The 57,671-nt window shown below is 71.6% G+C and carries 46 protein-coding genes (2 of these 46 only partly in view); 21 read left to right on the forward strand and 25 right to left on the reverse strand.

Translation table 11 applies throughout. From position 1 onward, the window contains the following. The 6 genes from ACTOQ2_RS17305 to ACTOQ2_RS17330 form a co-directional block, all read left to right on the forward strand. On the forward strand, positions 1–704 hold the end of the coding sequence (locus ACTOQ2_RS17305) for a hypothetical protein (protein WP_440100558.1). Its footprint begins 1,609 nt before the window's first position; only the last 704 of its 2,313 coding nucleotides appear in the window; its start codon lies beyond the left edge, outside the window; the stop codon is at positions 702–704. Positions 705–707: 3 nt separating this feature from the next. Further along, complete coding sequence (locus tag ACTOQ2_RS17310) at positions 708–2,765, forward strand: UvrD-helicase domain-containing protein (protein WP_440100559.1); 2,058 nt, start codon at positions 708–710, stop codon at positions 2,763–2,765. Positions 2,766–2,814: 49 nt separating this feature from the next. Further along, positions 2,815–4,656 carry a sigma factor-like helix-turn-helix DNA-binding protein gene (locus ACTOQ2_RS17315; RefSeq protein ID WP_440100560.1) on the forward strand — a complete coding sequence of 614 codons (1,842 nt, stop codon included), beginning with the start codon at positions 2,815–2,817 and terminating at the stop codon, positions 4,654–4,656. An 84-nt stretch (positions 4,657–4,740) separates the two neighbouring features. Beyond that, positions 4,741–6,129, forward strand: a complete 1,389-nt coding sequence (gene cysS / locus ACTOQ2_RS17320) for a cysteine--tRNA ligase (protein ID WP_440100561.1) — start codon at positions 4,741–4,743, stop codon at positions 6,127–6,129. Between the two features lie 73 nt (positions 6,130–6,202). Beyond that, positions 6,203–6,679, forward strand: a complete 477-nt coding sequence (locus ACTOQ2_RS17325; RefSeq protein WP_440100562.1) for an N-acetyltransferase family protein — start codon at positions 6,203–6,205, stop codon at positions 6,677–6,679. Positions 6,680–6,799: 120 nt separating this feature from the next. Further along, positions 6,800–7,717, forward strand: coding sequence for an aldose 1-epimerase family protein (locus ACTOQ2_RS17330; protein ID WP_440100563.1), 918 nt, complete (start codon positions 6,800–6,802; stop codon positions 7,715–7,717). Between the two features lie 186 nt (positions 7,718–7,903). Here ACTOQ2_RS17330 and rraA read toward each other — a convergent pair whose 3' ends face one another. Beyond that, on the reverse strand, positions 7,904–8,383 hold the full coding sequence (rraA, locus tag ACTOQ2_RS17335) for a ribonuclease E activity regulator RraA (RefSeq protein WP_440100564.1): 480 nt from the start codon (positions 8,381–8,383) through the stop codon (positions 7,904–7,906). Between the two features lie 107 nt (positions 8,384–8,490). On the opposite strand from rraA, the gene ACTOQ2_RS17340 reads away from it, so the two are divergent. Beyond that, the gene (locus ACTOQ2_RS17340; RefSeq protein WP_440100706.1) at positions 8,491–11,031 is read left to right on the forward strand and encodes a penicillin acylase family protein; all 2,541 of its coding nucleotides are present in this window, start codon (positions 8,491–8,493) and stop codon (positions 11,029–11,031) included. A gap of 98 nt (positions 11,032–11,129) precedes the next feature. Here ACTOQ2_RS17340 and ACTOQ2_RS17345 read toward each other — a convergent pair whose 3' ends face one another. From ACTOQ2_RS17345 to mshB, 4 genes are all read right to left on the reverse strand, one after another. Then, on the reverse strand, positions 11,130–12,101 hold the full coding sequence (locus tag ACTOQ2_RS17345) for an MBL fold metallo-hydrolase (protein WP_440100565.1): 972 nt from the start codon (positions 12,099–12,101) through the stop codon (positions 11,130–11,132). 346 nt (positions 12,102–12,447) lie between these two features. Beyond that, positions 12,448–12,882: a hypothetical protein gene (locus ACTOQ2_RS17350; RefSeq protein ID WP_440085556.1), complete on the reverse strand. Its 435-nt coding sequence runs from the start codon at positions 12,880–12,882 to the stop codon at positions 12,448–12,450. 103 nt (positions 12,883–12,985) lie between these two features. Next, complete coding sequence (locus ACTOQ2_RS17355; RefSeq protein WP_440100566.1) at positions 12,986–13,495, reverse strand: DUF6113 family protein; 510 nt, start codon at positions 13,493–13,495, stop codon at positions 12,986–12,988. A gap of 32 nt (positions 13,496–13,527) precedes the next feature. Then, complete coding sequence (gene mshB, locus ACTOQ2_RS17360) at positions 13,528–14,529, reverse strand: N-acetyl-1-D-myo-inositol-2-amino-2-deoxy-alpha-D-glucopyranoside deacetylase (protein WP_440100567.1); 1,002 nt, start codon at positions 14,527–14,529, stop codon at positions 13,528–13,530. A gap of 105 nt (positions 14,530–14,634) precedes the next feature. Between mshB and ACTOQ2_RS17365 the strand changes: the two genes are divergently transcribed. Further along, entirely contained in the window at positions 14,635–16,695 is a 2,061-nt protein-coding gene (locus ACTOQ2_RS17365; protein WP_440100568.1) for a prolyl oligopeptidase family serine peptidase, read from the forward strand. A gap of 42 nt (positions 16,696–16,737) precedes the next feature. Here the strand turns inward: ACTOQ2_RS17365 and ACTOQ2_RS17370 are convergent, their stop codons facing one another. Continuing rightward, positions 16,738–17,115, reverse strand: coding sequence for a hypothetical protein (locus ACTOQ2_RS17370; protein WP_440100569.1), 378 nt, complete (start codon positions 17,113–17,115; stop codon positions 16,738–16,740). Between the two features lie 311 nt (positions 17,116–17,426). On the opposite strand from ACTOQ2_RS17370, the gene ACTOQ2_RS17375 reads away from it, so the two are divergent. Then, a complete protein-coding gene (locus tag ACTOQ2_RS17375) occupies positions 17,427–18,359 on the forward strand; it encodes an SGNH/GDSL hydrolase family protein (protein ID WP_440100570.1) in 933 nt (310 codons plus the stop codon). Positions 18,360–18,431: 72 nt separating this feature from the next. Here the strand turns inward: ACTOQ2_RS17375 and ACTOQ2_RS17380 are convergent, their stop codons facing one another. Together ACTOQ2_RS17380 and ACTOQ2_RS17385 are read right to left on the reverse strand one after the other, a co-directional pair. Further along, the gene (locus ACTOQ2_RS17380) at positions 18,432–20,177 is read right to left on the reverse strand and encodes an ABC transporter ATP-binding protein (RefSeq protein WP_440100571.1); all 1,746 of its coding nucleotides are present in this window, start codon (positions 20,175–20,177) and stop codon (positions 18,432–18,434) included. A gap of 22 nt (positions 20,178–20,199) precedes the next feature. Beyond that, positions 20,200–21,891, reverse strand: coding sequence for an ABC transporter ATP-binding protein (locus ACTOQ2_RS17385; protein ID WP_440100572.1), 1,692 nt, complete (start codon positions 21,889–21,891; stop codon positions 20,200–20,202). A 114-nt stretch (positions 21,892–22,005) separates the two neighbouring features. Between ACTOQ2_RS17385 and ACTOQ2_RS17390 the strand changes: the two genes are divergently transcribed. Continuing rightward, positions 22,006–22,239, forward strand: coding sequence for an RNA polymerase subunit sigma-70 (locus tag ACTOQ2_RS17390; RefSeq protein WP_362685234.1), 234 nt, complete (start codon positions 22,006–22,008; stop codon positions 22,237–22,239). A gap of 2 nt (positions 22,240–22,241) precedes the next feature. Beyond that, positions 22,242–22,802, forward strand: a complete 561-nt coding sequence (locus tag ACTOQ2_RS17395) for a Clp protease N-terminal domain-containing protein (RefSeq protein WP_440100574.1) — start codon at positions 22,242–22,244, stop codon at positions 22,800–22,802. Positions 22,803–22,916: 114 nt separating this feature from the next. Here the strand turns inward: ACTOQ2_RS17395 and ACTOQ2_RS17400 are convergent, their stop codons facing one another. The 4 genes from ACTOQ2_RS17400 to ACTOQ2_RS17415 all read right to left on the reverse strand — a co-directional run bounded on the left by ACTOQ2_RS17400 (position 22,917) and on the right by ACTOQ2_RS17415 (position 27,279). Beyond that, positions 22,917–23,621 (reverse strand): formylglycine-generating enzyme family protein, encoded by a 705-nt coding sequence (locus ACTOQ2_RS17400; RefSeq protein ID WP_440100575.1) that lies wholly within the window; start codon positions 23,619–23,621, stop codon positions 22,917–22,919. 115 nt (positions 23,622–23,736) lie between these two features. Further along, a complete protein-coding gene (locus ACTOQ2_RS17405; protein ID WP_440100576.1) occupies positions 23,737–24,474 on the reverse strand; it encodes a succinate dehydrogenase/fumarate reductase iron-sulfur subunit in 738 nt (245 codons plus the stop codon). Continuing rightward, entirely contained in the window at positions 24,471–26,408 is a 1,938-nt protein-coding gene (locus tag ACTOQ2_RS17410) for a fumarate reductase/succinate dehydrogenase flavoprotein subunit (RefSeq protein ID WP_440100577.1), read from the reverse strand. Before ACTOQ2_RS17410 ends, ACTOQ2_RS17405 begins: the two co-directional genes overlap by 4 nt. A 106-nt stretch (positions 26,409–26,514) precedes the next feature. Continuing rightward, the gene (locus ACTOQ2_RS17415; protein WP_440100578.1) at positions 26,515–27,279 is read right to left on the reverse strand and encodes a succinate dehydrogenase cytochrome b subunit; all 765 of its coding nucleotides are present in this window, start codon (positions 27,277–27,279) and stop codon (positions 26,515–26,517) included. A gap of 355 nt (positions 27,280–27,634) precedes the next feature. Between ACTOQ2_RS17415 and ACTOQ2_RS17420 the strand changes: the two genes are divergently transcribed. From ACTOQ2_RS17420 to ACTOQ2_RS17450, 7 genes are all read left to right on the forward strand, one after another. Beyond that, positions 27,635–28,567 (forward strand): LysR family transcriptional regulator, encoded by a 933-nt coding sequence (locus ACTOQ2_RS17420; protein WP_440100579.1) that lies wholly within the window; start codon positions 27,635–27,637, stop codon positions 28,565–28,567. 393 nt (positions 28,568–28,960) lie between these two features. Beyond that, positions 28,961–30,115, forward strand: coding sequence for a PP2C family protein-serine/threonine phosphatase (locus ACTOQ2_RS17425; RefSeq protein ID WP_440100580.1), 1,155 nt, complete (start codon positions 28,961–28,963; stop codon positions 30,113–30,115). A 104-nt stretch (positions 30,116–30,219) separates the two neighbouring features. Next, entirely contained in the window at positions 30,220–31,824 is a 1,605-nt protein-coding gene (locus ACTOQ2_RS17430) for a sensor histidine kinase (protein ID WP_440100581.1), read from the forward strand. Then, a complete protein-coding gene (locus ACTOQ2_RS17435) occupies positions 31,817–32,266 on the forward strand; it encodes a response regulator (RefSeq protein WP_440100582.1) in 450 nt (149 codons plus the stop codon). Before ACTOQ2_RS17430 ends, ACTOQ2_RS17435 begins: the two co-directional genes overlap by 8 nt. Before the next feature lie 331 nt (positions 32,267–32,597). Then, complete coding sequence (locus ACTOQ2_RS17440; RefSeq protein ID WP_440100583.1) at positions 32,598–33,383, forward strand: hypothetical protein; 786 nt, start codon at positions 32,598–32,600, stop codon at positions 33,381–33,383. Positions 33,384–33,392: 9 nt separating this feature from the next. Then, positions 33,393–35,300, forward strand: a complete 1,908-nt coding sequence (locus ACTOQ2_RS17445; protein WP_440100584.1) for a fumarate reductase/succinate dehydrogenase flavoprotein subunit — start codon at positions 33,393–33,395, stop codon at positions 35,298–35,300. Between the two features lie 2 nt (positions 35,301–35,302). Continuing rightward, positions 35,303–36,064 carry a succinate dehydrogenase/fumarate reductase iron-sulfur subunit gene (locus tag ACTOQ2_RS17450; RefSeq protein WP_440068383.1) on the forward strand — a complete coding sequence of 254 codons (762 nt, stop codon included), beginning with the start codon at positions 35,303–35,305 and terminating at the stop codon, positions 36,062–36,064. Between the two features lie 207 nt (positions 36,065–36,271). Here the strand turns inward: ACTOQ2_RS17450 and ACTOQ2_RS17455 are convergent, their stop codons facing one another. From ACTOQ2_RS17455 to ychF, 12 genes are all read right to left on the reverse strand, one after another. After that, positions 36,272–37,747, reverse strand: a complete 1,476-nt coding sequence (locus tag ACTOQ2_RS17455) for a hypothetical protein (protein ID WP_440100585.1) — start codon at positions 37,745–37,747, stop codon at positions 36,272–36,274. A 118-nt stretch (positions 37,748–37,865) separates the two neighbouring features. Beyond that, the gene (locus ACTOQ2_RS17460) at positions 37,866–39,944 is read right to left on the reverse strand and encodes a hypothetical protein (protein WP_440100586.1); all 2,079 of its coding nucleotides are present in this window, start codon (positions 39,942–39,944) and stop codon (positions 37,866–37,868) included. A gap of 128 nt (positions 39,945–40,072) precedes the next feature. After that, a complete protein-coding gene (locus tag ACTOQ2_RS17465; RefSeq protein ID WP_440068378.1) occupies positions 40,073–40,486 on the reverse strand; it encodes a (deoxy)nucleoside triphosphate pyrophosphohydrolase in 414 nt (137 codons plus the stop codon). A gap of 14 nt (positions 40,487–40,500) precedes the next feature. Further along, positions 40,501–41,598 carry a C40 family peptidase gene (locus tag ACTOQ2_RS17470; RefSeq protein ID WP_440100587.1) on the reverse strand — a complete coding sequence of 366 codons (1,098 nt, stop codon included), beginning with the start codon at positions 41,596–41,598 and terminating at the stop codon, positions 40,501–40,503. Between the two features lie 145 nt (positions 41,599–41,743). Beyond that, positions 41,744–42,412 carry a hypothetical protein gene (locus ACTOQ2_RS17475; protein ID WP_440068373.1) on the reverse strand — a complete coding sequence of 223 codons (669 nt, stop codon included), beginning with the start codon at positions 42,410–42,412 and terminating at the stop codon, positions 41,744–41,746. 2 nt (positions 42,413–42,414) lie between these two features. Beyond that, a complete protein-coding gene (locus ACTOQ2_RS17480) occupies positions 42,415–44,877 on the reverse strand; it encodes a type IV secretion system protein (protein WP_440100588.1) in 2,463 nt (820 codons plus the stop codon). A gap of 68 nt (positions 44,878–44,945) precedes the next feature. Beyond that, positions 44,946–47,438 carry an ATP-binding protein gene (locus ACTOQ2_RS17485; protein ID WP_440100589.1) on the reverse strand — a complete coding sequence of 831 codons (2,493 nt, stop codon included), beginning with the start codon at positions 47,436–47,438 and terminating at the stop codon, positions 44,946–44,948. Then, the gene (locus tag ACTOQ2_RS17490; protein WP_440100590.1) at positions 47,435–47,707 is read right to left on the reverse strand and encodes a hypothetical protein; all 273 of its coding nucleotides are present in this window, start codon (positions 47,705–47,707) and stop codon (positions 47,435–47,437) included. Before ACTOQ2_RS17490 ends, ACTOQ2_RS17485 begins: the two co-directional genes overlap by 4 nt. Positions 47,708–47,730: 23 nt before the next feature. Further along, positions 47,731–50,409, reverse strand: a complete 2,679-nt coding sequence (locus tag ACTOQ2_RS17495) for a TcpE family conjugal transfer membrane protein (RefSeq protein WP_440100591.1) — start codon at positions 50,407–50,409, stop codon at positions 47,731–47,733. 47 nt (positions 50,410–50,456) lie between these two features. Continuing rightward, complete coding sequence (locus tag ACTOQ2_RS17500) at positions 50,457–50,732, reverse strand: hypothetical protein (protein WP_329093688.1); 276 nt, start codon at positions 50,730–50,732, stop codon at positions 50,457–50,459. Between the two features lie 151 nt (positions 50,733–50,883). Beyond that, complete coding sequence (locus tag ACTOQ2_RS17505) at positions 50,884–51,750, reverse strand: conjugal transfer protein (protein WP_440100592.1); 867 nt, start codon at positions 51,748–51,750, stop codon at positions 50,884–50,886. 630 nt (positions 51,751–52,380) lie between these two features. Beyond that, entirely contained in the window at positions 52,381–53,469 is a 1,089-nt protein-coding gene (gene ychF, locus ACTOQ2_RS17510; RefSeq protein WP_440100593.1) for a redox-regulated ATPase YchF, read from the reverse strand. A gap of 185 nt (positions 53,470–53,654) precedes the next feature. On the opposite strand from ychF, the gene rmuC reads away from it, so the two are divergent. Further along, positions 53,655–54,959: a DNA recombination protein RmuC gene (rmuC, locus tag ACTOQ2_RS17515; RefSeq protein ID WP_362685602.1), complete on the forward strand. Its 1,305-nt coding sequence runs from the start codon at positions 53,655–53,657 to the stop codon at positions 54,957–54,959. 142 nt (positions 54,960–55,101) lie between these two features. After that, entirely contained in the window at positions 55,102–55,644 is a 543-nt protein-coding gene (locus tag ACTOQ2_RS17520) for a DUF6542 domain-containing protein (protein ID WP_440100594.1), read from the forward strand. 120 nt (positions 55,645–55,764) lie between these two features. Here ACTOQ2_RS17520 and ACTOQ2_RS17525 read toward each other — a convergent pair whose 3' ends face one another. Next, a complete protein-coding gene (locus ACTOQ2_RS17525; protein WP_440100595.1) occupies positions 55,765–56,733 on the reverse strand; it encodes a 4-hydroxy-3-methylbut-2-enyl diphosphate reductase in 969 nt (322 codons plus the stop codon). 112 nt (positions 56,734–56,845) lie between these two features. On the opposite strand from ACTOQ2_RS17525, the gene ACTOQ2_RS17530 reads away from it, so the two are divergent. After that, on the forward strand, positions 56,846–57,671 hold the 5' portion of the coding sequence (locus ACTOQ2_RS17530) for a hypothetical protein (protein WP_440100596.1). It continues 695 nt past the right edge of the window; 826 of the gene's 1,521 nt are visible here — the first part of the coding sequence; its start codon is at positions 56,846–56,848; its stop codon lies beyond the right edge, outside the window.

The raw sequence follows: 57,671 nt of genomic DNA on the forward strand, positions 1-57,671 counted from the left end.
TGTCCAAGGAGTGGCTGGAGAACGTCCCGCAGCTCCGGATCCTCGGCGCGGGCGAGCGGCCTCCCCAGCGCTCGAACGGCGCCCCGGCCCTGACCGCGGAGAAGCCCGGCGACCTGAGCGGCGGGGCCGGCGGGATCGGCGGGGCGAACGGCGGGAGCTCCGGGCAGGAGCCGAGGAAGGCGCCGTTCCGCCCGCTGAAGGACGTCTCGCTGACCAGGCGCTGCTTCCGGCAGCCGGACGGCCGCTGGTGGCTGAGGATCGACGTCACCCAGGAACACCTCGGGGGCGCCGAGTGCCCGCTGCCCAGCGGGTTCGCCGCCTACCTCGGGATGTCGCCCGGTGACGGCCGTACGGTCAGCAGCGCGGTCGGGGAGCTGGTCCTCAGCTGGCAGGACAGGCCCGTGCTGGAGTCGCTCATGACGCTCCTGGAGGACGTGGGCGCCAAGGAGGGCAGCCACCTGTTCCTCACCCTGTCGGACGAGGGCGTGCTGCGGGCCAGGCACCTGCCGGCCGCGGGCGAGGAGGTGGAGGCGACGGCGCGGGCACTGCGGCTCGTCGGCTACACCGCGACGGGCGGCACCCCCGAGCAGGCCGGGCGGGTGATCGCCACCCGGGTCGGCATGACGGGACCCGTGGCCACCCCCGAACTCCTCACCCGGCTGCGAGAACGCGGGGACCGCGATCTCCTGTCACTGTTGGCCTGACCCATGCCCCGCCTCGCCATCTCCCCGGACTTCCCCGTCGAACTCGGCGCCCTGGCCCAGCCGGTGCGCCGGGACGTCGTGGTCTCGGCGCGCAGGTTCCTGCAGAACGTGGCGGGCGCTCCGCACCCCGAGCGGGTCAGGGGGGCGAGGGACCCCCGGGTGGCGACCCTGAGGCTGGCCGACCGGCACCGGGGCGTCGTGGTCAAGCAGCGGGACGTCTACTGGCTGCTGACCGTGCTGCCGGACGCGGAGGCGTGGGCGTACGCGCAGCGCTACCGGTTCGGCGTCAACACGGCGCTGGGCGTGGTCGAGATGTGGGACGCCGAGGCGCTGGACCGGGTGCGGCCCGCGGTGCGCAGGGCGGCCGAGGCGTCCGCGACGCGGCTGTTCTCCGACTTCTGCGACAGCGACCTGGCCGAGCTGGGGGTCGACGGCCGGTTCCTGCCGCTGGTCAGGCAGATCACCGACCAGCTCACCCTGGAGGCACTCGAACCGCTGCTGCCCCCGACGCAGTACGAGCCGCTGGCGGCGCTCGCCAGGGGCGAGTCGATGGCCGGGGCCTGGCGGGAACTGGAGAACTGCCGCGCCGTCGCCGCGGACCCCGAGCCGATCAATCCCGAGGACTTCGGTGCCGCGCTCCTGCGCAGCCCGGACCGCGCCGTCTTCACCGACGACCCGCGCGAGCTGAACCGCGTGCTCGACGCGCCGGGCTGGTGCGTGTTCCTGCACCCGCCGCAGCACCGGCTGGCGTACTGGGAGTCCTACCAGCAGCCGACGCTGGTCACCGGCGGCGCGGGCACCGGCAAGACGCTCGTCGCCCTGCACAGGGCGGCCTACCTGGCCGGGCGCGCGAGCGGGCAGATCCTGCTCGTCACCTTCTCCCAGGGGCTGAGCGCCGAGCTCGCGGCCAGGCTCGACCAGCTGATCGAGGACGAGGTGATCCGCAAGCGGATCGAGGTCGGCAACGTGGACCGGCTGGCCCACCGCATCGTCGCCGAGGCCGAGGGCCGCCCGCCCGCCCTGGTCGGCGCCGCCGAGCTGACCGCGCTCTGGGAGGAGACCGAGACCGGTCACAGCCCGGCGTTCCTGCTGCGCGAGTGGGAGCAGGTCGTCCTGGCGCAGAACCTGCGGACCCTGGACGAGTACCTGAACGCCCCCCGTCCGGGCCGCAGCGTCGAGCTGGCGGCCGAGGAGCGCACCTTGGTGTGGAAGGCCATCGAGCACGTCACCGGGCAGCTGCGCGAGCGCGGCAAGCGGACCCTGCTGCAGCTGGCCTCCGAGGCGTCGACGCTGCTCGGCCAGACGACCGGGGACCTACTGGAGGAGACGGAGCCTGCGCGGGAGCCGTACCGGCACATCGTGGTGGACGAGGCGCAGGACCTGCACCCGGCGCAGTGGCGGCTGCTGCGGGCGGCGGTGCCGCACGCCCGCGACGACATGTTCATCGTGGGCGACCCGCACCAGCGCATCTTCGACACGCGGGTGACGCTCGGCGCCGTCGGGATCGACGCGATCCAGCAGCGCCTGCGGGTGTCGTACCGGCTTCCCCGGGAGATCCTGTCCTGGGGGGTCCGGTTGCGCGGGGGCGGTCCCGCCGACGGGCTCGTCAAGGGTGTGCAGGAGCTTTACGGCTTCAGGGGCACCCGGCACGGGCTCCGGCCGATGGTCCGCGCCTACGATTCACCGCAGGATGAGCTGACGGGTCTGGTGGCACAGGTGGGACAGTGGGTGAATGAGGGCGTGACGCCCGAGGAGATAGCGGTGGCCGCCAGGACCGCCGGCCTCGTGCGTGACGCACGGTTCGCTCTGCGTGATCTGGGGGTACGGGTGACGACACTGCACGCCATGAAAGGACTGGAGTTCCGGCGGGTCGCGGTGATCGGCGTGGCCGACGGGATCGTGCCCGACCCCGACTCCCTGACCCCGGTCGGCGAGGATCCCGCCGCCAGAGCACATGATCTCCAGCGGGAACGCGGCCTGCTCTACGTGGCCTGCACCCGGGCGAGGGAACTCCTCTACGTTTCTCATTACGGACGGGCCAGTCCCTTCCTTCCTACCTGACCACATAGTCTGAACTGCGGATATATTCCCCTTTGCCGGTTGGACCTCAATGAACCTCAGCCTGAGCGACATCGCGCCACCCTTGCGCTGGACCTCTCCCGGCCAGGTAGCGCCGATCGCGACCGACCCCCGCCTCCCCGAGGCGTGGTGGCAGGCGCTTCCGCTCGACACCGCCTGCTCGACCATCGGGACGTCCGAGGTCGCCGGTCGCCTGACCGACCTCGCCCTGGCGTGCTGGGGTCACCTGATGCTCGGTGACGTTCTGCCCCTGCTCAGGTTCGCCGACCCCGCCGCGAGCGTCCGCACGCCCGAAGGGCTCGGCCGCGAGGTGGTGCACAAGCTGTTCACCGGGGTGCTGGAGCGACTGCTCGAACCGGTCACCGAGGAGAGCGTCGCCAGGATCCGCCCCTCCCGGCCCGACCGGCCGCTGCCCGAGCTGATCGACGAGGTCTTCGCCACGCTGGACGAGCGGCAGCGGGCCATCGCCAGGGACCGGCTGTACGCCTCCCAGCGGGCCACGCTCGACGACCTCGCCCAGCGGTTCTCGGTCACCAGGGAGCGCATCCGGCAGATCGAGCGCGACCTGCGCGACCACGTCGAGGCCTGGCTCGCCAAGGACGACGCGGCGCCGCTGATCGCCCACGTGTCGTGGCTGCGGGGCCGGCTGGGCTCCGCCGTGCCCGCCGACGACCTGGCCGCCGCCGTGCCGTGGCACCGCACCGAGCTGGCCACGCTGGGCATCCCCTCCTGGCGGTTCGTACGGACCCTGCTGACCGGCTACGAGCAGGTGGACGGCTGGCTGGTCGCCGGGGGGGCGGACGAGCTCAGGGAGAAGACCCGGCAGCTGTTCACCGACGGGCCGCGCCCGCTGGACGAGGCCGTGACGATGGCCAGCCAGCTCGGCATCCGCGAGGACGTGGCCGAGCGCTGGCTCGTCGCGGTGCCCCAGCTGCGGGTGCTGGAGAACCACGTGGTCCCGTGGCCGCGCAGCGTCAACGACAAGGCCGAGGCCGTGCTGGCGGTGGCGGGCGGCCCGCTGACGCCCGAGGAGATCCAGGAACGCATCGGCGAGGACTACAGCCTCGTCGGCATCCGCAACCAGCTCACCGCCGACGACCGCTTCCTGCGGGTCGACCGGAACAAGTACGGGCTGTCGCGCTGGGGCGGCGAGCAGTATCTGGGCATCCGGGAGATGATCGTCAGGGAGATCGAGCGGTCCAACGGCGAGGCGTCGGTCAACACGATCGTCACCAACCTCACCGGGCGCTACGACGTGAGCGAGAGCTCGGTCCGCGCGTACGCGGGCGGGCCCGGCTTCGAGCGCACGCAGCGCGGGTGGATCAGGGTGGCCGGGGCCGAGCAGGCCGACTACCAGCCGCGCCGGGACGTCTCGGAGACCCGGCGCTGCTTCCGCAGCCGCGACGGGCGCTGGTGGCACCGGGTGGACGTCAACGCCGAGCACCTGCGCGGCTCGGGTTCCCCGCTGCCGACCGGCTTCGCCGCGCACCTGGGCATGGCCCCCGGCGGCCAGCTGACCGCCTCCACCCCCTCGGGCGACGTGGTGATCAGCTGGCACAACCAGCCGACCATGGGGTCCATCCGCCCCGTCCTGATCGCCGCCAACGCCTCCGAGGGCGACCACGTCTTCCTCACGGTCTCCGACGGCGGCGAGCTGCTCACCCGCTACCTGCCCGCGGCCTCGCCGGCCCTGCCCGCGCTGAACCGGGCGCTGCACCTGATCGGCTACACGGCGCCGGTGGCGTCGGAGGCCGAGGGCATCCGCCTGATCGGCGCCCGCATCGGCCTGCCGGAGGGCTGCACCCGCGAGGAGGTGATCGCCCGCCTGCGCGACCGGGGCGACCGCGAGATCCTCGCCTTCCTCGAGGGCTGAGCGTCGCGCCCCGGGCCCGGACACGACCGGGCCCGGGTGGGCTTCCACGCGGTGGGGCCGGACAGGATTGCGTAGGCTCGACCCATGCTGAGCCTGTATGACACGCGGAATCGCCGGGTTGAGCGGATCGTTCCCCAGGGGACCCGCTCCCTGCGGATGTACACCTGCGGCCCGACCGTCTACCGGTCGGCCCACGTGGGCAACCTCCGGGCCTACCTGCTGTCGGACCTGATCAGGCGGGTCAGCGAGCGGCAGCGGGTCCGGGTGGTGGCCTGCCGCAACATCACCGACGTCGGGCACCTGGTGGACGACACCGCGATCGACCCCTCGGGCGAGGACAAGGTGCTCGCCCAGGCCAGGGCCGAGGGGCGGAGCGTCCTGGAGGTCGCGCGATTCTACGAGGACGCCTTCGTGGCGGACACGACCGCGCTGAACATCCGCCCGCCCGAGCACTCGCCCCGGGCGAGCGAGACGATCGACCTGATGATCGAGATGATCGCCAAGCTGATCGAGAAGGGGCACGCGTACGCGGTGCCCGACGGGTCGGTCTTCTTCGACGCCGCCTCCTTCCCGACGTACGGGGAGATCTCCGGCAACCGGCTCGACCGGCTGAGGCCGGGCCACCGGATCGAGGCCGTCGACCCGCGCAAGCGGTTCCACGCCGACTGGGCGCTGTGGAAGCCCTCGGAGGCGGGACTGACCTGGGAGACCCCGTGGGGCCGCGGCTTCCCCGGCTGGCACATCGAGTGCTCGGCCATGTCGCTGCGGTTCCTCGGCGAGCACATCGACCTGCACACCGGCGGGATCGACCTGCGCTTCCCGCACCACGAGGACGAGCGCGCCCAGTCCGACGCCACCGCCGGGCACGAGGTGGTGCGCCACTGGGTGCACGGCGAGCACCTGCTCTTCGACGGGCGCAAGATGTCGAAGTCCACCGGCAACGTGGTCCTGCTCAAGGATGTGGCGGACGCGGGCCTCGACCCGCTGGCCGTGCGGCTGGCGCTGCTGGAGCACCGCTACCGCCAGCAGATGAACCTCACCTGGGACACCCTGCGGGCCGCCGACAAGACCCTGCGGCGCTGGCGCGGCCAGGTGGCCGAGTGGTCGGAGTCGCCGAGCGGCCCGATGCCCGCCGACCGGGTCTCCCGGATCGAGGCCGCCTTCGACGACGACCTCGACACCCCGCTGGCGCTGCGGCTCCTGCGCGAGCTGGAGCGCGACGACTCGATCTCCCCCGGTTCCCGCTTCGAGGCGTTCCTGCACCTCGACCAGGTCCTCGCCCTGGACCTCTCCCTCGACATCGGCAGGGCGGTCAGGCCGAGAAGCCTGCCCGAGGGCGCCGCCGGGCTGCTGGAGCGGCGCGCGCGGGCCCGCGACGCCAGGGACTGGGCCGCCTCCGACAGCCTCCGCGACGAGCTGGCCGCCCTCGGCGTGAAGGTCGTCGACACCCCGGAGGGCCAGACCTGGTCCTGACGGCCGCCCCGCCGGGAGGGACGAAAGCAGCAGATCACCCGTAATGTCGGTCGCGACCGATAGCGTCCTGATCATGAGTGAGATCGTCGTCGCCGTACGACCCGGCACGATCGCGGATGTGGACGGGATCGTCGCCTGCAGTTCCGCGCTGTTCGCCGAGGACGCCGGAACCCGTGACCCCGCCCTGAACGTCAACTGGCCCCAGGAGCACGGGCGGGCCCGTTTCGTGGACGCGCTGGACGATCCGGACCGCCTGGTGATGGTCGCCGAGGACGGCGGCCGGATCGTCGGCCACCTGACCGGGGCCCTGTCCGGGCCCACCGCGATGCGGCCGGTCACCGTGGCGACGCTCGGCAGCATGTACGTCGAGCCGTCCTACCGTGGCCGGAAGATCGGGTCCAGGCTGGTGGAGGAGTTCAGGCAGTGGGCCCGCCACCACGGCGCCCGCTACGCCGGGGTGACCGCCTACGCGAGCAACGAGGCGGCCGTCCGCTTCTACCGGACCAACGGCTTCGCCGCGCGGTCCACGGTCCTGGAGACGGTGCTGTAGGAACGGCGGGAACGTGCCAGGCCCGGGAGACCCGCGGCGCGGGCGGGCGACGCGCGGGGCCGAGGGCGGGTAGGGGCGATGTGGACGGGAAGCGCCGGGCGTTAGGTGTTGAATTGCCGGGTGACAAACATCGCGCCCACCGGCGCCCAACACGCCATCGCGGCCGGCGGCTTCCAGGCCGTCATCACCGAGCTCGGGGCGGGCCTCAGAAGCCTCACCCTGGACGGCAGGCCGCTCGTCGTCGACTTCCCCGAGGACCAGTCCCCGCTCGGCGGGGCGGGGCTGCCGCTGCTGCCCTGGCCGAACAGGGTCGAGGACGGCCGCTACACCTTCGACGGCGAGGACCGGCAGCTCGCGCTGAGCGAGCCCAAGACCGGCAACGCGATCCACGGCTTCTCCCGCTCGTTCCCCTGGCAGGTCCTGTCCCATGACGACGCCTCGATCCGGCTGGGGCTGCGGCTGTTCCCCCAGCTCGGCTACCCGCACGTCCTCGACCTCTCCATCCGGTACGCCCTGGGCGCCGACGGCCTGGAGGTCGAGGTGGGCGCGGAGAACGTCGGCGCCGGCGACGCGCCGTACGGCTTCGGAGCCCACCCCTACCTGTCCCTCGGCGCCCTCTGCGCCCTCGACGACGCCGTGCTCGAGCTCCCCGCCGAGCAGTGGATCGCGGTGAACGACCGGAAGATCCCCACCGGCCGCCGCGACGTCAAGGGCACCGAGTACGACTTCAGGACCGCCCGCCCGATCGGCGGGACGGAGCTCGACACCGCGTTCACCGGCCTGGAGCGCGGCGCCGACGGGCGGGTGCGGGTCACGCTGGCCGGCCCGGACGGGACCGGGGTCGAGCTGTGGGCGGGCGAGGGCGTCGAGTGGCTCCAGCTCTACACCGGCGACACCCTGCCGGAGGGCCACCGCCGCCAGGGGCTGGCGGTGGAGCCGATGACCTGCCCGCCGAACGCCTTCCGCACCGGCGAGGACGTCATCCGGCTGGCCCCCGGCGACCGCGCCGTGCACCACTGGGGAATCGGCCCGATCTGACGTCCGACGCCCGGCCGTCAGACCGGGCCCCGCCGGAGCGGCCCGCCAAAGGCGCGGGAACTCTTTCGGGAACGAGAAAAGGCCCCTGGTCAGGAGGGGCCCCTCAACGTCGCGGAAAGACCCTCAGGAAAGTTCCGAGGAAAGGCCCCTGGTCAGGAGGGGCCCACCAAGGTCGCGGAAAGACCCTCAGGAGAGTTCGGCGGGGCTGACGAGGATGCCGTCCTCGTCGCTGTAGAGCCAGGCGCCGGGGGTGAAGACGACCTCGCCGAAGGTGACCGGCACGTCGAGTTCGCCGGTGCCCCCCTTGGCACTCTTGGCCGGGTTCGAGCCGAGTGCCTTGACCCCCAGGTCCAGTCCGGCGAGGGCGGCCGTGTCACGGACGGCACCGTTGACGACGACGCCGGACCAGCCGTGCGAGACGGCGGAGGCGGCGATGACGTCGCCCATCAGGGCGGTGCGCAGGGAACCCGCGCCGTCCACGACCAGCACGCGGCCCTCGCCCGGGGTGGCCAGGACCCGCTTGACGAGGGCGTTGTCCTCCAGGCAGCGGACGGTCGCGATCGGCCCGGCGAACCGGGGACTCGGGCCGTAGGAGCGGAACTGGGTCAGGCAGCTCGCGACCGCCGAGCCGTGGGCGTCGACCAGGTCGGCCGTGGAAAGTCTCATGCGTGCATCTTCACAATTACGGCTGCGCCGACACCACGGGGGTGATGCCACACTTGCGGGAGCTTGTCGCCTAGGAGGTTTTTGTGAGGTTTCGCCCGTACGCCTGGATGCCCCGCCCGCTCACGTGGCTGGCACGGGTGCTCACCGTGTTTCTGGTGCTCGGGCTGCTACTCGCCGGAGCGGGCGTGTGGAGCGTGCGGGCGTCGTTCCCGCAGCTCGAAGGCGAGCTCAAGGTGAAAGGCTTGAAGGGGAAAGTCACCGTATATCGCGATAAGACGGGTATCCCGCACATCTACGCTGACTCCCCCGACGACCTGTTCCTGGCCCAGGGCTACGTGCACGCCCAGGACCGCTTCTTCGAGATGGACTTCCGCCGCCACGTGACCGCCGGGCGGCTGTCGGAGATGTTCGGCTCGGCGACGCTGACCGAGGACAAAGTCATCCGGACCATGGGCTGGCGGAAGGTGGCCGAGAAGGAGCTGCCGCTGCTCGGCGAGCAGACCCGGCACTACCTGGACGCCTACGCCCGCGGGGTGAACGCCTGGATGGCGCGCAACGACGGCTTCGCCGACAGGAGCCTGGAGTACGTGCTGCTGCGGGCGACCAGCCCGGACTACCGGCCCGAGCCGTGGACCCCGGTCGACTCGCTGGCCTGGCTCAAGGCGATGGCCTGGGACCTGCGCTCCAACATGGCCGACGAGATCGGCAGGGCACTCGCGGCGAGCAAGCTGCCGCGCGGCCGGGTGGAACAGCTCTGGCCCGGTTACCCGTACGGCACCCACCAGCCGATCGTCACCCGGGGCTCGGTCGGCGAGCGCGGGTTCGACCAGGGCCAGGAGCCGAAGAAGGTCGACACCGAGCAGTCCGGGGTGGCTCCGGCGACGGGAGCGCTGACCCGGGCGGCCGAGGCCATCCGCGCGGTGCCGAGCCTGATGGGCGACCCGGCGGGCGGCCACGGCATCGGCTCCAACTCGTGGGTGGTCGGCGGTGAGCACACCGCGTCGGGCAAACCGCTGCTCTCCAACGACCCCCACCTGGGGCCGGGCATGCCCTCGGTCTGGTACCAGGCCGGGCTGCACTGCCGCGTCAAGAGCGCCGAGTGCCCGTTCGACGTCACCGGGTTCACCTTCTCCGGCGTGCCGGGCGTGGTCATCGGCCGCAACGACAAGATCGCTTGGGGCTTCACCAACCTGGGCCCGGACGTCGCCGACCTCTACATGGAACGGGTCAGGAACGACTCGTACCTGTTCATGGGCGACTGGAAGCCGCTGACCACCAGGACCGAGACGATCAAGGTGGCCGGCGGCGCCGACGTACGGCTCAAGGTGCGCGACACCATACACGGGCCGATCATCTCCGACGTCATGGAGAACGTGAGGAACACGCTCCCGGGCATGGACGCGGTCTTCAAGGAGCAGGCCGACGCGGTCGCGCTCAAGTGGACGGCCCTGGAGCCCGGCCGGACCGCTGACGCGATCTTCGCGCTGAACACCGCGCAGGACTGGCAGCAGTTCAGGGCCGCAGCCGGCAGGTTCGAGGTGCCCGCGCAGAACCTGGTCTACGCCGACACCGCGGGCAACATCGGCTACCAGGCCCCCGGGCGGATCCCGGTGCGGACCCGCGGCGACGGCACCTGGCCGGTGCCCGGCTGGACCGGCGAGTACTCCTGGCAGTCGACGATCCCCTTCAACGAGCTGCCCAGCCTCTACAACCCGCCGGAGGGCTACATCGTGACCGCGAACAACGCGGTCGTCGACCCCACCCGCTACCCGTACACCCTCACCAAGGACTGGGCGTACGGATACCGCTCCCAGCGCATCCTGAACCGCCTCCGCGAGGCGGTGAAGGACGGCGGCAAGGTGGACGTGGCCGCGATGAGCGAGTTGCAGCAGGACAGCGACAACGGCCTCGCCCGGTTCCTGGTGCCCAAGCTGCTGGACGTCGAGATGGCCGGGCCCGCCAAGGACGCCCGCGAGCTGCTGCGCGAGTGGGATCGCACGCAGGGCGCGGAGTCGGGGCCCGCCATGTACTTCAACGCCGTCTGGCGGCACCTGCTCGTCGAGACCTTCAACGACGATCTTCCCGAGGGTGCCCAGCCCCAGGGGGGCGACCGCTGGTTCGAGGTCGTACGGGTCATGCTCGACAAACCGGACGACGCGTTCTGGAACGACACGGCCACCCCGGGCGCCGAGACCCGCGACGACATGCTGCGGCGGGCGATGGCCAGGGCCTACGACGAGCTGAACGACCTGCTCGGCCCGAACGTCAAGGACTGGCGCTGGGGCGACCTGCACTCCCTGGAGCTCGTCCACCAGAGCTTCGGCACCTCGGGAATCGGCCCGATCGAGTGGCTGTTCAACCGGGGCCCGTTCCCGGTGTCCGGCAGCGACGACGCGGTCAACGCCGCCGGGTGGGACGTGCGGGACGGCTACGCGGTGAGCTGGCTGCCGTCCATGCGGATGGTGGTGGACCTGGCGGATCTGGACAAATCCCGGTGGATCAACCTGACCGGCGCCTCCGGTCACGCGTTCCACGACAACTACTGGGACCAGGCGCCGCTGTGGGCGGACGGCGAGACCGTTCCCATGCTCGCCCGCCGGGACTCCGTCGAGAAGGCCGCCACCCACACCCTGACGCTCAGCCCCTGACGGCGCAAAGGCCCTTCCGGGCCGCGGGACGAGCGCGTCCGCGGTCCGGCGGCCCGCCCTTCGGGCCGCCCGCCGTCAGGACGCGGGACGTCAGGTCATCAGGACGTCAGGACGCGGGACTCCCCGATGGCGAGGTCCCACAGGTCGGCGCGGTCCAGCCCGGCCTCCGCCCAGGCCACCCTGGCCTCCTCCACCGGCGCGAGAAGCGACTCCCCGGACAGCACGAACGTGCCCCAGTGCATGGTCGCCATCCGGCGGGCTCCCACGTCCTGGCAGGCCCGTACGGCCTGCGCGGGATCGACGTGCGCGGCCTTCATGAACCAGCGGGGCTCGAAGGCCCCCACCGGCATCAGGGCCAGGTCGATGCCTCCCGGATAGCGGGCCCCGATCTGGGCGAAGCGCTCACCGTACCCGGTGTCGCCGGCGAAGTAGATCGTCTGGTCGTCGGAGGCGATCACCCAGCCACCCCAGAGGGACTTGCAGGTGTCCCACACCGACCGGCGGCTCCAGTGGTGGGCGGGGACGAAGTCGAAGCGGACGCCGCCCACCCAGGTGCTCTCCCACCAGTCGAGCTCGGTGACGTCGCGGAACCCACGCCGGGTGAACCAGGACCTGAGCCCCGCCGGCACGAGGACGGGCGTAGCGCGCGGCAGCCGCCGCACGGTCCGCGCGTCCAGGTGGTCGTAGTGGTTGTGGCTGATCACCACGGCGTCGATCCGGGGCAGGTCCGCCCACGCGACCCCGGGCGGGGTGAGCCGGGGCCGGTGAATGCCGGCGATCTTCCTCGCCCAGACCGGGTCCGTGAGGATGGTCAGCCCGCCGATCTGCACCACGTACGTCGCGTGTCCCACCCAGGTGACGACCGCGTCGGTACCCGTCGCCAGGGGAAGTCCGTCCCGGTGGACCGGGATGCGGTCCTCGTCCCCGACGCCGGGCCGGAGCGTGCCGTGCCAGGCGACCGCCAGCAGCTCCTGGAACGTCGGGATCGGCGAGGTCAGCCGGTCCTTGAAACCACCCGGCCACGACCTCCGCGGGAGGGGCTCGGGCCGCCTCGGCGGCGCCGGTCGCACGGGAGGCGCGGACCGTGTGTAGGGCACCGGCCGCGCGGATCGCCCGGATCGCGCGGATCGCTCGGGGAGTTCGGGAGGGCGGGGTGCCGCCCCGGGTACCGCGGCCCGCCGCTCGGCGGGCCGATCCCGGACCGCCCTGCCGGCGGTCCGGCCCAGCTGCCTGAGCGCGCGTACCGGTCGTGTGGTGAAGCGAGCCGACCACCCGGAACGCCGCGGGGACTCTTCGAGAAGGCCTTCGGGTTCCGCGGGCACGTGGGAGGCGATTGCTGGGTGGGATGTCTGTGACATGGGCGGCCCCCTTCGGTCATCAACAGCTCACCCCTTGTAGATCCCCTCCCAGAGAGATTCATTCCTTTTGCGGGGGTCTAGTGTGAAACCACCAGGGAGATCTGCGGGTGTAGTTGCCGTCCTCCAGGTTCGCCAGCCGCTCGAAGAGGTTCCACGAGGCCTGGTTGCCGCAGATCATCATGGAGACGACCACCGCGACGAGATAGAGCGGGAGCATCGGCAGGCCCACGCAGCACATGTACTGGGAGGCGTGCCGGTCCTCGTGCCTGAGCAGGGCGCCGGTGAGGAACCCCTCCGGGTGCTTGGTCAGCACCACGTTACCCACGGTGAACGCCGAGGCGATCGGGAACCGGAAGCGGTAGCCGTACGCCAGGATCAGCCCGTCGGGCCCGGCGGTCACCCGGGCACGGCCGAGGCGTGCCAGGAGCAGCCCCAGTGGGGTGGACAGGTTGACGTAGTTGAGCGTCCGCCGTACCCGATGCAACCGCCGCATACCGGGATTGTGCGTCATCCGGCCGACCGGCGACAGTGGCTTTCCCTGGCCTTTCCTGGCCTTTCCCAGCTTTTCCCGGCTTTTCTCGCGTGTGACGAGGCTGTCAGGGAGCGGTCGGGCCCGGCGGTACGGGCGGGACCTGCGGGCCGGGCGGTGCATGCGGTGCATGCGGGCCCGGCGGTGCCTGCGGTACGGGCGAGGATCGCGGTCCGGAGCCGTACCCGTGCGGGGTGAGCAGCCACGACCCGGCCACGGCGGCCGACGGCGAGAGCAGGACCCCCGTCACGACCGCCACCAGGCCCCCGTAGAGGTAGAGGTAGCCGGACAGGTCGTTGGCGATGACCAGGTCCCCCTCCGGCCGTGCGGAGATCCAGATCACGGTGACCAGCGCCCAGCCCGCCGTGAACGACAGGGGTGCCGCCTTGCCGTGCGTCATCCGGCCCGCCCCGTAGGTCACCGCGAACAGCAGGGCGAGGCAGCCGATGGCGGAGACCGGGACGGGCCTGACGTACCAGGAGTGCTGGAACCCGCCGAGGACGCCCGCCAGGAGCCCGAGCATGACGAGCACGGCGTTGGCCGCCACGGTGACGACCGTCTCCGAGGGCTCACGCACACCTGGTACCTGCTCCATCACAAGCATCGAGGCTAGTGGATCCCGGCGAAGAGGTCGTCCTCACGGTCGTACGGCTCGCCGAGCCCTCCCGCCTCGATCGGCGCGCCGGGACCGGCGGGCCCCGGCGCGCCGGAGCGGAGGATGAAGTGCTCGACCCCGAGCACCTCCTGGCCGACGTTGTTGGACAGGGCGAACCAGGGCGGACTCACGCTGATCTGGGTGGCGTGCGCCCGCATCGCGTCGATCTTCCGGCCGACGTGGGCGCGGGCGTCGATCTCGGTGGTGACGTCCTTGTCCTCGCAGCCGAACGGCAGGTCGTCGACCGGCTCGGCGAGGAAGGGGGCGCCCCTCTCGCGCATCGCCTCCTCGGTCCTGTACATCACGGATCGGGGCATGGCGGTGTGGTAGATCTTGGCGACCCGCCACGGCCCGCCCGCACCTGAGCCCGATCCGGATCCGGGTTCGGACCCCGATCCGGCCTTCGGTCCGGAGACCGCTCCGGGCCCCGCTCCGGGCCCCGATCCGGACACCGGTTCGAACGCCGGGTCGGCGGCCAGCTCGACGGCCCGCCAGGCGACGCGGTGGGCCTGGATGTGGTCGGGGTGACCGTAGAAACCGTTCTCGTCGTAGGTGACGAGCACCTGGGGCCGCACCTCGCGGATGATCCTCACGAGCTCGCCCGCCGCCTCGTCCAGATCGGCCCGCCAGAAGGCGTTCGCCCGGTGGTTGGAGGCGACGCCCATCATGCCGGAGTCCCTCCAGCGACCGGGACCGCCCAGGAACCGGTGGTCGGTGACGCCGAGCGCCGCGCAGGCCGCGGCGAGTTCCCCGACGCGATGCCCGCCCAGGGTGTCGTCGCGATCGGCGGCCAGGTGGGCGAGCTCCGGGGGGATCACCTCCCCCTCCTCCCCCAGGGTGCAGGTCACCAGCGTGACGTGCGCGCCCTCGGCGGCGTACCTGGCCATGGTGGCTCCGCTGCCGATCGTCTCGTCGTCCGGATGGGCGTGCACGAGCATCAGGCGCCGATCAGTCATGCGTCCGAGGGTATCGACGCCGCCCATCGTGCGGAACGCCGGATTCCCGGTCCGTCCGCGCCTCGGAAACAAGACACTCGATGCGGAACTGGCAAGATGGCTCGTATGAGTGAGAGCTTCCCTCGCCTGCACGCCAGAACCCGTCGATTCACCCTCGGAGTGCCGCGCGGCTTCACGATCGCCCCGGGCGGTGACCGCGTCGTGTTCCTCCGGAGCAGGGGCGGCTTCGACCCGGTGACCTGCCTGTGGGAGTACGACGTCCTCAGCGGCGCGGAACGGCTGATCGTCGATCCGCGCGCCCTGGCGGCCGACGAGGAGGACCTGCCGCCCGAGGAGCGGGCGCGCCGCGAGCGGAGCCGGGAACAGGCCGGGGGCATCGTCGGATACAGCACCGACGCCGCGGTGACCGTCGCGGCGTTCGCGCTCTCCGGCGGTCTCTACGTCGTCGACCTGAAGACCGCGCATGTGCGGCGGCTGAAGACCTCCGGGCCGGTGATCGACCCCCGGATGTCCCCCACCGGCGTCCACGTCGGCTACGTGACCGGCGGCGCGTTCCACATCCAGGACCTGGAGGACGAGGTCGACCACGCGCTGGCCCGCCCCGAGTCCCCGGAGGTGACGTACGGCCTGGCCGAGTTCATCGCCGCCGAGGAGATGAACCGCATGCGGGGCTACTGGTGGTCGCCGTCCGGCGACGCGATCCTGGTCGAGCGGGCCGACGAGTCGCCGGTGCAGCGCTGGCACATCGCCGACCCGGCCAACCCGGCCCGGCCCGCCACCGAGCAGCGCTACCCCGCCGCCGGCACGCCCAACGCCGGGGTCGAGCTCTTCGTCCTCACCCTCGACGGGGCCCGCATCGCCGTGCCCTTCGACGACGAGTACCTGGTCAACGCCACCTGGGACGCCCACGGCCTGTCGATCGTCACCATGACGCGCGACCAGCGGACCATGCGGCTGCTCGACGTCGACCCGGCCACCGGCACCTCCACGGTCGTGCGCGAGGACACCGACCCCGCCTGGGTCGACGTCGTCACCGGCGTCCCCGGCCACCTGTCCGACGGCAGCCTCGTCTGGGCCGCCACCTCGGAGGGCGGCCACCGCCTCATCGTCGGCGACTCCCCCGTCACGCCGCCCACCCTCCAGGTCCGCGAGATCCTCGACATCGACGGCGAGACCGTGCTCTTCCGGGCGAGCGGGGAGCCCACCGAGATCGCCGTCTGGGCCTACCGGAGGGGCCAGATCACCCTTGTCAGCCCGGCCGAGGGCGGCGTCTACAGCGGCCACACCGCGGGCGGCACCCTCGTGATCACCGGCCAGACCCTCGACAGCGAGGGCTCGGTCACCCGCGTCCTGCACAACGGCACGCCCCGCGGCCACATCACCTCGCACGCCGAGCGCCCCAATCTGGACCTGCGGGTCTCCCTGATCAGGGCGGGCGAGCGAGACCTGGCCACCGCCGTGCTCCTGCCCACCGGGCACGTGCCCGGCTCGGCGAGGCTGCCGGTCCTCATGGACCCGTACGGCGGACCGCACGCCCAGCGCGTGCTGGCCGCGGCCGGGGCGCACCTGACCAGCCAGTGGTTCGCCGACCAGGGCTTCGCGGTGGTCGTGGCCGACGGCCGGGGCACCCCGGGCCGCGGCCCCGAGTTCGAGCGGGCCGTCCTGCACGACCTGGCCACCCCGGTCCTGGAGGACCAGATCGACGCCCTGCACGGCGCCGCCGCGCGGTTCCCCGACGACCTGGACCTGTCGCGGGTCGGCATCAGGGGCTGGTCGTTCGGCGGCTACCTGGCCGCCCTGGCCGTGCTCCGCCGCCCCGACGTGTTCCACGCGGCCGTCGCCGGGGCCCCGGTGACCGACTGGCGCCTGTACGACACCTGCTACACCGAGCGCTACCTCGGCCACCCCGACGAGGGCCACTACGACTCCTCGTCCCTGTTCGCCGACGCGGAGAAGCTGGACCGCCCCCTCCTGCTGATCCACGGCCTGGCCGACGACAACGTGGTCGCCGCGCACACCCTCCGCCTGTCCTCCGCGCTCCTGGCCGGGGGCCGCCCGCACAACGTGCTGCCGCTGTCGGGGGTCACCCACATGACGCCGCAGGAGGCCGTGGCGGAGAACCTGCTGCTGCTCCAGGTCGACTTCCTGAAGAAGGCGCTGTCCTGAGCTCTCCTCGGTAAGGCTCTGGCCTGAGCCTTACCGAGGGCCTCAGTGGTTCTGGCCGGGAGGAAGCGGAACCGTGTAGCCCTGCTGCGGGTTGTACGCCTGCGGGGCGATGTAGCCCTGCTGGAGGTTGTGGCCCTGCGGGGCGATGTAGCCCTGCGGGGCGTAACCCTGCTGGGGGTTGTGCCCCTGCGGTGGGTAGTGCTGCGGAGCCGGGGGCTGCGGGGGAGGCTGCGGAAGGCGAGCGGTCCGGCGCTCCGCGGCTCCGCAGGCGGCGCCGGCGACCATCAACGCGACACCCCCCAGCGCGAAGACCTGTGCCCGTGGCATGTTCATGGGATCCCCCTCGTCCATGGCCAGCAAGAAGGCGACGCACAGCACCATGCAGCCAAAGGTGAGAAAGACGATGCGGCCTATACCCATGGGGCGAAAGTGTAGCTTCCCGGACTGAAACGCTTCGGCCCCGCCAGACACGCCTCTCCCGGCCATTGCGGACGGACCGCTATACCGGATCTGCCGTCTTTCAAGATTTCGTCAACACGACGGTCCTAACATAAGTGCCCAAACCGGTCGCGAGTGGTCCGTACAGCAGACGGGATTCCTTGTCCTCCAGACCAGGTTCCGGACCATGGACGCATCGGCACGAATGCACGCTTCGCAGGGGGGGCGCCACGGGGGTGGGGTAGTTCCTGTCGCCGTGGCCTTCGTCGTCTTCACGGGAGGATCCACCACTGATGATGGTCACTCGCACGAGAATCGCCGCAGGCCTCGCGGGCCTCGTCCTGGCCGCCGGGACGACGGCTCCCGCCGCCGCGGCGACGGCCGGTGTCACACCGTCCTTCGACGTGGTGGCGCTGGGCGACTCCTACGGATCCGGCACGGGAGCCGGAGACTACGAGCCGGGCACCGAGGGGACCTGTTACCGCAGCCGCAACTCCTCCTCCGCGATCCTCGTCGAGGAGCTCCGGCAGCGCGGCACGAATGTGAAATTCACCAACGTCATGTGCAGCGGCGCGGCCATCCAGGATCTGCGGCAGACGTTCAAGGGAGAACCCCCGCAGCTCGACGCGCTCCGCCGGAACACCGATCTGGTGACGCTGAACATCGGCGGCAACGACGTCGACTTCGCCGGATACGGCAACGTGTGCGTCCAGGCGGACTGCACGGGCGCGCCCACCGCGGCGATCCTCGACCGCATGCCCGCCCTGAAGCGGTCCCTGAGCGGCCTCCTCACCGAGATCAGGCGTCGCAGCCCTCGCGCCCAGATCGTCATGACCGGGTACGGCAGGGCGGTCACCCGTGGCCAGAACGCCACCGGCGTACAACTCGACCCGATCTGCGACGCCGGTGTCTTCAGCCCCGAGGAGCGTCTGGCGGGGGCGAAGGTCTCCGGCGCGCTGGACGCGACCCTGTCCAGGACCGCGCAGGCCGCCAGAGCACGCGGGGTCAACATCCGGTTCGTCGGCCCGCACCTGAACTCGACGACCCTGCGCCCCGAGTTCGCCGGGCACTCGCTGTGCGAGTCGACCGACCCGTTCTACCGGGGATTCGATGCCCTCGCCCCCGGCCAGGAGGGCGGCGTCGCGGTGCTGCACCTCAACCGGCAGGGCCATGCCGCCCTCGCCGCCCTCATCCAGCGCAAGGTCCCGATCCTCGCCGCCCCCTGACCCGGCTTCCGGGAAGCGGGCGGAACGAACCGGGGACGGCGCCCTCCAGGTGAGAGCCACAGAAACCCGCTCTCACCTGGAGGTTCCGTGCCAGCTGCTCCACAGCGCCGCGTACGAGCCTCCCGCCGCGACCAGCTCGTCGTGGGAGCCGAGCTCGCTGATGCGGCCGTCCTCCACCACCGCGACGCGGTCGGCGTCGTGGGCCGTGTAGAGGCGGTGGGCGATGGCGATGACGGTGCGGCCGTCGAGGACGGCGGCGAGCGAGCGTTCCAGGTGGCGGGCGGCGCGGGGGTCGATCAGCGAGGTGGCCTCGTCGAGGACGAGGGTGTGCGGGTCGGCCAGGACCAGCCGGGCCAGGGCCAACTGCTGCGCCTGGGCGGCGGGGACGGCCTCGCCGCCGGAGCCGACGGCCGTGTCGAGTCCTTCCGGCAGGGCCTCGACCCACTCCCAGGCGTTGACGGCCTCCAGCACCTCGCGGACCCGCGCGTCGTCGGCGTCCGGCCGGGCGATGAGCACGTTGTCGCGTACGGTGCCCCGGAAGACGTGGTGCTCCTGGGTCACCAGGGCGACATGGCCGCGCAGGTCGTCCAGGGGCAGCTCGACCAGCGGGACGCCGCCGACCGTGACCGCGCCGGTGCGGGGGCCGTGGACGCCCGCGAGCAGGCGTCCCAGCGTGGACTTGCCGGCCCCTGACGGGCCGACCATGGCGAGCCGCTCGCCGGGCCTGACCGTCAGGTCGATGCCGTGCAGCACGTCGTGGCCCTCGCGGTAGGCGTAGCGGACGCCGTCAGCGTTCAGCTCGCTACCCTCGGGGGCGGCGGAGCCGGCCTCGCGGTCGTCGGGCACCTCGGCGACGCCCAGCAGGCGGGCCATGGAGGCGCCGCCGACCTGGAGCTCGTCGATCCACATGAGCAGCCGGTCGAGCGGGTCGATGAGCTGCTGGACGTACAGCGTGGCGGCGGTGACCTGCTCCAGCGAGACCCAGCCCCGGATGTAGAAGATGCCGCCGATGACCAGCGTCGCCACGATCGGGATCACGTAGCCGAGCTCGACCGAGGGGAACCAGACCGTGCGCAGCCCCATCGTGTATCTCTCGGCCGCCCACGACTCGGCGATGTCGGCGTCGGTGCGCTGGTGGCGCCGCCTCTGCAGGCCCAGGGCCTCCACCGCGCGAGCGCCGTTGACCGTCTCGGCCAGGCCGTCGGTCATGTCGGCGTACGCCGCGCTCTCGCGCAGGTAGCCGTCCCTGGCCCGCTTGAGATACCAGCGGGTGGAGATCCACAGGATGGGGACGGCCAGCAGCGAGGGCAGCGCGAGCAACGGCCCGACCAGCACCAGCGCGCCGACGGTGATCACGCAGGTGACCAGCGCGATCAGCGTCTCGGGCACGGCGTGCCGCACCGTGCGCGACAGCGAGTCGACGTCACGCGAGGTCCGCGAGATCAGGTCGCCCGACCCGGCGCGCTCGACCGTGGACAGCGGCAGGCCGAGCACCCGCTCGACGAACTCCTCGCGCAGTTCGGCGAGGACCTTCTCGCCGAGCCTGGAGGAGGCGTAGACGGCGAACCTGACCAGCACCGCCTGGGCGACCACGAAGCCGCCGATGGCCAGCGCCACCTGGGTGACGTCGATCCCGGAGCCGTCATGGACGCCCTGGACGAGACCGCCGAGCAGCCACGGCACCGCCAGGCCCGCGACGGCGGCCAGGGCGTGCAGGAGCAAGGCCACGGTCAGGTCGCGGGGGTACTTCAGGGTGAGCCTGCGGGCGTACGCCCGGACCTGCGCCTGGTCGGCGACGGGCAGAATCTGCCTGCTCATGACGTCTCCCTCCGGGTCCTGCTCATGACGTCTCCCCCCGGGTGACGACGGCGGTGTAACCCGGGTGGGCGGCGAGCAGCTCCCGGTGCGTGCCCTCGGCGCGCACGACGCCTCCCTCGACGTAGATGACGTGATCGGTGCGGTCGAGCACCAGCGGGCTGGTCGTGCAGACCAGCGTGGTCTTGCCGGCGCGGGCCTTGGCCAGCCGGTCGGCGATGCGCGCCTCGCTGTGGGCGTCGACCGCGCTGGTGGGCTCGATGAGGATGAGCACCTCCGGGTCGAGGGTGAGCGCCCTGGCGAGCCGGAGCCGCTGCTGCTGGCCGCCGGAGAACTCCCGGCCCGCCTCGGCGACGCGCCCGTCGAGACCGCCGGGCAGCGCCTCGACGATGTCCTCGGCGCACGCGGCCCGCAGCGCATGGCCGAGCTCCTCGGCCGTGGCCCGGCCGGTGACGTCGAGCTCCTCCCTGAGCACCCCGGCGAACAGCTTGGCGTCGTTGTCGGCGACGAGGACGCGGCGGCGCACCTCGGAGATCGGCAGGGTCTCCAGCGCCACGTCGCCGAAGTCGACGTCGCCCTCGCTGTAGCGGCCGAGCCGGTCGGCGATGGTCGCCGCCTCCTCGGGAACGGCCGCCGCGACGGCGGTGAGCACGCCGGGGCGCACTGCCACCCCGGAGGCCACGTCGCGCAGCAGGCCGCCCTCGGAGCGTCCGGTGCCGCCCTCCACCTCGGGCCGCAGCGCGAGGATGCGCACCACCCTGCGGGCGGCGACGTGCCCCTTGGTCAGCTTGTCGGCGGCCTCGGTGAGGGTGCGCACGGGGGCGATCAGGAAGGCGGCGTAGCCGTAGAAGGCGACGAGCTGACCGGCGCTGATCTCGCCGCGCATCGCGAAGGTGGCGCCGAGCCAGGTCACGCCGGTGACCAGCAGCCCCGGCAGCAGGACCTGCGCGCCCTCCAGCAGGGACTCGACGGAGGCCACCCGCACGCCCGCGTGACGCACCCGCTGGGACTCGGCGCCGTAACGGTCGGCGAAGACCCGCTCGCCGCCGATGCCGCGCAGCACCCGCAGGCCGGTGACGATGTCGGCGGCGCGGGTGGACAGGTCGCCCTGCAGGTCGCGGTGGGCGTTCTGGCGGCGGTGCAGCGGCTTGAGCAGGGGGGCGACGGCGACCGCCATGAGGGGCAGGCCCACCAGGACCGTCAGGCCCAGCGGCGGCGAGCTGCTCATCAGGATGACGGTCACGACGGCGATGGCGACGATCGCGCCGCTGCCCCGGAGCATGATGTCGACCGCGTTGCCGATGTGGGCGATGTCGGAGTTGCCGACGCTGACCACCTCGCCGGTGGACATGCGCTTGGGCAGGGTCGCGCCCAGCCGGGTCGACTGCCTCGCGGTGACCTGGACGGTCCGGTAGGCGGCGGCCAGCCAGTTGTAGACGGCCATCCGGTGGCGCAGGACGCCCGTGACGGCCTGCGCGATCCCCAGGGCGAGCACCACCCCGCCCCAGGTGGTCAGGGACGACACGTCCCTGGCCGTGATGGCGTCGATCCCCTTGCCCATCGCGTACGGCACGAGCGCCATCGCGAGCCACCACAGGATGGCGTAGACGATGCCGAGGACCATCGGGCCCCCCTGCATGCGGATCACCCACCGCAGGTATCTGACCGGGCTGCGGGCATCGGGAACGCCGGGATCGGCGGCGGGTAAGGAGCGCATGGCTCTGCAAGGGTCACAAACTCCGCCCTGACCAGGCAAATCATTTTCGGCCCCTCGGGCGTGTCGCCGTCAATCAGAGTTGACAAATGGCTCATGTCAACTTAGATTGACGACATGAGTGATACGGCGCAACTGGCATCCGACGCCGGTAGCCGCGATCCGGCCGTGGGCCTGCGGGCCGTGCGGGCACTGCGGACGCTGGTCGACCGGCTGGAGGCCCTCCAGGTGGAGAACGCACGGGACCAGGGCTGGTCCTGGCAGGAGATCGCGCACTGCCTGGAAGTGACCCGGCAGGCGGTGCACAAGAAGTACGCGGGTGGCCGAGGTTTGCTGAGACGGGAGAGATAGCGATGTTCGAACGGTTCCACCGCGAGGCCCGCCAGGCGGTGACCCTCGCGCAGGAGAACGCCCGCAGGCTGCGGCACGACGTCATCGGCACCGAGCACATCCTGCTCGGCCTGCTCGACCAGCCGGAAAGCCTCTCCGCGCGGGTGCTGGGCCGTCACGGCCTCGACCACGACGGCGCCTACCGGTCGGTCGTCCGCCTCACCCCGCAGAAGCCGGGCGACGCGCTCGACGCCGAGGCTCTGGAGTCGATCGGCATCGACCTGTCGGCCATCAGGGAGAAGGTGGAGGCGGCCTTCGGGCCGGGCGCCCTGGACCGCAGGCCCGACACCGAGCGGCGGGGCCGCGTGTTCGGCGGCTTCCACGTCCCCTTCAGCCCCCGGGCGAAGAAGACCCTGGAGCTGTCCCTGCGCGAGGCCATCAGCCTCAAGCACAACTACATCGGCGACGGCCACATCCTCCTGGGCATCCTGCGCGAGGGACAGGGTCTGGGCAGCAAGGTGCTGGCCGACGCGGGCCTCGACGCCGCGAGCCTGCGGCAGGAGATCGTCGCCGAGCTCGGCTAGCCGTACCGGCTGGGGAGGCCGGGTACGCGGCCGGCGGGCGGGCGCGTCGCCACTCACCGTCCCCGCTCACCGGCGCCCCTCGCCGCTCACCGTTCTCCGTGTCCCGCTGAGCGCTCAGCGGGATCGGGCGAGCCGGAACCCGAGGTCGTCGACGCGGAAGGTCGGGTGGCTCTTGCGGCGACACGACGCCCGGCATCCCCGGGGGAGGTCGTACGCGCCTCCGCCGCGGAACACGCGGTAGGGACCGTAGACCTCGGGGTCGTAGACGTCCCAGCACCACTCCCACACGTTGCCGATCATGTCGTGGAGGCCCCACGCGTTCGGCGCCCTGGTCGCCACGTCACGCACCTCGCCGCCGGAGTTCCCCCGGTGCCAGGCGATGTCGTCCAGCTCCCCGTAGCGGACGCCGGAGGTCCCGGCCCTGCACGCGTACTCCCACTCGGCCTCGGAGGGGAGGCGATAGCCGTCGGCACCCCAGTCGCAGACCACGTCCTGCCCGTCACGGTCGTCGCCCGTCGAGTAACAGGGGTCGAGCCCCGCCGTCCGGGAGAGGAGATTGCAGAACCGGACCGCCTCCATCCAGGAGACCTCGGTCACCGGCGTCCGAGGGCCCGCAGGACTCGCGGGCACCTCGCCCAGGACGGCGCGGTACAGCTCGCGGGTCACGGGATGCGGCGCCAGCCGGAAGGCCTCGATCTCGACCTTCCAGATCCTCTTCGTCCCCTCGTCCCGCAGGAAGGTCCTCCCCCCGGGAATCTCGGCCATGTGCTCGGCCATGCGCTCGGCGACCGCCTGGGGCGGCGTCGGTTCGGGACTCATCGCGGGTTCTCTCCTCTGCGATCGGTTCGTGCCGGCGGCAGGCCGGGGCGACCCCGATCCGGAACGGGAAAACGGGAGCCGCCCCCGACAGGGGCGACTCCCGTCTCCGGGGAACCTACTTGGCGGCGCGCAGGTAGTCGCGGTTCATCTGGGCGATGGTGTCCAGCGGGATGCCCTTGGGACAGACCGCCGTGCACTCGCCGGTGTTGGTACAGCCGCCGAAGCCCTCCGCGTCCATCTGCTCGACCATGGCCTTGGCGCGGGAGTCGCGCTCGGGCTGGCCCTGCGGCAGCAGACCCAGGTGGGTGATCTTGGCGGCGGTGAAGAGGGAGGCCGAGCCGTTCGGGCAGGCGGCGACGCAGGCGCCGCAGCCGATGCAGGTGGCCGCGTCGAACGCCGCGTCGGCGTCGGCCTTCTTCACCGGGACGCTGTGCGCGTCGGGGGCCGATCCCGCCGGGACGGAGACGAAACCGCCCGCCTGGATGATGCGGTCGAACGCCGAGCGGTCCACGACCAGGTCCTTCACCACCGGGAAGGGCGCGGCGCGCCACGGCTCGATGGTGATGACCGCGTTGTCCTCGAAGTGCCGCATGTGCAGCTGGCAGGTGGTGGTGGCCACCTGCTCGCCGTGCGCGACACCGTTGATGACCATGCCGCACATGCCGCAGATGCCCTCGCGGCAGTCGTGGTCGAAGGCGACCGGGTCGTCGCCCTCCAGGATGAGCCGCTCGTTGAGGACGTCGAGCATCTCCAGAAAGGACATGTCCGGGGACACGTCCTCGACCCGGTAGGTGACCATGCGGCCCTTGTCCTCGGGACCGTTCTGCCGCCAGACCTTGAGAGTGAGATTCACTTGTAGCTCCGCTGGCTCATCTTGACGTACTCGTAGTCGAGATCTTCCTTGTGCAGGATCGGACCCTGCTCCCCGTACTCCCAGGCGGCGACGTAGGCGAAGTGCTCGTCGTCGCGCAGGGCCTCGCCGTCGGCATCCTGCGACTCGGCGCGGAAGTGGCCGCCGCACGACTCGGTGCGGTGCAGCGCGTCGATGCACATCAGCTCGGCCAGGTCGAAGAAGTCGGCCACCCGCCCGGCCCGCTCCAGCGCCTGGTTGAGCTCTCCGGCCTCGCCGGAGACCTTCACGTTCCTCCAGAACTCCTCGCGCAGCTCGGGGATCCGTTCCAGGGCCTTGCGCAGCGACTCCTCGGTGCGCTCCATGCCGCAGTAGTCCCACATGATCTTGCCCAGCTCGCGGTGGTAGGAGTCGGCGGTGCGGTCCCCGTCGTTCGACAGCAGCCTGGCGATCTTCTCGCGCACCGCGACCTCGGCCTCGGCCACGGCCTCCTCGTCGACCTCGCCGTACGGACCGTTCGCGAGGTAGTCGCCGATCGTGGTCGGCAGCACGAAGTAGCCGTCGGCCAGGCCCTGCATCAGCGCGGACGCGCCGAGGCGGTTGGCGCCGTGGTCGGAGAAGTTGGCCTCGCCGATCACGAACAGGCCCGGGATCGTGGACTGCAGGTCGTAGTCCACCCACAGGCCGCCCATCGTGTAGTGGACGGCCGGGTAGATGCGCATCGGCTGGGCGTAGGGGTCCTCGCCGGTGATGCGCTCGTACATCTCGAAGAGGTTGCCGTACTTCTTCTCCACCGCGTCGCGGCCCAGCCGGCGGATCGCGTCGGCGAAGTCGAGGTAGACGCCCAGCCCGCCGGGGCCGACGCCGCGGCCCTCGTCGCAGACGTTCTTGGCGGCGCGGGAGGCGATGTCGCGCGGGACCAGGTTGCCGAACGCCGGGTAGATGCGCTCCAGGTAGTAGTCGCGCTCCTCCTCGGGGATCTCCGAGGCCGGGCGGGTGTCGCCCCGCTCCAGCGGCACCCACACGCGGCCGTCGTTGCGCAGCGACTCCGACATCAGGGTCAGCTTCGACTGGTACTCGCCGCTGACCGGGATGCAGGTCGGGTGGATCTGGGTGTAACAGGGGTTGGCGAACATCGCGCCGCGCCGGTGCGCCCGCCAGATCGCCGTGGTGTTGCAGCCCTTGGCGTTGGTCGACAGGAAGAACACGTTGCCGTACCCGCCGCTGGCCAGCACGACCGCGTCGGCCAGGTGCCGCTCGATCTCGCCGGTGACCATGTCGCGGACGATGACGCCGCGCGCCCGGCCGTCGGAGACGATCAGGTCGAGCATCTCGTGGCGGGTGTGCATCTCGACGGTTCCTGCCGCGATCTGCCGCTCCAGCGCCTGGTACGCGCCGAGCAGCAGCTGCTGGCCCGTCTGACCCCTGGCGTAGAAGGTGCGGGAGACCTGCGCGCCGCCGAAAGAGCGGGTGTCGAGCAGGCCGCCGTACTCGCGGGCGAACGGCACGCCCTGGGCCACGGCCTGGTCGATGATGTTCACGCTGACCTGGGCGAGCCGGTAGACGTTGGACTCGCGGGCGCGGAAGTCGCCGCCCTTGACCGTGTCGTAGAACAGCCGGTAGATCGAGTCGCCGTCGCCCCGGTAGTTCTTGGCCGCGTTGATGCCGCCCTGGGCCGCGATGGAGTGCGCGCGCCGGGGCGTGTCCTGGTAGCAGAAGGACTTGACGTTGTAGCCCAGCTCGCCGAGCGTCGCGGCGGCCGAGCCGCCCGCCAGCCCCGTGCCCACGACGATGACGTTGAGCTTGCGCTTGTTGGCCGGGTTGACCAGCTTGGCGCCGAACTTGCGCTTCTCCCAGCGGTCCTCGATCGGGCCGTCGGGGGCCTTGGTGTCGCGGATCGGCGCGCCCTCCGTGTATCCCGTGTATCCCGTGGTCATGCCCCGCTCACCGCTCCTCGCTCGCCATGCGGAAGGTCCGCCTCTCGTCCGCCGTACGGGAGATCCGCTCCTCGTACGCCGTCGTGCCCGTCACGCCGGGCCCCGCTCACTTGATCACTCCGATGACGACCGCGACCGGGACCGCGAGGAAGCCGACGACCAGCAGCGCCGACAGGCCCGTGGCGGTGGCCTTCAGCGAGCGGTAGCTGCGGCGGCCCGCCAGGCCGAGCGTCTGGAAGGCGCTCCACAGGCCGTGGCGCAGGTGCAGGCCGACCATGACGACCGCGAGCACGTAGAACAGGGTGATCCACCAGCGGGACGGCGCGAAGCCCTCGACCAGGCGCTCGTACGGGGTGGAGCCGGCACCCGCCGGGTTGACCGCGCCGAACGTCAGGTCCAGCAGGTGGTAGACCACGAACAGCACGATGACGACGCCGCCGTAGCGCATGGTGTGGACCGCGTAGCCGCTCGCCCGGGACTTGCGCCTGGCCGCGTACCTGACCGGACGGGCCTTGCGCGCCCGCCGGGCCAGGGAGATCGCCGACCACATGTGCAGCCCGACCGTGACGACCAGCCCGATCTCGATGGCGGTCAGCAGGGTGCGGTACGGGAGGATCGGCTCGCCCACGGTCCGCAGGAAGGCCGCGTAGGAGTTGAAGGACTCGGCGCCGAAGAAGCTCTTGAGGTTTCCGACCATGTGGCCGACAAGGAAGAGCACCATCAAGGCGCCCGTGACGGCCATCACGGCCTTCTTGCCGTTGGAGGAGCGGAGGAAACCGCCCCGCCGCCTGGGCGGCGCCGGCTTCACTGGGGCGTCCGCCGTGGGTTTCACCGACGCGGTGGCGGATCCGCGCTCAATCGTGGCAGTCACGTTCGTCACGCTAGGTAGGAGGGTTTACCGGCGTCCAAGTCATCATGGATGTGGTTTCCATAGCCTGCGGCTATTGACTCTGCGTCCTGCGGCTTCCGGGGCCGCGGCCCCGGGGTGGTGCGAGCAATCTCACAACTTCCCCGCCAAATCCTCACATCGTCTCGCACGCCACCGCCCGCCCCGGATCCGAGGCCGCAGGACCCGTGCGCTATGGGTCCCGCGTCCGGGATCCCAGACGCTCGAGGTCCCCGGCGGGTCCTCGGCGCCCAGGACCTCACCCGCCCGGCGACTCGCCCCCCGGCAACGCGCACACCCGGGGGGACCGTACGCGAAAGAGCCCCTACGCTAGGGAAACGTGCAGCTCCAGCAACTGGCCTACTTCGTGGCGGTCGCCGAGGCCCGGCACTTCACCCAGGCGGCCGAGGGGATGCGCGTCGCCCAGCCTTCGCTGAGCAAGCAGATCAAGGCCCTGGAGTCCGAGCTCGGCGCGCCGCTGTTCAGCCGCGCCCGGGGGAACGTCACGCTGACCCCGGCGGGTGAGGCGCTGCTGCCGCTGGCCCGCAGGATGCTGGCCGACGCCGAGACCGCCAGGAGCGAGGTCGGCGAGCTCGCGGGACTGCGCCGGGGACGGGTCCGGCTGGGCGCGACCCCCTCGCTCTGCGCCGGGCTGCTCGCCGACGCGCTGGCCAGGTTCCACCACGCCTACCCCGGCATCGAGCTGTTCGTGGAGGAGGGCGGCTCCCGCGACCTGGTCCGCACCCTCGCCCGCGGCCAGCTCGACCTGGCGCTGATCATCATGCCGCTGCACAGCGACGATCCCGCCCTCGTCACCGAGGAGATCCTGCGGGAGAACCTCGTCGTCGCCTCCCCCTCCAACGATCACCCCCGCCGGCCGTACGTGCGCATCGAGGAGTTGCGGCGGCGGCCGATGGTGATGTTCAGGCGCGGGTACGACCTGCGGGAGGCGACGCTCAGCGCCTGCAGGCAGGCCGGGTTCGAGCCCAGGTTCGCGGTGGAGGGCGGCGAGATGGACGCCGTGCTGCGCTTCGTGGAGGCCGGGCTGGGGATCGCACTGGTTCCCTCGATGGTGCTGGACGGCCGCCCGGGACTGTCCGGGACGCCGCTGGCACCCCCCGGGCTGCGCCGCACCATAGCCATCGCGCACCGCAAGGACGTCGAGCCCACCCGCGCCGCGCAGGCCTTCCGCTCGGCCCTTCTCCTCTTCCTCACCGAGGCCGCCCGCGACGGCAGCCTCCCCCAGGGACTCGATCTGATCACCGAGAGCTGATCACCGAGAACCGGTCGCCGGTCGCCGGTCGCCGGTCGCCGGTCGCCGGTCGCCGGTCGCCGGTCGCCAAGAGCTGATCACCGAGGACCGGTAACCGAGAGCCCGCCCCCGTCCGGCGGATCCGCTCAGGAAACCGTCACCGCGGCACGCGGCGCGGGCGCTCGCCGCGTGCGACGGCGGGGGTTTGCGGGCCGTGCGGCCGGGCCGCGGCCATGGATGCCCGGGCGGGCGTTCGACGGGTGCTCGACGGCCGTTGTGACGCGTTCCTGACGTGCGGCAGGTCACGATATCGGCCGCGTGGATCACGGGAACTGATCAACACCCTCTAAGTCCCGGTGTCACACTATTCTACGTAGCGTCGACAGGTTCTCCCGATCTCACGAAGAGGCGTCAGTGACCGCCCCCGCCAATGAAACGCTCACACTCCTCCTCATCGAGGACGACGCGGGCGACGCCTTCCTCGTGGAGGAACTGCTCAGCGAGGCGGACAACCCACCCAAGATCATTTGGGTGCGCAGCATGGCCGAGAGCCGGGAGCGCCTCACCGAGGACGTGCGGTGCGTGCTCGTCGACCTCTCCCTGCCCGACGCGACCGGCCTCGAGGCGCTGGAGCAGGTGCTGTCGATGGCTCCGCACGCCGCCGTGCTCGTGCTTACCGGCCTGAACGACACCCACGTCGGCGTGGAGGCCGTCGCCGCCGGCGCCCAGGACTTCCTGGTCAAGCAGGACGTGGAGGCCCGCCTGCTGGCGCGGGCGATCCGCTACTCGATAGAGCGCAAGCGCGCCGACCTGGCCCAGCGCAGGCTGGTCGAGGCCGAGCTGCTCACCAAGGAGAACTCCCGCCTCGAACGCGGGCTCCTGCCGGTCCCGCTGCTGGCCCCCGGGGTCCTGGACCACCAGGCCCGCTACCTGCCGGGGCGCAGGCGCGCCCTTCTGGCCGGTGACTTCTGGGACACCGTGCAGAGCCCCGACGGCGCCGTCCACGTGGTGGTCGGCGACGTGTGCGGGCACGGCCCCGACGAGGCCGCCCTGGGTGTCGCGCTCAGGATCGCCTGGCGGACCCTGGTCCTGGCCGGCCACACCGGCAACGAGCTGCTCGGCACCCTGGAGTCGGTGCTCCGCCTGGAGCGCAAGTCAGCGGAGATCTTCACCACCCTGTGCATCGCCACGATCGACCCCACGCTCGACCGGGCGCGGATGCACGTGGTCGGCCACCCGCCGCCGCTGCTGATCCGCGACGGCGTGATCGGCGTGGTGCCCGGCACCCCCTCGGGGCCCCCGCTGGGAATCTTCCAGGACGTCCAGTGGACGGCGATCGACGTTCCGCTCGGCGACGACTGGTCGCTGCTGCTCTACACCGACGGCCTGATCGAGGCCACCGTGGGCGGCGGGCCCGACCTGCTCGGCACCGAGGGCCTGCTCAGGCTCGTCCAGGAGCAGGGCGGGATCGAGCTCGACCGGCTCATCGAACGCGTCATCGAGCTGAACCGCGACGCGCTCAGCGACGACCTGGCGACCGTGCTCATCTCTCGAAGCGGAAAACGATGACCGACCGTTCGGACCGTCCTGACCGTTCGGAGCGCCCGGATCACGGCCTCAGTCCTCGCCCCCTGCCCGCGCTCACCCCCGCGAAGGGGTTCGGGAACCTTCCGGTGGGACGCTGGTTCACGCTCGCCGGGGTGGGCATCGCGCTGGTCTTCATGGTCTCGGCCGTCATCACGATCAAGGCGATCGAGGAGACGCGAGAGGCCAGGGAGTCGCTGGTCGACGTCGTCGACCCGGCGGCGCTGCGCCTTCTGGAGATCTCCAACGCGATGACCTCGCAGGAGAGCTCGGTGCGGGCGTACGGCAGGACCAACGAGGAAACCTCCCTGCGGGACTACCGGAACGCGATCGCCGCGGAGAAGACCTCGCTGGACACGCTCGTCGCGCTGCTCCCCCGAATGCCGGAACGGCAGGCGGTCACCGCCGAGGTGGCCGAGCTGAGAGCCGCGGGAGATGCCTGGCGGCGCGACTACGCGGAGACGGTCATCGCCGCCGTACCGACCCTGAAGACCGACGCCGCCCGGCAGAACGCCTCCATCAACGCCACCCGGTTCAACGAGGTCCGCCAGTCCCTCGCGGGGCTACAGAGCCACCTGAACCGGCTGCACGAGGCCGGTGTCGTCCGGTTCGACCTCGGCTGGCGGGCCCTGTACCTCGCGCTCATCGGGGTGGCCTCGGCGCTGGTCGTGGCCGGGATCGCCGCGGTGCTCATCGTGCGGTACGCGGTGCTCCGTCCGCTGGCCGAGCTGAACCAGCAGGTCCGCGCGGTCGCCCAGGGCGATTTCGACCACAAGCTCAGGGTGGAGCGTCCGGCCGAGCTGTCCGAGCTGTCGGGCCATGTCGACGCGATGCGCCGCCGCATCCTCGCCGAGTGGCGCCGGTCCTCGGAGACGCGGCGCAAGCTGGAGGACCAGGCGGCGGAGCTGAAGCGCTCCAACGGCGAGCTCGAGCAGTTCGCCTACGTGGCCAGCCACGACCTGCAGGAGCCGCTGCGCAAGGTGGCCAGTTTCACCCAGATGCTCGATCAGCGCTACGGCGACCAGCTCGACGAGCGCGCCAAGCAGTACATCGCCTTCTCCGTCGACGGCGCCAAGCGCATGCAGATGCTGATCAACGACCTGCTCGACTTCTCCCGGGTCGGCAGGATGGGCGGCGAGCGCACCAGGATCGACGCCACCGTGCCGTTCAAGGCCGCGCTGAACAACCTCGGCGCCACCATCGAGGACGCCGGGGCGACGGTGACCCACGACGAGCTGCCCGAGGTGTACGGCAACCGGGCGCAACTGACCCAGCTCTTCCAGAACCTCATCGGCAACGCGATCAAGTTCCACTCGCAGGAACCGCCGGTGATCCACATCGGGGTGCGGCGCGACGGGGACATGTGGGAGTTCTCCTGCACCGACAACGGCATCGGTATCGACAGTAAATACACTGACCGCATCTTCCTCATCTTCCAGCGCCTGCACGGCCGGGACGTGTACGCGGGCACGGGCATCGGGCTGGCGCTCTGCAAGAAGATCGTCGAGTACCACGGTGGCCGCATCTGGGTGGACACCGAGGCCGCCGGAGGCGGCGAGACCGCCAAGAACGCCAAGAACGCCGAGAACACCGCAATCGCCGAAAAGACCGAGAACAGCGAGAACGTCGGGAAAACCGCCACGTCGGGCACGACCTTCCGCTGGACCCTTCCCACAGGAGACACCGATGAATGACCTGCGCTGGATCGACGTGCTCCTGGTCGAGGACGACCCGGGCGACGTCCTGCTGACGCGGGAGGCCTTCGAGCTCAACAAGGTCCGCAACAAGCTGCACGTGGTCAACGACGGCGAGCAGGCCATGGCCTTCCTGCGCAAGGAGGGCGGCTACGCCGACGCGCCCCGGCCCGACCTGATCCTGCTCGACCTCAACCTGCCCCGCAAGGACGGCCGGGAGGTGCTCCAGGACATCAAGGCCGACGAGAAGCTCCGCGGGATCCCGGTGGTCGTGCTGACCACGTCGGAGTCCGAGGAGGACATCCTGCGCAGCTACAACCTGCACGCCAACGCCTACGTCTCCAAGCCGGTCGACTTCGACCAGTTCATCAGCGTGGTCCGGCGGATCGACGACTTCTTCGTGACCGTCGTCAAGCTGCCCAACTCCAGCCAGCACTACTGACGGCCCGCCGGGGCACGGGCGGGGGGAGAACAGGGGTCGCCCCTTCGCCACAGCCGCCTCCACAACCTCCCGAGACCTCCCTGTGATCGTCCACCTCGTGAGACGTCGCAGGCGAGGGACTCCTGCCAGACGAACGTGACAGGAATCACACCGGGTCAGTGAAATTGTGAGAGACCCCTTACACACAACCCCTGGGCTCCGTCGTAACGTATCCCCCACCAACATGCGCGCGCACGTGTGAGCCGGCGCGACGATGGCCCGGACGCGCGGCACAACTGAAACAACCCGGACCCCTGGGCGAGCGGGGTCCGCGGGAGGTGGAGAGGTCTCGATGACCCAGACAACGGCCGAGAGCCCGGCCAGAAGGCAACGTGCGCAGATCAAGGAGCGCACTCTGCGGACCGACCAGTGGTGGCGCTATCCGCTGGTCACTTTCATCATTTTCACGGCATTCCTCGTCTACGCCACGTGGGCGATCTTTGATACAAACTACTTCGTATCGCCGTACCACGCGCCGTTCGCGTCGCCCTGTCTGGCGACGAGCTGTCCGCCGGACGCGCGACTGTTCGGCCTCGCCCCCTTCGGCGACTGGTACACCCTGCCTCCCGGTCTGCTGATCCTCGGCCTTCCCGCGGGGTTCCGCTTCACCTGCTACTACTACCGCAAGGCCTACTACCGGGGGTTCTGGCTCTCGCCCCCGGCCTGCGGGGTGAACGAGCCGCACACGAAGTACTCCGGTGAGTCGCGGTTCCCGCTGATCCTGCAGAACATCCACCGCTACTTCTTCTACGCGGCGATCGTCATCGGCCTCGTCCTCGCGTACGACGCGGTGAAGGCGCTGATCGAGAAGCCGGCCGGCCTGGGCACCTGGATCCTGATCGCCAACGCGGTCCTGATCAACCTGTACACGCTGTCGTGCCACTCCTGCCGGCACATCACGGCCGGGCGCCTGAACCACTTCTCCAAGCACCCGATCCGCTACCGGGCCTGGGGCTTCGTCTCCAAGCTCAACGCCAGGCACTCGCAGCTCGCGCTGATCTCCATGTTCTCCGTCATGGGCGCCGACCTGTACGTGCGCCTGGTCGCCAAGGGCATCATCGCCTTCTCGTTCGCATAAGGATCTCCTGTGGAAATCGAGCGTCACGAATACGACGTCGTCGTCATCGGCGCCGGCGGTGCGGGTCTGCGGGCGGCCATCGAGGCCCGCCAGCAGGGCAAGCGGACGGCGATCGTCTGCAAGTCGCTGTTCGGCAAGGCGCACACGGTCATGGCCGAGGGCGGCGCGGCCGCCGCCATGGGCAACGTCAACAGCGACGACAACTGGATGGTGCACTTCCGTGACACCATGCGCGGCGGCAAGTTCCTCAACAACTGGAGGATGGCCGAGCTGCACGCCAAGGAGGCCCCCGACCGGGTCTGGGAGCTGGAGGCGTGGGGCGCGCTGTTCGACCGCACCAAGGACGGCAAGATCAGCCAGCGCAACTTCGGCGGGCACGAGTACCCGCGGCTGGCCCACGTCGGTGACCGCACGGGCCTGGAGCTGATCCGCACCCTGCAGCAGCGGGTGGTCGCGCTCCAGCAGGAGGACGAGAGGCTCCACGGCGACGCCGAGGCGTACATCAAGGTCTTCCAGGAGTGCACGGTGACCCGCCTGCTCAAGGAGACGGGGCCCGGCGGGAGCGGCGCGATCTCCGGGGCCTTCGGCTACTGGCGGGAGAACGGCAAGCTCATCCTGTTCGACGCCCCCGCGATCGTGCTGGCCACCGGCGGCATCGGCAAGTCGTACGTGGTCACGTCCAACTCGTGGGAGTACACCGGCGACGGCCACGCGCTGGCCCTGCTGGCCGGCGCGAAGCTGATCAACATGGAGTTCATCCAGTTCCATCCCACCGGGATGGTCTGGCCGCCCTCGGTGCGGGGCATCCTCGTCACCGAGTCCGTCAGGGGCGACGGCGGGGTGCTGAGAAACTCCGAGGGCAAGCGCTTCATGTTCGACTACATCCCCGAGGTGTTCAAGGACAAGTACGCCACCAGCGAGGAGGAGGGCGACCGCTGGTACACCGACCAGGCCAACAACCGCCGCCCTCCGGAGCTGCTCCCCCGCGACGAGGTCGCGCGGGCCATCAACTCCGAGGTGAAGGCCGGCCGCGGATCACCCCAGGGCGGCGTCTACCTGGACGTCTCCACCCGCCTCCCGGCCGCGGAGATCATCAAGCGGCTGCCGTCGATGCACCACCAGTTCAAGGAGCTGGCCGACGTCGACATCACCAAGGAGGCCATGCAGGTCGGCCCGACCTGCCACTACATCATGGGCGGCGTCGAGGTCGACGCCGACACCGGCGCGGCGGACGTGCCCGGCCTGTTCGCGGCCGGTGAGGTCTCCGGCGGCATGCACGGCTCCAACCGGCTGGGCGGCAACTCGCTGTCCGACCTGCTGGTGTTCGGCCGCCGCGCGGGCGCGGGAGCGGCCTCGTACGTGGACGGCCTGGCGGCCCGGCCGAGGATCTCCGAGGAGGCCGTGGCCGAGGCGAGCGCGGAGGCGCTGGCCCCGTTGGAGCGCGCGGGCGAGAACCCCTACGAGGTCCACCACGAGCTGCAGCGGACGATGAACGAGCTGGTCGGCATCATCCGCAAGGCCGAGGAGGTCTCCGAGGCGCTGGAGGCGGTGGAGAAGCTCAAGGAGCGGGCCCAGGGCGTCGGCGCGGCCGGCAGCCGCATCTACAACCCGGGCTGGCACCTCGCCCTCGACCTGCGCAACATGCTCCTGGTCTCGGAGTGCGTGGCGAAGGCGGCGCTGCTGCGCCAGGAGAGCCGCGGCGGTCACACGCGCGACGACTTCCCCGGCATGTCGTCCGAGTGGCGGACCAAGATCCTGCGCTGCGGTCTCACCCCGGACGGCTCCGGCGTCACGGTGCAGGAGCAGGTCCAGCCGCCGATGCGGGACGACCTCATCAAGCTCTTCGACCGCGACGAGCTGAAGAAGTACATCACCGAGGAAGAGCTGGCCGCCTTTGACGCGCTGGCCAAGGAGTAACCATGAGTTACAAGGCGAAGTTCCGCGTGTGGCGGGGCGAGGGCGGCGAGGGCAAGCTCGAGGACTTCACGGTCGAGGTGAACGAGGGTGAGGTCGTCCTCGACATCATCCACAGGCTCCAGGCCACCCAGGCCCCCGACCTGGCCGTCCGCTGGAACTGCAAGGCCGGCAAGTGCGGCTCGTGCTCGATGGAGATCAACGGCAAGCCGAAGCTCGGGTGCATGACCCGGATGTCCACCTTCACCGAGGAGGAGACGATCACCGTGACGCCCATGCGGACGTTCCCGGTGATCAAGGACCTGGTCACGGACGTGTCGTTCAACTACCAGAAGGCCAGGGAGATCCCGTCCTTCACCCCTCCGGCCGACGTGAAGCCGGGCGAGTTCCGCATGCAGCAGATCGACGTCGAGCGGTCCCAGGAGTTCCGCAAGTGCATCGAGTGCTTCATGTGCAACAACGTCTGTCACGTCATCCGTGACCACGAGGAGAACAAGACCAACTTCGCCGGTCCGCGCTTCCTGATGCGGATCGCCGAGCTGGATATGCACCCGTACGACGTGGCCGACCGCAAGGACTCCGCCCAGGAGGAGCACGGTCTCGGCTACTGCAACATCACCAAGTGCTGCACCGAGGTCTGCCCCGAGCACATCAAGATCACTGACAACGCGCTGATCCCCATGAAGGAGCGCGTCGTCGACCGCAAGTACGACCCGCTGGTCTGGCTGGGCAACAAGATCTTCAAGCGTTCCGGCTCGAAGACCTGACCCTCCCCACCGCTCACGACGGCGCCGTCTCCGGACTCTCCCGGGGGCGGCGCCGTCGCGTCACCCCGTTGTTTCCTCGCGCCGTTCCCGCCGGAGACCGGTTCCCGCACCGCTGAGCCCGCTGCTTCCCGCTTCGTCCGCGAGCGGGCCGCAGGGATCGCTCCCGGGCGGTCAGGATCGTTCGCGGTCGTTCGGGCCCGTTCGGGGTCAGGTGGAACGGCGGAAGAGGCCGCGCTTCTTCTTGCCGGTGTCCTGGCCGGGGAGCGGATAGACCGCCGTCGGGGTCGGCTCGGCGGGAAGCCGGTCGCCGGAACCCTTCTCACCCGGGCCCTGGGCGGGACCGCCCTGCGGCTCGGGCCCGAAGGGCCTGGCCGTCTCCCCCGCGGGACGCCCCGCCTCGCTCCGCGTTTCCTGGCCGGACGGCGTGAAGCCGTCCTGGGGACCGGCGGGCAGGGGCCGATCCGCCGAGGGACCCTGGCCGGAGGCGTCCTGGGGAGCGGGAGCGGGACCGGGACCGGCGCCGAACGGCCGGAGGTCGTCTCGCGGACCGTCGGCTCCCAGATCGCCCCGGGCGGGCTCCTGCGGGAACGGCGCCCCGGGGAACTCCGGCGCCCCCTGCGGGAGGTGCCCCTCGCCGGAGTCGAACCGCGAGGTGCTCTGGAAGGCGGCCGGTGAGCCGTCCTGGGCCGTCGGGCCGTAGGGTGCCTGTCCGGGCCGCCCCGGCTGCACGTGGCCGGTCTGCGGGTCGTACGGGTCGCGCGGGTCATGCGGGTCACTGTGGTCGGCGACCGGCTGCTGCTCGTAGCCGGGCGCGGGCAGGTACGCCGTCGTCTGGTCGTACCCGTGGGGGTACCGCTCGGGGGTGTAGCCCTCCGGGTAGACCGGGGCGTACATCTGCATGGGCACGAAGCTGATGATCGGCGCGTAGGCCGTACCGCCCTGGTAGGGGCCGGGACCGTAGCCGGGACCGCCGGGGTAGGCCATCGGCTCCATCGGGTCGCGGCCCATCCCGCGCGGACCGGCCCGGCGGATGGCCGCGGCGTGCGCCAGGCGGCGCAGCCTGCCCTCGAAGATCAGGACGGCGAACAGCACCAGCAGTACCAGGATCAGCGCCGGGATGCCGAGCTGGCGGCTCAGCGTGGCCCCGTCGAACTCGGAACCCGCGTTGCGGATCTCGTACACGGAGGTGCCGGAGGCGCTCTCGTCGAGCGCCGCGGTGTCCGACGGCGTGGGCGTGGCGGTGGGAAGCGGGGTCGGCTCGGGGCTGGTCGGCGGGAACTGGGGGTCGTTGTTCTCCGGCGGAAGGGTCTCGGCGGGCGGGGTCACCGGAGGCGTGGTGTTCTGGACCGGCGGCGGCACGACCGCCGTCTCCTGCGGGGGCGGAGGCGGGGCCGAGGACGTCTTGGGAGGCTTGGGGGGCTTCGGCGACGCCGGGACGGTGATCGTGGTGGTCACGGTCTTCTGCGGCACCGCGGTCTCCTCGGAGCCGCCGCCCTGGGGATCCTCGGTGACCGTGACGGTGACGATCGGCGTGGGCTCCTCGCAGGGTCCGGCCGGATCGACGTCACAGCCCTCGACCTGCGACGGGGTGGCACCCACCACCCTGACGGTCGCGCCGGCCGCGGAGGATCCGGTGAGCGGCGCCAGGGCGAGCAGGACGGCGCCGCTGAGTCCCACGGACATCACAACGGCGGAGACAGCTGCCCTGCGCCGTGCTCGCGTCACCGGTGCCCTCCGCGAAATCAACCATGAACACGCCAAAGTAAATACTAGTTGGGCAAAAGTAACAGCAAACCGCGTTTTACAAAACGTGTCGCGACCGGCGGCGGCGCTGGATCCTTCTCTGCAGCCACAGGAGACCGAGCAGCGCTCCCACCGCCGCTCCCACCGCCGGGAGACCCCGAACCCCTGTCAGCAGCGGGCTTGACTCGGCGACCGGCTGGACCTGGCCGCTCGGACCGTCGACGTCCTGCGGGAGGGGTGCGCCCTGCGGGCGCGGGTCCTGCGAAAGGGGCACCTGCGCGGCGGGGAAGGGACCCGCCTGCGGCAGCTGGAGGCCGTTCACGAGGCCGGGCATCTGGCCCGCCCCCGCCATTCCCATCGAGACCGGCGGCATCATGGGCCCCGGCGCACCCGGCGCTCCCGCCCCACCCGGCTGCGCGCCCGGCATCTGCTGCGCGCCCGGCATCTGCGGCCCGCCCGGCTGCTGACCCGCTCCCGGGTAACCCGCTCCGGGGTGGCCGGGAGGCAGGGGCCCGCCCATCGGCCCGCCCACCCCCCGCGGCGGCACGCCGGGCTGTCCCGTGCCCGGCTGCCCGATCCCCGGATAGCCCGGCATCATCGGCTGCCCCATGCCCTGTCCCGGCATCGCGGGCTGCCCGCCGACCCCCGGATAGCCGGGGACCATCGGCCCGACCACCGGCCGGCGCGCTCCGGGGCGGCCGGCGATCTTCTGCCCGCCCCCCGGGGGGACGGGACCGAGCGCCTGGAGGCCCGGCCCCATCTGCGGCCCCCCGGGCAGGCCGGTCATCGACAGGCCGATCCCCGGCTGGCCGGGACCCGGCCGGTCTGGACCCGCGTGCCGGAGGGCCGACCGGCCCGCTCCCTGCCCGCGCGCACCGGACCGGCCGGCCGCGTGCCGTTGCCCGCGCGCCTTCCGCCCGGCCGCCTTGCGACCCGTCTGGGAGCCCACGGCCGAGTGGTGCCTGCCGTTCTGTCCCTGAAGCGTGGGGGCGGCGGGCACTCCCTCCGGCGGTACGGCGGCCTGTCCCTGACCGGGCACGCCGGTACCGGCCTCGGGCGTGACGCCCGGGACCGCGGTGCCGTCCGGAAGCCGTGTTCCCTCCGGCGTTCCCTCCGGCGGAAGACCCGGGGTGACCGGACCCGCGGGACGGCCGGGAGCGGCGCCCGCCCCCGGGACCCGGACCGGGGCGGGGGCCACCGGAACGGCCGCGGGGGATCCTGCCTCCTGCCGCCCGCCCGGCGCGGTGATCCCCGTCTCGTGGGAGGCCGCCGGGCCTCCCGTCGCTCCCGCGTCCCCGGGAAGCGCACCCGCCCGCGGGCCCACCGGCGCGCCGGCCCTCGGCGACGCTCCCGGCCCGGCGGGAAGCGCGGAAGCCGCCGGGCCGGGACGCGCGGCAGTGCCGTTCGCCCCCGTACCCGCCGCACCCGGCCCCGCGGCCGGGGCGACGAACGACTTTCCGAGAAGATCGAGCAGGAACGCCGACGTGCGCCGCTCGGCCCTCAGTGCCTCTGCGGCCTGCGGGGTGCCCGGTGCGGCCAGGGGAGCACCCTCGGCCTCCCCAGCCGTCCGGGGAACCCTGAGGACCATGCTGGCGGCACCTGGCGCCCCGACACCGCGGGCGCCCGCGGACCTGTCCTCCCTCGCGGCGCGGGCGTGTTCCAGCGTCTCCGGCCACGCGACGGCACCCCCGCCCGGCCGCATCGCCGCGTCCGAGCTCTTGATCGTGCTCTGGGCCTGCTGCGTCACCGGCTCGCCGTCGGGCCCGCTCATCCGGGCCAGGGCGGTCACCGTGACGTCCTGCGGGCGCCGCGGCACGGCGAGCAGCACGTCGACGGAGCCGCCCCGGGCGGGCAGGGCGCCGATCACGCACACCCCCGCCCCCTTGGGCACGGGTGCCGAGGACCTGGTCTCCTCAGGGCACTCGATGCCCGCGAGCGCCTCGGCGGGGGTCGTCAGGACCGCCAGCCGCGCGTCGGAGCCCGGTCCCTGCAGGCGGATACGGAAGCGGATCGCCTGGTCGGCGCGGCTTCCCGGCGCCCACGTACCGGTGTCGGCGACGGCGGCCAGGTCGAGGGGCGGCGCGGCCGGCTCGTCCATCTGGACGGCGTACACCCCCGTGGATCCGAGAATGAGCACCCCCGCTCCAACAGCGGACACTAACCCAGCACCACGCCACCATACGGTCACCGCATATCTCCGTTCCCCGGGTACGGACACGCGACATCGCCACGTCCAGTAGCAGTTATGTCACGTTGCGGAGTCGATCAATCCTTATTGAACCGACCTTGCCCATCGTTGAGACGACCTTGTACCGCCCGGACGATTGGAAGGTCCGCGGGGAGCCACGCCACCTCGTAAAGCTCGTCCGCGCCCAGCCAGCGCAGATCCAGGTGCTCCCTCGCCTCGGGCTTGCCCTCGGCGACCACCGCGAGCCAGACCCGCAGGACGTAGCCGCCGGCGAGCGCCCAGTCGCCGCCGACCCGCTCGCCCACCTCGATCAGCACGCCGAGCTCCTCCTGGCACTCCCTGACCAGCGCCGTGTGCTCGTCCTCGCCGGGATCGACCTTCCCCCCGGGAAGCTCCCACCCTCCGGCCAGCTCGGGAGGGTCGGCACGCTGGGCGGCGAGCAGTTTTCCGTCACCGTCGACGATGGCTGCGCCCACAACGACCTTTTCCATAGCTCCCGATTCTGTCAGCCCTGCTCCCGCGCCTTGATCTGCGCGAGGATCTGAGGATGTTGCAACGGCCGGGTGAACCCCACGATCCCGGTGCGCTCCCGGTAGGTGGTGACCTTGATCGGCCCGCACAACCGGCATCTCGCCTCGACCATCTTGCCCGGAGAGACCACCATTCCCACGTGCCCGGGACGGTCTGGGCCGGTTCCTGGCCCGGAGTTGAAGAAGACGAGGTCCCCCGCCTGTTCCTCTCCCTCGGGAATCTCCAGGCCGAACGGCCACTGGCCGAACGTGGTGCGCGGGATGGTCAGGCCGACGCTCCGGTAGGCCATGTAGATGATCCCCGAGCAGTCGTAGCCGGCCGGGCCCGTGCCGCCCCAGATGTAGGGCTTGCCGCGCTGGGCCAGCGCGTACTCGAGGATCGCGGCCACCGTGCTCGTCGGCGCCGCCTCCAGCATGGGCTCGTCGCAGCTGTCGTCCGCCTCGGGCGGGGTCGTGACCTCGCCGTCCTTGGCGTACTTCCCGGCGATCTCCATGACCTGGTCGACGTACCACCACGCACGGTTGTAGACGAACAGCGAACGCCGCACGTCCTCCGGCGCGCCGTTCCGCTTCAGCATCTTCGCCGCGCCTAGGATGGCGTCCGCCGGGTTGTACACGTCGGCCCAGCCGTCTCCGTCGCCGTCGGAGGCGTAGCCGTTGAACGTGGACGGGATCTTGATCTTGGCCTTGCCGCCCCACGTGCTGATGAGAAACTGCATCGGCCCGGCGGCGCCCGCGTAGTTGGTGCCGCTCCGCACGCCGGGGAGCGTGGAGCGGCCGTGGTTGGTCTCGCGCTTGCCCACCCCGGCGAGCACGTTCCACTGCACGCCGATCTTCCGGCCGTGCTCGCGGTACAGCTTCAGATACTCCTCGGGGATGTCGGACGTCGCGGTCTCCGACAGGTCCTCCGCCGCCCGCGCGTCCTCCCCGCAGTCGGGCCGCGTCTCCCCGGTGACGGACGGGAAGGACGGGAAACTGCTGATCATCATCATCGGCGCCATGATCAGCGTGATCAGGCAGAGCCCGGCGACTCCGAGGATCAGCGCGAGCCGGAGGTGTTTGCCGTCCCTCATGCGACCTCGCCGCCCGTCCCGCAGCGCATCCGCTCTCGCCCGTACGCAGCCCCGCCGCCCGTCCCGGCACAGCCGTGCGCGACCCCGTCACGCCGGTACGCGGCCCCGCCGCCCGTCCCGCCGCGCCGGTACGCGATCCCGCCGGTCATCCGGTCGCGCCGGTCTCGAAGGGCTGGTCGTCCCCCTCCTGGCCGGAGTCGGCGGGCTGGAGATCGTGGACCCGCCATTCCGCGCCGACCTGGATGAGCGTGACGGCGTACTCCGCGGTCCTCTCGTTCACCCCGCTCCTGGCCGTGACGTTCTGGGTGCCGACGACCACGAAGACCACCGAGGCGCTGTCGATCTGCCGGATCCCCTTCACGCGCGCCGTCCCGACGGAGACGACCTCGTCGGCCTTGTTCGCCTCGACGGTGCCCGGCGAGGTGACGGTCCGCAGCAGCGCCCCCGAGAACTCCGCCGTGACGTATCCCTTGAGACGGTCGCCGTAGACCGCCGGATCCTCGTCGTAGCTGAAGGTGCCGTACTCGGCGGTGAACCGCTGCGCGTAGTCGGCGGCCGCTGCCAGCTCCTGCTTGGTCATCGGCAGGTAGGAGTAGACGTCGAAGGGCGCGTTGCTGGCCGTTGCCGCCGGGCGCGCCGGCTCCGCGGCCGGCTCCTGCCCCGCCGCCACGGTACGGGTGACGCCCGCCGGCTCCGCCCGGTCCTCAGGGCCCCCTCCGGTGTCCGACCACATGGTCAGGTAGACGCCGACGGCGGCGAGTATCACGACCAGCACCGCGAAGACGGCTCCCCGCCGGCTGCCTCCCTCGATCATTGTCAGTCCTTGCCGCGGTTGGACGGGCGCAGCCAGAACGGCGGCGGCTCACCGGCCTCCCCGCCGCGCTCCGCCCGCCTGGTGATCCAGAGCGGCGGCGCCTCGGACGACCTGCCTCCGGAGTCCCGGTTCCGCGAACCACCCGAGCCCGAGGAGCCACGCGAGGAGCCACCGCCGCCGAAGATGCTCCCGCCGGAGCCTGAGGAGCCCGAGGAGCCACGCGAGGACCCGCCGCCGTTACGCGATCCCGAGCCGGAGCCGCCCCGCGAGGAGCCGGAACCCGAGGAGCCCCGGGAGGAGCCGCCGCCAAAGATGCTCGTGCCCGAGCGACCGCCCCCCGAGGAACCGGAGGAACCCGAGGACCTGCCCGCCGAGGGCGCCGAGGGCCTGACCGCCGGCGCACCGGACGACCTGCCCGCCGAGGAGGACCCGCCGCCCGAGGAGGACCGGCCGCCCGAGCCTCCCTGCGGGGCCCAGCCGCCGGAACGGCCGCCGAACCAGCCGCTCGACCCGCCCGAGCCGGCCGAGCCGCCCGAGCCGCGCCCGGAGGAACCTCCGGACCTGGTGGGGGGCGCGCCGCCTCCCGTACCGGCTCCGGAGAGGTTGAGCGGCGGCGCCGCGCCGGGGCGGGCCGCGGTGACCGGCCTGCCGGTGCCCCTGCGCCGCCCGGCAGCCTGGGAGTCGGTGTCGAGCGGAGCCGGTTGCGCGCCCGCCGGGACCCGGGTGCCCGACGGTGTGGCCGGCGTGGCACCGCCGTCCTCGCCGCGGACCCTGCCCTGGGCGACCGAGGCGGCCGCCGCCGCGCCGACGGAGGCTCCGCCGGCCATCGCGGCCGCCTGCAGCATCGGCTCGGCCTTGCGCATGCCCCACCGGCCCGCCCTGGCCGCCGCGACCGGCGGCAGCACGGACGCGGCCCGCTGCAGGGTCGGCGCGGTCGCCGCATCGCCGAGCATCCGGGTGGTGAGCGTGTGCCCGTCCATGGACGAGAACAGGTGCTGGAACGGCCGCCGGTAGAAGAACACCGCGATCGTCAGGATCGCCATGAACATGACCTGCATGCCCCACGGCATCGCCGTGGAGATGATCAGGGCGTAGCCGTACACGAGCACGCCGAGGACGAGGGCGAGCACGGCCTGTCTGAGCAGGGTGCCTATCAGCATCTCCACCCAGCGCATGGCGATGATCCGCCCGGATCCCGGATGGACGCCGATCAGCAGGAAGACCGGCGCGAGGATCAGCAGCAGCAGGAAGCCGACCTTGAGGACCAGCAGCGAGACCGCCACCAGGAAGATCAGCAGTCCCGCGACCACCGCGGCCATGAGGGCGCCGATCGCGACCCCCAGGCGGCTCGTCCAGTCCTTGCCCTGGAAAAGGGGGAAGACCGGCGTGTTCTGCAGCTTGTCGGCGACCTCGGTCTCATATCGTGCCTGGTGGGAGTTCGCCTCCGGCATCTGCTCGGCCTTCATCTCGGCCGCGTCGATCGTCTGGATCTCCAGCAGTTTCGCGCCGAACACCTTGATGATGGGGGCGTCGGCGTCGGCCGTGCCGAACTGGCCCATCAGCCACGGCTTGCAGACCAGGGTGGACCAGAGCGCGTCGGAGTTCTGCTCGACGCCGGGCACGCCGCTCTGGCCGTACCCGCCGCTCTTGACCTGCGGGTTGGCGTCGCCCTTGGCCGGCAGGCAGGAGGTCCCGCCCGCGCCGGGGAGCCCGGAGAAGGCGGAGTTGACCACCTCGCCGGTCTTGTCGGTGACGACCTTGCCCAGCCCCGTGAGATCGCCGGGGCGGCTGAAGAACCAGACCGCCACGGTGACCGCGAGGACCATCCAGATGACGCCCTCGGCGGTGGTGGTGGCGCGCTTGCGGATCAGCCCGTACCAGGCCAGCCAGATGGCGCCGAGGATCACCAGCGGCCGCAGGTACGGCCAGTACATGGCGTCGGCCAGGCGGACCACCATGTCGTCGACGACGTTCTTGATCGATTCCAGCGGGCCCTCGGTGGCCGCCGCCTGGTAGGTCGTGATGGTCAGCCGGTCCAGCGCCTTGGCCCACAGGAAGACCGTGTTGGCCATCGCGTTGCCCATCACCGCCGCGATGTCGTCGCAGCCGAGCAGGTGGGTGTGCCAGAACTGGCCGCTCATGCCGTACGTCGCGTAGTTGCCCTGGACCGCCGGGGGCTGTGCCGCCGGGGCGCCCGGCTGGGCGGCGTCGGGGAGCGGCGGCTGGATCAGGCCGTCGACGCCTCCGGCGACCATGTCCGGGGACAGGTCGGGAGACATGTCGCAGGGAGCCGCGGCGACGGCCGTGGACGTGTCGGCGGGGAACACCAGCGGCAGCGCGAGGAAGGCGGCCAGCGCCACCAGCCCGATGGCGATCCGCCTGCCCAGCCGTCCCCTGCGGGAACCCCTCTCGCGGGAGCCCGTCGCCTCGCGAGGCCCACGAAGCCCACGAAGCCCACCGGGCACGCCAAGCCCTTTCGGCCCCTTGAGGGACCGTCTCTCTCTAGAGCCCTCAAGCCCCTTGCGGGAGCCTTTCATGACCGCACCTCCAGCGCCGCAGCCCCCGGCCTACCGACTCTGTCGCCCCCAGGAAGATCATGCACTTTCTCGTCGGGTTTGTCGTGGGTCGGATTCGTGTCCAGCCAGCGCAGCAGCTCATCCGAGATCAGGTCCACCCCGATACGGCCCGCGCGACCGTCCAGATCCCGGAAGACGCATTCGCCGTTACCGAGCGAGCGCAGCACCGCCTTGTGCTCCTCGGACGGTTCGACCCCGAGCAGCGCCATCACGTGCTCCACCTCGACCCGTTCCGTGGAGCGGAACGCGAAGACCGACGACAGGCAGTTGGTCACCTGCTCGCTCAGCAGGTCTCCGGCGTTCTGCGAGACCAGGACCAGCGCCGTGTTGCGGGAGCGGCCCATCCGGCTGACCTCGGGCACCAGCTTGGCGCCCTCGGGGGTGGAGGTGATCGCCCACGCCTCGTCCAGGAAGATCGCCTTGGGCGTCCGCCGGTCCAGGCCGTTCATCAGACCCCGCGCGAACTGCGCGACGAGGTAGAGCAGCGCCACTGACAGCCTCTGCTCGTACGAGTAGTCGTCGCGGCCGGTGGAGGCGTCGGGCAGCGTCAGGCCGCCCAGGGTGAAGACCGTGGTCCAGCCCTCGGTGTCGATCTGGTCGCCGCCCGAGGGGTCGAAGCAGAGCCTGGCCAGATGCATGTCCGACATGGAGCGGAGCACCGCGCCCAGGTTCTTGGAGGCGGCGTCCTCGGTCCGCTCCAGGTAGTCGACGACCTTGCCCAGCGACGGGTCCTCGGCGTTGGACACCGCGGCGACCGCCTGGATCATCGCCGACTCGCGTTCCTCCGACATGCGAGGCAGCAGCAGACGCAGGGTCTCGGTGGCCATCGTCTTCTTGGCCGCCAGGTCGTCGCCGAACGAGAACGGGTCAAGCAGGCCGGGAGCCGCCGAGCCCAGGGGGATGATCCGCGCCTTCCTGCCCCGCTTCTTCAGCAACTGCACCAGCGAGTCGGCGTCGCCCTTGGGGTCGATGACCGCGACCGTCACCCCGCGCAGCGCCATCTGGTAGATCATCAGCAGGGCCAGCGTGGTCTTGCCGCCGCCGGGCTCGCCGGTGATGGCGATGGCCGTCGGCCGGTTGCGCGTCGCCGCCACCAGCGGGTCGAAGTGCACGATGCTGCGGGCCCGGCCCAGGGTCTCCCCGACGTACGGGCCCATCCAGCCCGAGGCGCTCTCGTCCACCCGGTCGCCCAGGTCGACGGTGGCGGTGGCCATGCCGCCCGCGATGGTGCGCAGCGGTTGCCGCTGCGCGTAGGCGTTGACCCGGACCCGCTCTCCCGGCAGCGTCTCGCAGAACAGCGAGAACTGGTCGCCGGTGGAGTTGACGATGTCGATGCCCATGTCGCGGTAGTGCTCCACGACCGCCTCGACCCGCTGCACGCAGATCTCCTCGGTCGGGGCCGACACGATCAGGCGGTGCCAGCCGTACACGAACGGCAGGCGCTCCTTGGTGATGCCGTGCTCCAGCATCCGGGCCGCGTCGATCTGCTCGGCCAGGGCCAGCGGCGCCTCCGCGCCCGCCTCGCGGATGTGGATGTCCATGTCGCGGGCGTGGGCGAGCTTGCGCGCCACGTCCTTGCTCGCCTTGACCGGCGGGATCAGCCGCATCCTCGAACTGATCTCCACGGGGAAGGGCAGCTGGTCGGCGAAGTGCATCCACGGCTCGCCGTCGGGGAAGGGCATGAGGTCGGGGAAGCGGGCGAAGGACATGTGCGCCACGTAGGAGTCGCCCTGCGGCTGCTCGATGCGCAGCAGCGCCCTGCCGTTGTGGATCTGCCCCTCGACGAGGGATTCGATCTCCCCCTGCCCCCACCGGCGCTTGGGGCTCGCCGAGGCCGGAGGGTCGCCGAGGGACCCGGTCGTGGCGTGCTGGAAGAGCCAGGCGAGCTCGACGGAGGTGGCGTGCCTGGCGTACAGCGCGCTGGCGGACAGCGCCCTGCCCAGCCGCTCCGCCTGCTCGGACCACTTGGCGATCTCCGCCTTGGGGACGTGGTCGTCCTCGATGCCCAGGGCCTTCTCGCTTCGCTGGTAGAAGCCGAAGAGCTGCGAGAGGACCCCGGTGCCCAGCTGCCGCCCGCGCGTGCCGAGCCGCACGCCGAGGTAGACCTCCTTGGTCCAGAAGTCCTTGGCCCAGACGTGGCGGTACATGTCCTCCAGGTAGTCGCGCCAGCCCGGCCCCTCGTCGGAGGTGGCGTTCAGCGCCATCGCCCACTCGGCGGCGGGGTAGGTGCGGTGCGCCACGCGCAGGTGGACCTCGGCGTCGGGCATGCGGATGGCGGCCAGCGCGATCGTGATGTTGGTGGCCAGCGCCTCCCGCTCCTCGGGGGTGATGAACTCGTAGCTCACGGTGGGAAGCCTGAAATAGGCCCAGACCGCCGAGTCGGTCAGCAGGATCCGATCGTCGAAGTATCGGACGGCCAGGCGGCTGCGCGTCCGGGAGGCGCGGCTCACAGCCCCTCCCCCACCGCTCGCGCGGCCCCGCCTCCGCGGCCTCCGGACCCCTCGCCGGCCCGGATCCCGTCGCACCCGCTCGCCCGCGCCTCACCCGGCCCGCCCTGACGAGCCCGGCCAAAGCGGCCCGTACCGGCCTGCTCCGGTCCGGCCCAGCCCGGCCCGGCCGTACGAACCTCGTACGGCCCGTTCACCCGCGCCCGGTCCGACCCGCTCACCCGGACGCCGGCCTGCCCGCTCACCACCTGCACCTCGTCTCGCCCGTTCACCACATCTCCTCGCGCCCGGGGGATCACTGGGCTAGTTCCTCCTCGCTGGGTCGACCCGCCTGAACCGTTCCGAAGCCCGCCACGACGACACCGGCCAGGGCGAGGTACGCCCGGCGGCCCGGTGCCCTCAGGTGGGACGGTTCCACCCGATCGGCCCTGCCGGGGGCCAGCGCGTCCTCCCAGGGAACCCGGACGATCGCCCGGCACCTGCCCCGCGCGACCGCCTCCGCCTGCTCCACGTCGGCCATGCTGCGGCGGCTCACCCCGTTGACGACCATGACCGCCCGGTGGCGCAGGTCGGCGCAGCCGTGCCCGTCGAGCCACTCGTAGGTCATGGCCACCGCGTCCGGCCCGTCCTCGCTGGCCGGGACGACGAGGACGAGCTGATCGGCGTAGGGGAGGACCCGCGCGGCCAGGGCCGCCGCCGGGTCCACGACGATCGTCTTGTAGTGCCGGTCGAGCATGTCCATCGCCTGGCCGAGCCGCCGGTCGGAGAAGAGCGTGCGGTCCGACAGGCGCTGCTCGGCGCCGGCGTCGCTGTCTCCGGCGAGGACCTCCAGCCCCGAGGCGCAGCGGCTGGTGTAGGCGCGCATGCCGAGGTATCCCTGGACGTTGTCGAGCCCGGAGAGCAGGGAGCTCAGGGTCTCGGGCGACTCGCCCTGGATCCTGCCGGACAGGGCGTGGGAGCCGGTGCTGGCGTCGACCGCGAGAATCCGGTCCTCCCGGTAACGGGCGAGGGTGTGGCCGAGCATGAGCGCGGTCGTGGTCTGCCCGGCACCGCCGGTGCATCCCAGGACCACCACCCGGCGGCTGCCGCTGAACACCGCCCTGGCCCGCGCCTCGTCGATCTCCGAACCGTCCGTACGGCCACCGCCGCCGGGTCCGATCACCACCTGGGCGAGCCGCCGCCAGCCGCCGGAGGAATCCCGGCCGACCACCGACTCCACCCGGCGGACCCTGGTCTCGGCCTCGCCGCGCGGGGAACCGGTCACCGGCACCGCGGGGGTGACCGGATCCGCCGTGGCCGATCCCGACGGGACCGCGCGGATCGACATGCCGCTTCCCTGGACGCCTCCCTGGATGCCGGTACCCGCGGGGGCACCGGGCCCTCCCTGCGCGCCCGCGTTCCTCTCCGGCGGCCACGCCTGCGACGTGCCGGACGGCCGCCCGATCGGCGCGGGCTGCCCCTTGCGGTGCTGGAGCCGCGCGCTCTCCTCGTCCTGCCTGTCCTGCGGGAGCCCGGCCGCCTCCGCGGCGCGGTGCCCGATCGGCGCCGGTCCGACGAACCTCGGCACGAAGGACGGAACGGCCGGGGCGGAGGGCTTCTGGGCGGGGTCGGGCACGACGGCCGGCCGCTCGGCGGGCACCGCACGGGCCGGGGCGGGCGCCTGCACCCGAGGCGGCTCGGGAACCGAGGGCGGCGGCACGGCCGGGGCCTCCGGCCGCTGCCGGGCCGAAGGCTTCGGGGTGGGGGCGACGGTCTCGGAGGGCGCTGCGGGCGCTGCGGGCGCTGCGGGCGCTGCGGGCGCTGCGGACGCGATCACCTCGGGGGGCGCGACCGGCGAGGTCGACCCGGGAGGCGCGGCCGGGGCGGTCGACGCGGAAGGCGCGATCGGGGCGGTGGCGGCGCGCTGGGCCTCGGCGGAGGCCGCGAGCTTGCGCAGGCGCCGCAGCGCCTCGGTGCCGATGGGAGCGGCCGGAGCCGCGGTCGCGCCGGACGCCGCCGGGGCCTCGTCCCTCGAATCGCTCACCTGCCCCTCGGCTGATCCGGCCGCCGGAACACGTTCCGCCCGCTCCCCGGACCGTCCGGTGAAGCGGTCGGCGGACGGCCCAGAGACCGAGCCCGCGACCGGCGCACCGGGCACGGACCCGGCGTCCTCGGTGGACGCGGCGGTCTCGGAGGCCCCGGAGTCCTTGGAGGCTTTGGAGGCGGGAATCTCGGAGGCGGTCCCCGGCTCGGCGAGATCGGAGGTCGGGGTCGCGACGGGCACCGAGAGGGACGACACGACGGGCAGGGGCGCGCGCGGCGCGGGAGGCGCGGAAGGCGTCGGGAGGACGGTGGGGACGGCGACCGGGGGCGTCTCAACGGCCCAGGGAGTCTCGACGGCCCGAGGCGCCTCGACGGCCGAGGGTCGGCCGAGAGCCGGGGCGGTGCCCTGGCGGGGGGCGTGGACCTCGGCCCAGGCGACGCGCTCGCGGGCCACCGGAGCGGTGGCGGCGGCCGCCGCGGCGGCGGCCACGGCGGGACGCACCTCGCGCGAGCGGGCGGCGGCGCGCTTGGACTGGGCGTGCCTGGCCTTGCGCGACGCCTTCACCCGTACGGCCGCGTGCTGCGGCGCGGCCCGCCAGATCCGGCCGGTCAGCGTGACCTCGGCGGGCTCGGAGAGAGGGGCCATCCGGCACCAGGTGCGCGGCTCCCCCACGTAGCGGGCCTGCGACTGGAGCAGCTCGGTGAGCCTCTTGCTCTCGATCACCGGCCGGGTGGAGAGCCAGGTGACGACACCGGGCGGCACCAGGTAGAGCACGTGCCAGGGGGCGGCGAAGGGCAGGCCGAGCAGGTAGAGAAGCAGCGACCACGGGGCCAGCACTCCCACGAACCCACCGATCCAGACGATCGGGAGCGGCATCGGCAGCCGTAGGTCGTACAGCTTGTAGAGCCGCTTCTCGATCCTCCAGATATTGGTGTACGTGGGCAGATCCACGTGATCCTCCTCTCCGCCTCTCCTTGTTTGACCGTTCGAACCCGGTCTCAACCCCCCGAGATGCCCAGTGCGCCCGCGATCGCCTTGGCAGTCACCTCGATGATGTTCGGCACGTAGAAGATCACTCCGATGGCGATCGCCAGGATGATGAACTGGACGAACCTGGTGATCTCACGGGTGAAGAGGAAGAAGAGGGCCACCACCGAGACGATGACCAGGAAGAGCGGGGCGAAGAAGCTGCGGAGGAAGTCAGCGAGGCCCTCGGTGTTGACGCCCGCCGGAGGAGCTGTGGGCTGAGCGAGCTCTATCGCGCTCAGCAGCATGGTCTTGAGAATCACTTCTTGTCCTCCGTACTCACGATCGTGCCCGCCGGGCGGCGACGGGCCCGCGGCGCGTAAGCGCGGGGGCCCGGACCGGCGGCTCATCGATCAGGGGGGGTCTGCTCACCGTGGACCGGCACCATTCGATCATGCGTTACCCCGCCACGGATCGGTATGCGCCGCGGATGTCCTTGACGAACCATTTGTCGCCTTGCTTGACCATGGTGAGCAAGTAGGACTGTTCCAGCTTGCCTCCCGTTTGGCCGGGGTCGGCGGGTTCCGGCTCGGCGGACGGCTCCGCCTTCGACGGGACACCCCACAGGACCGTCGCGGTCACCTTGCGGGTGGTTCCCCCTGCGAGGGGCACCATGAAGTCCTTGAGCTGCTGGAAGGTGAACGCGCCGCCGAACCCCTGCAGGGTGACCCCGGCGTCGGCGTACTGCTGCAGCGCGGTGGTGTCACCCGCGTACGCCCTGAAGAAGTCCTCCAGCGTGGTGCGCAGTTCCTGCTCCGCGGCCCGGTCGCGCTCGGGCGCGGCCTTGGGCGGCAGGTCGGCCACCCTCGGCGCGGGCAGGATGCCCGGACGCCCGGCGACGACGAACCTCTTCGCGGCCCGGTCGTGGTGAACGGGCACCGACAGGAGCTGGCGGCGGTCATCCGACTGGTAGGCGACGGTGACGACGGCGTTGTCGGCGTCGACGACCTCGATCCCGTACGGTTGCACCGCTCCAGCGCTCATCCTGCCGAAACCGTCCCAGCCGAACTGCGCCTCGGCGCCCTCGGGCAGGTAGGGGGCGAGTCTCGACTCCCTCTCCGAGAGGCGGGCCCCGTCGAAGTTCAGGTAGACCTCGGCGAACTGGGCCGCGAAGACGGACGCCTGGGCCGTGGGGAATCCGCCGTCCGGCACGGACACCGCGCCGGAGGGGGCGTTCTGCTGGGTGAAGCGCTCGAAGGGCGCGCGGACCCCGTTCACCACGATGACGATGATCAGCGCCCAGAGCACGGCACGGCCGGTCCACACCAGCCAGCGACCGCCTCCACCGGACCAGCGTCCGCGCGACGCGCCCCGCCCGCGCGCCGGAGCGCGATCGAGATCGGAATCGTCGGGAAAGTCCGGGTATGCCGACAGCTCAGGGTCGCCAGCGATCCGAGGATCACGCTGGACCGTCGACCTTCGAGCCATCACGCCTCCGCTCGCGTCAATCCTCGGCCGGTGCGGGGTCGTATCGCCGCCGATCCCATTTGGCCATGGTGACGCACTTACTCTAGCCGCCCAGCCGATTCTTCCAGGAAAGCCACGCCTATGCTGCAGGCATCGCGATGACTGAGCAAACCGGGTCTGGAACGCCGACGAGGCCGCCGATGTCGCCGATGACCCGCGAAAAGCGCATTACCCCTGGCCAGCGCGTGGGCTGATTACTCAAACGCCACCCATTGCTAACTGGACGGTTCCCGGACTGTCGCGACCTGCGCATTTAATACTAAATACGTCACCCAGGGTCACAACCCCCAAATAACGTGACTCAGCACGCCCGGCCAGGGATGGATCCTCGGATGGGGTGGACAGGCGTCCGGATCTGTCATCGCCGCGGGAAGGAACGCCCGGCCGCCCCGCCGACGGGCCGGGACCTCCTTCGTGACACGCGGGCGGTCAGACGTTGAAGCGGAACTCCACCACGTCGCCGTCGCGCATGACGTAGTCCTTGCCCTCGATGCGGGCCTTGCCCGCCTGGCGGGCGGAGGCGATGGATCCGGCCTCCACGAGCTCGTCGAAGGAGACGATCTCGGCCTTGATGAAGCCGCGCTGGAAGTCGGTGTGGATGACCCCGGCGGCCTCGGGGGCGGTGGCGCCCTTGCGGATCGTCCAGGCCCTGGTCTCCTTGGGGCCGGCGGTCAGGTAGGTCTGCAGCCCCAGGGTCTCGAAGCCCACCCTGGCCAGCTGGGTCAGGCCCGACTCCTCCTGGCCGACGGACTGCAGGAGCTCCAGAGCCTCGGCCTCGTCGAGCTCGACGAGCTCGGACTCGATCTTCGCGTCGAGGAAGACGGCCTCGGCCGGTGCGACGAGCGCCGACAGCTGGGCCCGGAGCTTCTCGTCCACCAGCTCGTCGGCGTCGAGGTTGAAGACGTACAGGAACGGCTTGGCCGTCAGCAGGTGCAGCTCGCGCAGGTCCTTCGGGTCGATGCCCGCGCCCTTGGCCCCGGCGTACAGGGTGGTGCCGCCGTCGAGGAGCTTGAACGCCGCCTCCGCCGCGTCGAGCGCGGCCTTGCGGTCCTTGTTGGTCCTGGACTCCTTCTGCAGGCGCGGAATCGCCTTCTCCAGCGTCTGCAGGTCGGCGAGGATCAGCTCGGTGTTGATCGTCTCGATGTCGCGCCCGGGGGCTACGCCGCCGTCCACGTGGGTCACGTCGGGGTCGTTGAAGACCCGGATGACCTGGCAGATCGCGTCGGTGTCACGGATGTTGGCGAGGAACTGGTTACCTCGCCCCTGTCCCTCGGAGGCGCCGCGGACCAGACCCGCGATGTCGACGAACTCGACCTTCGCCGGCAGGATCTTGGCGGATCCGAAGATCTCGGCCAGCTTCTCAAGACGCGGGTCGGGAACGCCGACGATGCCCACGTTGGGCTCGATGGTGGCGAACGGATAGTTCGCCGCCAGGGCGTTGGCGGTCTTCGTCAGCGCGTTGAAAAGCGTTGACTTGCCGACGTTGGGCAATCCGACGATGCCGATGCTCAGGCTCACGTGAGCCGAGTTTACGCGGAATGACCCACTGCTACCCGCCACGGACGGGTCACAGGTCAGAGTCACGGGCGCGAACGGAGCCGGTTCCGGTCCGGGAGCGGACCGGCTTCGGGAGCAGACCGGCTTCGGGAGCGTGTCGGCGCGCCAGGAGTGGCCGGGCCTGGAATCATGCCGGGGTGGATGTCATGGCGCTCTCCTTCCAGCTCGCGGTGGGCCTCGCCGCGGGACTCGCGATCGGGTTCCTGCTGGGCCGGGCGCGCGCCTCCTCGGGAGCCGCGGACGTCACGGCGCGCCTGGCCGACGCCGAGGCCCGCGCGAAGATCGCCGAAGAGAAGGTCGCCTACATCGAGGGGCAGCTCTCCGAACGGTTCCAGGCCCTGTCGAGCCGGGCGCTCGACGTCAACAACCTGCGGTTCCTGGAACTGGCGGAGACGAGGCTGGCCGCCAACCGGGCCGAGGCGGCCGGTGAGCTGGAGCAGCGCAAGCAGGCCGTCGAGCACCTGATCGAGCCGCTGAAGGACACCCTGGCCCGCGTCGAGACGCAGCTGCGCGACACCCAGACGGGCCAGCGGGCCGCCCACGCCGAGCTGGCCAAGCACATCGACGTCGTCCGCGAGAGCAACGAGCAGCTCCGCGCCCAGACGAGCTCGCTGGTACGGGCCCTGCAGCGGCCCGAGGCGCGGGGCAGGTGGGGGGAGCTCCAGCTCCGCAGAGTCGCCGAGATCGCCGGGATGCAGCGGTTCTGCGACTTCGACGAGCAGGTGAGCGTCACCACGCCTGACGGTGTCCTGCGGCCCGACATGATCGTGCGGCTGGCCGGCGGCAAGAACATCGTGGTCGACTCCAAGGTCTCGCTGTCCGCCTATCTGGAGGCCGCCGAATCGGCCGATCCCGACCACCAGTCGGCCCGGCTCGACGCCCACGCCCGGCACGTGCGCGACCACGTCGACCGGCTCGCCTCGAAGCCCTACTGGCAGGCGTTCAGCCCGGCGCCGGAGTTCATGGTGCTGTTCATTCCCGGCGAGGCGTTCCTCGCCCCGGCCCTGGAACGCGACCCCGCCCTGCTGGAGTACGCCATGCGGCGCCGGGTCCACATCGCCACGCCCACCACGCTGATCACCATGCTCCGCACCGCGCAGTACGCCTGGCAGCAGGCCGCGCTCGGCGAGAACGCGCGGGCGATCTTCGAGGTCGGCAAGGAGTTGTACGAGCGGCTGAGCAGCATGGGACGCAACGTCGACGCCCTGGGCCGCTCGCTGAGCCGGGCCGTGGAGTCGTACAACAGGACGGTCGGCTCGCTGGAGACCCGGGTGCTGGTGAGCGCCCGCAAGCTGAACGACCTGGGGCTGGTCGAGACCGACCTGGACACGCCGCAGGCGGTCGAGGACCTGCCGCGTGCCCTGACCTCGCCGGAACTGCTCGCGCAAGAGGAGCCAAGCTCACCTCTCGTATCCCGCCTGAACGGTAGGTTGGCCAACGACCTGCCCTAGAAACTGTTCCCTGACGGCTCCGGCGGCCGGACACTGGAGACATCGGGGTCGACGACGCGGAGGTCCGCGAGGGCCGGGCAGGGTCAAGGGGGCGAGTGGTGGACGAGCGAGGCGGCGTGCAGCCGGCCGGCGGGGTGATCGCATGAGTGAGCTTGACCGGGCCGCGGGCATCCGGCTGACCGTCCGGGGCGCGCTGGCCTTCGTACTGGCGTCCACGCTGGTGGGCAGCCTGCTGCAGGCGCTGCTGGGAGTGGCGGCGCTGACCGGGGCGGCGTTCGTGGCCGGTTGCGTGGCCGCCGCGTCGCTCGTGAACCGCCGGGACCTGCTGTCGCTGGTGGTGTCCCCGCCCCTGGTCTTTTTCGTGACCACCGCGTTCATCGAGGCGGTCCGCTCCCTGTTCGCGGCCACCCCCGTCCAGGCCTTCGGCCTGGGCATGTACACGGCGCTGTCGCAGGGAGCCCCCTGGCTGTTCGGCGGCTCGTTCCTGGTGCTGGTCATCGCCTGGCGCCGCGGCCTGACCCGCTGCGTCCGCGAGCTGCGCGAGGAGCTCAAGGCGACCAAGGCCTCGGTCCCCCGCCCGAGGAGCGACGGCGACGGCGGCGCCGGCGACGGCACTGCCTTCGCCCCCGAGCCCGAGGGGTACTTCGAGCCCAAGGTGTACGGCACCCCGCGCGAGGGGCAGTAGCGGCCGGGCGTGAGGCCTCGCCCGTGAGCGAGGCCTCGCCTGAGGGGCCCTCGGGTGACGGGGTCTCCCGAGGTGGGTGCCTGATCGGAGCCGCGTGATCCGGACCCGTGATCAGCGTGATCAGACCGTGGCGCGCAGGTCCTTGCGCAGCTCGTGCGGGAGCGCGAAGCGCACGCTCTCGTGGACGGACTCGACCTCTTCGACGTCCTCGAAACCGTTCCGCGCCAGGCGGGCCAGGACCTCGGCGACGAGCTCCTCGGGCACCGAGGCGCCACTCGTCACGCCGACCGTGGTGACGCCGTCGAGCCAGGCGTCGTCGATGAGCGAGGCGTCGTCGACCAGGTAGGAGGCGTCGGCCCCGTGGTCGAGGGCGACCTCGACCAGCCGCTTGGAGTTGGAGGAGTTCTCCGAGCCGACGACGATGACCAGCTGGGCCTGGGCCGCGATCTCCTTGACCGCGACCTGGCGGTTCTGGGTGGCGTAGCAGATGTCGTCGCTCGGGGGGTCGATCAGGTTGGGGAAGCGCTCCTTGAGCCGGGAGACCGTCTCGGTCGTCTCGTCCACCGACAGCGTGGTCTGTGACAGCCAGACCAGCCGCTCGGGATCCTTGACCCGCACGGTGTCGACCGAGTGCAGGCCGTCGACGAGCTGGACGTGGTCGGGCGCCTCGCCCGCGGTGCCCTCGACCTCCTCGTGGCCCTCGTGGCCGATGAGGAGGATGTCGTAGTCCTGGGAGGCGAAGCGCTTGGCCTCGTTGTGCACCTTGGTCACCAGGGGGCAGGTGGCGTCGATCGTCTTGAGGCTGCGCAGGGCGGCCTCCTGGTGGACGGCCGGGGAGACCCCGTGAGCGGAGAAGACGACGATGGCGCCCTCGGGCACCTCCTCGGTCTCCTCGACGAAGATCGCCCCGCGCTGCTCCAGCGTCTTGACCACGTGGGTGTTGTGGACGATCTGCTTACGAACGTAGATCGGGGCGCCGTACTGCTCCAGCGCCTTCTCCACGGCCTGCACCGCACGATCAACCCCCGCGCAGTAACCACGGGGCTTCGCCACTAGTACGCGTCGGGTCGCGGGGGTGTCTGAAGTCATGCTCTTATGCTACGTGGACACGCCCGCGAGACAGCCCATACGTCCCACAGGTTCATGCGGCACAAGTCTTGCCACACTAGCCTTCTCGATACAGACCTCCCAGGGAGACGATATGTCAGTCCCCGACATGATCCGCAATGTCACACAAAAGGCAAAAGACCTGCCGCTGCACATGTTGCAGAGCGCGCTGAGCGGGGTCGGCCAGGCCCTGCTCCTCGGCGACCGCGTCCGGAACAGGTTCAAGGGCACCTCCGGCCAGGGCGAGACCGACGAGCCCTTCGGGACGGCCGGCGACGGTCCCGCCAAGACCGGCGAGAAGACCGCGGACCAGGCGGGGGAGCCCACCCGCCGCGAGCCCGTCATCTTCGCGCCGCGCCCGGAGAAGGCCGCGGGCAGGCCCGCCGCCGAGAGCAACGGGACCAGGACCACTCCCGACCCGGTCATCTTCAGCCCCACCAAGCCCGACACCGCGACGCCCTCCGCTCCCGAGGTCAAGGCTCCCGAGGCCAGGGCCGAGGCCGTCGACGCCCCGGCCACCGCCGGAACCGCCGAGGCACCCGCCGCTCCGGAGGCCGAGACCGCCACGGCGAAGCCCGCCGAGACCGTCGCGGACGCCCCCGCCGCCGCGGAGCCGAAGACCGCGCAGGTCCCCGCCGCCCCGGAGGCGAAGACCACGGAGGCCCCGGCCACCGCCGAAGCCGTCGAAGCCGTCGAAGTCAAGGTCGCGGAGACCCCGGCCGCCGAGCCCACCAAGCCCGCCGAGCTCGAGGTCACCGAGAGCACCGCCGCGAAGGCCGCGAAGGCCACGGAGACCACCGCCCCCGAGGCACCCGCCGCCGAGGCCGCGGAGCCCCAGGCCGCCGCCAGGAAGCCCAGGGCCACCCGGGCCAAGGCTCCCGTCGCGAAGCCCGAGGCCGCGGAGCCCCAGGCCGCCGGGG

This window comes from Streptosporangium sp. H16, from assembly GCF_051918855.1.
In the GTDB taxonomy this organism is placed as follows: Bacteria; Actinomycetota; Actinomycetes; order Streptosporangiales; family Streptosporangiaceae; genus Streptosporangium.

Coding starts and splice junctions, on each gene's coding strand:
- ACTOQ2_RS17440 (WP_440100583.1), top strand. CDS start 32,598: ATGACCCAGACAACGGCCGAGAGCCCGGCCAGAAGGCAACGTGCGCAG.
- ACTOQ2_RS17525 (WP_440100595.1), bottom strand. CDS start 56,733: ATGACTTCAGACACCCCCGCGACCCGACGCGTACTAGTGGCGAAGCCC.
- ACTOQ2_RS17380 (WP_440100571.1), bottom strand. CDS start 20,177: ATGAGCAGGCAGATTCTGCCCGTCGCCGACCAGGCGCAGGTCCGGGCG.
- ACTOQ2_RS17400 (WP_440100575.1), bottom strand. CDS start 23,621: ATGAGTCCCGAACCGACGCCGCCCCAGGCGGTCGCCGAGCGCATGGCC.
- ACTOQ2_RS17520 (WP_440100594.1), top strand. CDS start 55,102: ATGAGTGAGCTTGACCGGGCCGCGGGCATCCGGCTGACCGTCCGGGGC.
- ACTOQ2_RS17370 (WP_440100569.1), bottom strand. CDS start 17,115: ATGGGTATAGGCCGCATCGTCTTTCTCACCTTTGGCTGCATGGTGCTG.
- rraA (WP_440100564.1), bottom strand. CDS start 8,383: ATGAGACTTTCCACGGCCGACCTGGTCGACGCCCACGGCTCGGCGGTC.
- ACTOQ2_RS17350 (WP_440085556.1), bottom strand. CDS start 12,882: ATGCGGCGGTTGCATCGGGTACGGCGGACGCTCAACTACGTCAACCTG.
- ACTOQ2_RS17325 (WP_440100562.1), top strand. CDS start 6,203: ATGAGTGAGATCGTCGTCGCCGTACGACCCGGCACGATCGCGGATGTG.
- ACTOQ2_RS17390 (WP_362685234.1), top strand. CDS start 22,006: ATGAGTGATACGGCGCAACTGGCATCCGACGCCGGTAGCCGCGATCCG.
- ACTOQ2_RS17385 (WP_440100572.1), bottom strand. CDS start 21,891: ATGCGCTCCTTACCCGCCGCCGATCCCGGCGTTCCCGATGCCCGCAGC.
- ACTOQ2_RS17375 (WP_440100570.1), top strand. CDS start 17,427: ATGATGGTCACTCGCACGAGAATCGCCGCAGGCCTCGCGGGCCTCGTC.
- ACTOQ2_RS17310 (WP_440100559.1), top strand. CDS start 708: ATGCCCCGCCTCGCCATCTCCCCGGACTTCCCCGTCGAACTCGGCGCC.
- ACTOQ2_RS17465 (WP_440068378.1), bottom strand. CDS start 40,486: ATGGAAAAGGTCGTTGTGGGCGCAGCCATCGTCGACGGTGACGGAAAA.
- ACTOQ2_RS17450 (WP_440068383.1), top strand. CDS start 35,303: ATGAGTTACAAGGCGAAGTTCCGCGTGTGGCGGGGCGAGGGCGGCGAG.
- ACTOQ2_RS17500 (WP_329093688.1), bottom strand. CDS start 50,732: ATGCTGCTGAGCGCGATAGAGCTCGCTCAGCCCACAGCTCCTCCGGCG.
- ACTOQ2_RS17315 (WP_440100560.1), top strand. CDS start 2,815: ATGAACCTCAGCCTGAGCGACATCGCGCCACCCTTGCGCTGGACCTCT.
- mshB (WP_440100567.1), bottom strand. CDS start 14,529: ATGACTGATCGGCGCCTGATGCTCGTGCACGCCCATCCGGACGACGAG.
- ACTOQ2_RS17395 (WP_440100574.1), top strand. CDS start 22,242: ATGTTCGAACGGTTCCACCGCGAGGCCCGCCAGGCGGTGACCCTCGCG.
- ACTOQ2_RS17340 (WP_440100706.1), top strand. CDS start 8,491: ATGCCCCGCCCGCTCACGTGGCTGGCACGGGTGCTCACCGTGTTTCTG.
- ACTOQ2_RS17365 (WP_440100568.1), top strand. CDS start 14,635: ATGAGTGAGAGCTTCCCTCGCCTGCACGCCAGAACCCGTCGATTCACC.
- ACTOQ2_RS17470 (WP_440100587.1), bottom strand. CDS start 41,598: ATGAGGGACGGCAAACACCTCCGGCTCGCGCTGATCCTCGGAGTCGCC.
- rmuC (WP_362685602.1), top strand. CDS start 53,655: ATGGCGCTCTCCTTCCAGCTCGCGGTGGGCCTCGCCGCGGGACTCGCG.
- ACTOQ2_RS17435 (WP_440100582.1), top strand. CDS start 31,817: ATGAATGACCTGCGCTGGATCGACGTGCTCCTGGTCGAGGACGACCCG.
- cysS (WP_440100561.1), top strand. CDS start 4,741: ATGCTGAGCCTGTATGACACGCGGAATCGCCGGGTTGAGCGGATCGTT.
- ACTOQ2_RS17455 (WP_440100585.1), bottom strand. CDS start 37,747: ATGTCCGTGGGACTCAGCGGCGCCGTCCTGCTCGCCCTGGCGCCGCTC.
- ACTOQ2_RS17475 (WP_440068373.1), bottom strand. CDS start 42,412: ATGATCGAGGGAGGCAGCCGGCGGGGAGCCGTCTTCGCGGTGCTGGTC.
- ACTOQ2_RS17410 (WP_440100577.1), bottom strand. CDS start 26,408: ATGACCACGGGATACACGGGATACACGGAGGGCGCGCCGATCCGCGAC.